At 53.3% G+C, this 56,101-nt stretch carries 56 protein-coding genes, 3 pseudogenes and 1 riboswitch (2 of these 60 only partly in view); of the genes and pseudogenes, 28 read left to right on the top strand and 31 right to left on the bottom strand.

Going from position 1 to position 56,101, the window contains the following annotated elements; translation table 11 throughout:
* The 6 genes and pseudogenes from FFI90_RS19020 to FFI90_RS18995 form a co-directional block, all read left to right on the top strand.
* A pseudogene (locus FFI90_RS19020) lies at positions 1 to 95 on the top strand (IS3 family transposase) (its annotated part extends 790 nt beyond the left edge of the window); the annotation flags it as partial.
* Between the two features lie 47 nt (positions 96 to 142).
* Positions 143 to 412, top strand: coding sequence for a hypothetical protein (locus FFI90_RS19015; RefSeq protein ID WP_144780337.1), 270 nt, complete (start codon positions 143 to 145; stop codon positions 410 to 412).
* An 87-nt stretch (positions 413 to 499) separates the two neighbouring features.
* Positions 500 to 907, top strand: a complete 408-nt coding sequence (locus FFI90_RS19010) for a hypothetical protein (RefSeq protein WP_144780336.1) — start codon at positions 500 to 502, stop codon at positions 905 to 907.
* Positions 908 to 984: 77 nt separating this feature from the next.
* Positions 985 to 1,518: a GNAT family N-acetyltransferase gene (locus FFI90_RS19005; protein ID WP_144780335.1), complete on the top strand. Its 534-nt coding sequence runs from the start codon at positions 985 to 987 to the stop codon at positions 1,516 to 1,518.
* 199 nt (positions 1,519 to 1,717) lie between these two features.
* Positions 1,718 to 2,929 (top strand): NAD(P)/FAD-dependent oxidoreductase, encoded by a 1,212-nt coding sequence (locus FFI90_RS19000; protein WP_144780334.1) that lies wholly within the window; start codon positions 1,718 to 1,720, stop codon positions 2,927 to 2,929.
* Between the two features lie 352 nt (positions 2,930 to 3,281).
* Entirely contained in the window at positions 3,282 to 4,673 is a 1,392-nt protein-coding gene (locus FFI90_RS18995; protein WP_222120536.1) for a hypothetical protein, read from the top strand.
* 292 nt (positions 4,674 to 4,965) lie between these two features.
* Here FFI90_RS18995 and FFI90_RS18990 read toward each other — a convergent pair whose 3' ends face one another.
* Positions 4,966 to 6,093 carry a zinc-binding dehydrogenase gene (locus FFI90_RS18990; RefSeq protein ID WP_144780333.1) on the bottom strand — a complete coding sequence of 376 codons (1,128 nt, stop codon included), beginning with the start codon at positions 6,091 to 6,093 and terminating at the stop codon, positions 4,966 to 4,968.
* A 59-nt stretch (positions 6,094 to 6,152) separates the two neighbouring features.
* Here FFI90_RS18990 and FFI90_RS18985 point away from each other — a divergent pair, with 59 nt between their 5' ends.
* Positions 6,153 to 6,815 (top strand): hypothetical protein, encoded by a 663-nt coding sequence (locus FFI90_RS18985; protein ID WP_144780332.1) that lies wholly within the window; start codon positions 6,153 to 6,155, stop codon positions 6,813 to 6,815.
* 172 nt (positions 6,816 to 6,987) lie between these two features.
* On the opposite strand, the gene FFI90_RS18980 is transcribed toward FFI90_RS18985, so the two are convergent.
* The gene (locus FFI90_RS18980; protein WP_144780331.1) at positions 6,988 to 8,367 is read right to left on the bottom strand and encodes an NAD-dependent succinate-semialdehyde dehydrogenase; all 1,380 of its coding nucleotides are present in this window, start codon (positions 8,365 to 8,367) and stop codon (positions 6,988 to 6,990) included.
* 304 nt (positions 8,368 to 8,671) lie between these two features.
* Between FFI90_RS18980 and FFI90_RS18975 the strand changes: the two genes are divergently transcribed.
* Positions 8,672 to 9,496 carry an alpha/beta fold hydrolase gene (locus FFI90_RS18975; RefSeq protein ID WP_144780330.1) on the top strand — a complete coding sequence of 275 codons (825 nt, stop codon included), beginning with the start codon at positions 8,672 to 8,674 and terminating at the stop codon, positions 9,494 to 9,496.
* Between the two features lie 61 nt (positions 9,497 to 9,557).
* Positions 9,558 to 10,211: a glutathione S-transferase gene (locus FFI90_RS18970; protein ID WP_144780329.1), complete on the top strand. Its 654-nt coding sequence runs from the start codon at positions 9,558 to 9,560 to the stop codon at positions 10,209 to 10,211.
* A gap of 66 nt (positions 10,212 to 10,277) precedes the next feature.
* Here the strand turns inward: FFI90_RS18970 and FFI90_RS18965 are convergent, their stop codons facing one another.
* The 6 genes from FFI90_RS18965 to FFI90_RS18940 form a co-directional block, all read right to left on the bottom strand.
* A complete protein-coding gene (locus FFI90_RS18965; protein ID WP_144780328.1) occupies positions 10,278 to 10,886 on the bottom strand; it encodes a TetR/AcrR family transcriptional regulator in 609 nt (202 codons plus the stop codon).
* Between the two features lie 47 nt (positions 10,887 to 10,933).
* Positions 10,934 to 12,094, bottom strand: coding sequence for a flagella assembly protein FlgT middle domain-containing protein (locus FFI90_RS18960; protein ID WP_144780327.1), 1,161 nt, complete (start codon positions 12,092 to 12,094; stop codon positions 10,934 to 10,936).
* The gene (locus tag FFI90_RS18955) at positions 12,082 to 12,459 is read right to left on the bottom strand and encodes a hypothetical protein (RefSeq protein WP_144780326.1); all 378 of its coding nucleotides are present in this window, start codon (positions 12,457 to 12,459) and stop codon (positions 12,082 to 12,084) included. Before FFI90_RS18955 ends, FFI90_RS18960 begins: the two co-directional genes overlap by 13 nt.
* Before the next feature lie 86 nt (positions 12,460 to 12,545).
* Positions 12,546 to 13,253 carry a flagellar basal body L-ring protein FlgH gene (locus FFI90_RS18950; RefSeq protein WP_144780325.1) on the bottom strand — a complete coding sequence of 236 codons (708 nt, stop codon included), beginning with the start codon at positions 13,251 to 13,253 and terminating at the stop codon, positions 12,546 to 12,548.
* Positions 13,254 to 14,402: 1,149 nt separating this feature from the next.
* Positions 14,403 to 16,145, bottom strand: coding sequence for a sensor domain-containing diguanylate cyclase (locus FFI90_RS18945; RefSeq protein WP_144780324.1), 1,743 nt, complete (start codon positions 16,143 to 16,145; stop codon positions 14,403 to 14,405).
* 263 nt (positions 16,146 to 16,408) lie between these two features.
* A complete protein-coding gene (locus tag FFI90_RS18940; RefSeq protein WP_144780323.1) occupies positions 16,409 to 17,164 on the bottom strand; it encodes an SDR family oxidoreductase in 756 nt (251 codons plus the stop codon).
* Between the two features lie 139 nt (positions 17,165 to 17,303).
* On the opposite strand from FFI90_RS18940, the gene FFI90_RS18935 reads away from it, so the two are divergent.
* The 4 genes from FFI90_RS18935 (at position 17,304) to cysK (ending at position 20,499) form a co-directional block, all read left to right on the top strand.
* Positions 17,304 to 18,191, top strand: coding sequence for a LysR family transcriptional regulator (locus tag FFI90_RS18935; protein WP_144780322.1), 888 nt, complete (start codon positions 17,304 to 17,306; stop codon positions 18,189 to 18,191).
* 106 nt (positions 18,192 to 18,297) lie between these two features.
* Positions 18,298 to 18,546 carry a DUF3297 family protein gene (locus tag FFI90_RS18930; RefSeq protein WP_144780321.1) on the top strand — a complete coding sequence of 83 codons (249 nt, stop codon included), beginning with the start codon at positions 18,298 to 18,300 and terminating at the stop codon, positions 18,544 to 18,546.
* 326 nt (positions 18,547 to 18,872) lie between these two features.
* Complete coding sequence (locus FFI90_RS18925; protein WP_144780320.1) at positions 18,873 to 19,370, top strand: CAP domain-containing protein; 498 nt, start codon at positions 18,873 to 18,875, stop codon at positions 19,368 to 19,370.
* 157 nt (positions 19,371 to 19,527) lie between these two features.
* Positions 19,528 to 20,499: a cysteine synthase A gene (gene cysK, locus FFI90_RS18920; protein ID WP_144780319.1), complete on the top strand. Its 972-nt coding sequence runs from the start codon at positions 19,528 to 19,530 to the stop codon at positions 20,497 to 20,499.
* A gap of 290 nt (positions 20,500 to 20,789) precedes the next feature.
* On the opposite strand, the gene FFI90_RS18915 is transcribed toward cysK, so the two are convergent.
* Both FFI90_RS18915 and FFI90_RS18910 read right to left on the bottom strand, forming a co-directional pair.
* Positions 20,790 to 20,984 (bottom strand): hypothetical protein, encoded by a 195-nt coding sequence (locus tag FFI90_RS18915; protein WP_144780318.1) that lies wholly within the window; start codon positions 20,982 to 20,984, stop codon positions 20,790 to 20,792.
* 36 nt (positions 20,985 to 21,020) lie between these two features.
* A complete protein-coding gene (locus tag FFI90_RS18910) occupies positions 21,021 to 21,521 on the bottom strand; it encodes a hypothetical protein (protein ID WP_144780317.1) in 501 nt (166 codons plus the stop codon).
* Between the two features lie 458 nt (positions 21,522 to 21,979).
* Here FFI90_RS18910 and FFI90_RS18905 point away from each other — a divergent pair.
* A pseudogene (locus FFI90_RS18905) lies at positions 21,980 to 22,421 on the top strand (pyridoxal-phosphate dependent enzyme); the annotation flags it as partial.
* Positions 22,422 to 22,528: 107 nt separating this feature from the next.
* On the opposite strand, the gene FFI90_RS18900 reads toward FFI90_RS18905, so the two are convergent.
* A complete protein-coding gene (locus tag FFI90_RS18900) occupies positions 22,529 to 23,020 on the bottom strand; it encodes a GlcG/HbpS family heme-binding protein (RefSeq protein WP_144780316.1) in 492 nt (163 codons plus the stop codon).
* 150 nt (positions 23,021 to 23,170) lie between these two features.
* Here FFI90_RS18900 and FFI90_RS20540 point away from each other — a divergent pair.
* A pseudogene (locus FFI90_RS20540) lies at positions 23,171 to 23,323 on the top strand (mechanosensitive ion channel family protein); the annotation flags it as partial.
* 75 nt (positions 23,324 to 23,398) lie between these two features.
* Entirely contained in the window at positions 23,399 to 24,007 is a 609-nt protein-coding gene (locus tag FFI90_RS18895; RefSeq protein ID WP_246123673.1) for a mechanosensitive ion channel family protein, read from the top strand.
* 2 nt (positions 24,008 to 24,009) lie between these two features.
* Here FFI90_RS18895 and FFI90_RS18890 read toward each other — a convergent pair whose 3' ends face one another.
* The 7 genes from FFI90_RS18890 to FFI90_RS18860 all read right to left on the bottom strand — a co-directional run bounded on the left by FFI90_RS18890 (position 24,010) and on the right by FFI90_RS18860 (position 30,544).
* Complete coding sequence (locus tag FFI90_RS18890; RefSeq protein ID WP_144780314.1) at positions 24,010 to 24,774, bottom strand: DeoR/GlpR family DNA-binding transcription regulator; 765 nt, start codon at positions 24,772 to 24,774, stop codon at positions 24,010 to 24,012.
* Positions 24,775 to 24,833: 59 nt separating this feature from the next.
* On the bottom strand, positions 24,834 to 25,664 hold the full coding sequence (locus FFI90_RS18885) for an HAD-IIB family hydrolase (protein WP_246123672.1): 831 nt from the start codon (positions 25,662 to 25,664) through the stop codon (positions 24,834 to 24,836).
* A gap of 2 nt (positions 25,665 to 25,666) precedes the next feature.
* Positions 25,667 to 26,476, bottom strand: coding sequence for a phosphonate ABC transporter, permease protein PhnE (gene phnE / locus FFI90_RS18880; protein WP_144780313.1), 810 nt, complete (start codon positions 26,474 to 26,476; stop codon positions 25,667 to 25,669).
* Entirely contained in the window at positions 26,470 to 27,288 is an 819-nt protein-coding gene (gene phnE / locus FFI90_RS18875; protein WP_144780312.1) for a phosphonate ABC transporter, permease protein PhnE, read from the bottom strand. Before phnE (FFI90_RS18875) ends, phnE (FFI90_RS18880) begins: the two co-directional genes overlap by 7 nt.
* Positions 27,285 to 28,088, bottom strand: a complete 804-nt coding sequence (gene phnC / locus FFI90_RS18870; RefSeq protein ID WP_144780311.1) for a phosphonate ABC transporter ATP-binding protein — start codon at positions 28,086 to 28,088, stop codon at positions 27,285 to 27,287. The genes phnE (FFI90_RS18875) and phnC overlap by 4 nt, the downstream gene beginning before the upstream one ends.
* Before the next feature lie 53 nt (positions 28,089 to 28,141).
* On the bottom strand, positions 28,142 to 29,134 hold the full coding sequence (gene phnD, locus FFI90_RS18865) for a phosphate/phosphite/phosphonate ABC transporter substrate-binding protein (protein ID WP_144780310.1): 993 nt from the start codon (positions 29,132 to 29,134) through the stop codon (positions 28,142 to 28,144).
* Positions 29,135 to 29,314: 180 nt separating this feature from the next.
* A complete protein-coding gene (locus tag FFI90_RS18860) occupies positions 29,315 to 30,544 on the bottom strand; it encodes a D-amino acid dehydrogenase (RefSeq protein ID WP_144780309.1) in 1,230 nt (409 codons plus the stop codon).
* A 164-nt stretch (positions 30,545 to 30,708) separates the two neighbouring features.
* Positions 30,709 to 30,807, bottom strand: a riboswitch (glycine riboswitch).
* A gap of 177 nt (positions 30,808 to 30,984) precedes the next feature.
* Between FFI90_RS18860 and FFI90_RS18855 the strand changes: the two genes are divergently transcribed.
* The 5 genes from FFI90_RS18855 (at position 30,985) to FFI90_RS18835 (ending at position 34,527) form a co-directional block, all read left to right on the top strand.
* Complete coding sequence (locus tag FFI90_RS18855) at positions 30,985 to 32,175, top strand: GGDEF domain-containing protein (RefSeq protein ID WP_144780308.1); 1,191 nt, start codon at positions 30,985 to 30,987, stop codon at positions 32,173 to 32,175.
* Between the two features lie 38 nt (positions 32,176 to 32,213).
* Positions 32,214 to 32,585 (top strand): YajD family HNH nuclease, encoded by a 372-nt coding sequence (locus FFI90_RS18850; protein WP_144780307.1) that lies wholly within the window; start codon positions 32,214 to 32,216, stop codon positions 32,583 to 32,585.
* 61 nt (positions 32,586 to 32,646) lie between these two features.
* On the top strand, positions 32,647 to 33,255 hold the full coding sequence (locus FFI90_RS18845; RefSeq protein ID WP_144780306.1) for a sigma-70 family RNA polymerase sigma factor: 609 nt from the start codon (positions 32,647 to 32,649) through the stop codon (positions 33,253 to 33,255).
* On the top strand, positions 33,252 to 33,986 hold the full coding sequence (locus FFI90_RS18840) for an anti-sigma factor (protein WP_144780305.1): 735 nt from the start codon (positions 33,252 to 33,254) through the stop codon (positions 33,984 to 33,986). The genes FFI90_RS18845 and FFI90_RS18840 overlap by 4 nt, the downstream gene beginning before the upstream one ends.
* Positions 33,987 to 34,095: 109 nt before the next feature.
* Positions 34,096 to 34,527 (top strand): DUF7282 domain-containing protein, encoded by a 432-nt coding sequence (locus FFI90_RS18835; RefSeq protein ID WP_144780304.1) that lies wholly within the window; start codon positions 34,096 to 34,098, stop codon positions 34,525 to 34,527.
* Positions 34,528 to 34,563: 36 nt separating this feature from the next.
* On the opposite strand, the gene FFI90_RS18830 is transcribed toward FFI90_RS18835, so the two are convergent.
* Positions 34,564 to 35,259 carry a class I SAM-dependent methyltransferase gene (locus FFI90_RS18830; protein WP_144780303.1) on the bottom strand — a complete coding sequence of 232 codons (696 nt, stop codon included), beginning with the start codon at positions 35,257 to 35,259 and terminating at the stop codon, positions 34,564 to 34,566.
* Positions 35,256 to 36,014 carry a DUF1499 domain-containing protein gene (locus FFI90_RS18825; protein ID WP_144780302.1) on the bottom strand — a complete coding sequence of 253 codons (759 nt, stop codon included), beginning with the start codon at positions 36,012 to 36,014 and terminating at the stop codon, positions 35,256 to 35,258. The genes FFI90_RS18830 and FFI90_RS18825 overlap by 4 nt, the downstream gene beginning before the upstream one ends.
* Positions 36,015 to 36,165: 151 nt before the next feature.
* On the opposite strand from FFI90_RS18825, the gene FFI90_RS18820 reads away from it, so the two are divergent.
* Entirely contained in the window at positions 36,166 to 36,432 is a 267-nt protein-coding gene (locus FFI90_RS18820; RefSeq protein WP_144780301.1) for a DksA/TraR family C4-type zinc finger protein, read from the top strand.
* Positions 36,433 to 36,451: 19 nt separating this feature from the next.
* Here FFI90_RS18820 and FFI90_RS18815 read toward each other — a convergent pair whose 3' ends face one another.
* Entirely contained in the window at positions 36,452 to 38,518 is a 2,067-nt protein-coding gene (locus FFI90_RS18815; protein ID WP_144780300.1) for a dehydrogenase, read from the bottom strand.
* Between the two features lie 181 nt (positions 38,519 to 38,699).
* Here FFI90_RS18815 and FFI90_RS18810 point away from each other — a divergent pair, with 181 nt between their 5' ends.
* Positions 38,700 to 39,713, top strand: a complete 1,014-nt coding sequence (locus tag FFI90_RS18810; RefSeq protein ID WP_144780299.1) for a class I fructose-bisphosphate aldolase — start codon at positions 38,700 to 38,702, stop codon at positions 39,711 to 39,713.
* A gap of 2 nt (positions 39,714 to 39,715) precedes the next feature.
* Here the strand turns inward: FFI90_RS18810 and FFI90_RS18805 are convergent, their stop codons facing one another.
* The 7 genes from FFI90_RS18805 to FFI90_RS18775 all read right to left on the bottom strand — a co-directional run bounded on the left by FFI90_RS18805 (position 39,716) and on the right by FFI90_RS18775 (position 47,583).
* Positions 39,716 to 40,708, bottom strand: a complete 993-nt coding sequence (locus FFI90_RS18805; RefSeq protein ID WP_246123671.1) for an MBL fold metallo-hydrolase — start codon at positions 40,706 to 40,708, stop codon at positions 39,716 to 39,718.
* A 123-nt stretch (positions 40,709 to 40,831) separates the two neighbouring features.
* On the bottom strand, positions 40,832 to 41,809 hold the full coding sequence (locus tag FFI90_RS18800) for a tRNA dihydrouridine synthase (protein WP_144780298.1): 978 nt from the start codon (positions 41,807 to 41,809) through the stop codon (positions 40,832 to 40,834).
* 135 nt (positions 41,810 to 41,944) lie between these two features.
* A complete protein-coding gene (gene katG / locus FFI90_RS18795) occupies positions 41,945 to 44,116 on the bottom strand; it encodes a catalase/peroxidase HPI (RefSeq protein ID WP_144780297.1) in 2,172 nt (723 codons plus the stop codon).
* Between the two features lie 146 nt (positions 44,117 to 44,262).
* On the bottom strand, positions 44,263 to 44,481 hold the full coding sequence (locus tag FFI90_RS18790; RefSeq protein WP_144780296.1) for a DUF2835 domain-containing protein: 219 nt from the start codon (positions 44,479 to 44,481) through the stop codon (positions 44,263 to 44,265).
* A 5-nt stretch (positions 44,482 to 44,486) separates the two neighbouring features.
* Complete coding sequence (htpG, locus tag FFI90_RS18785) at positions 44,487 to 46,379, bottom strand: molecular chaperone HtpG (protein ID WP_144780295.1); 1,893 nt, start codon at positions 46,377 to 46,379, stop codon at positions 44,487 to 44,489.
* A 302-nt stretch (positions 46,380 to 46,681) separates the two neighbouring features.
* Positions 46,682 to 47,116, bottom strand: a complete 435-nt coding sequence (locus FFI90_RS18780; protein WP_144780294.1) for a PaaI family thioesterase — start codon at positions 47,114 to 47,116, stop codon at positions 46,682 to 46,684.
* Positions 47,113 to 47,583: a PaaI family thioesterase gene (locus tag FFI90_RS18775; RefSeq protein WP_144780293.1), complete on the bottom strand. Its 471-nt coding sequence runs from the start codon at positions 47,581 to 47,583 to the stop codon at positions 47,113 to 47,115. The genes FFI90_RS18780 and FFI90_RS18775 overlap by 4 nt, the downstream gene beginning before the upstream one ends.
* A gap of 142 nt (positions 47,584 to 47,725) precedes the next feature.
* On the opposite strand from FFI90_RS18775, the gene FFI90_RS18770 reads away from it, so the two are divergent.
* The 4 genes from FFI90_RS18770 (at position 47,726) to FFI90_RS18755 (ending at position 51,829) form a co-directional block, all read left to right on the top strand.
* Positions 47,726 to 48,967 carry a M48 family metalloprotease gene (locus FFI90_RS18770; RefSeq protein ID WP_144780352.1) on the top strand — a complete coding sequence of 414 codons (1,242 nt, stop codon included), beginning with the start codon at positions 47,726 to 47,728 and terminating at the stop codon, positions 48,965 to 48,967.
* Positions 48,968 to 49,138: 171 nt separating this feature from the next.
* Positions 49,139 to 49,684 carry a hypothetical protein gene (locus FFI90_RS18765; protein ID WP_144780292.1) on the top strand — a complete coding sequence of 182 codons (546 nt, stop codon included), beginning with the start codon at positions 49,139 to 49,141 and terminating at the stop codon, positions 49,682 to 49,684.
* A complete protein-coding gene (locus FFI90_RS18760) occupies positions 49,684 to 50,871 on the top strand; it encodes an iron-containing alcohol dehydrogenase (RefSeq protein WP_144780291.1) in 1,188 nt (395 codons plus the stop codon). The genes FFI90_RS18765 and FFI90_RS18760 overlap by 1 nt, the downstream gene beginning before the upstream one ends.
* 175 nt (positions 50,872 to 51,046) lie before the next feature.
* On the top strand, positions 51,047 to 51,829 hold the full coding sequence (locus FFI90_RS18755; RefSeq protein ID WP_144780290.1) for a substrate-binding periplasmic protein: 783 nt from the start codon (positions 51,047 to 51,049) through the stop codon (positions 51,827 to 51,829).
* A 31-nt stretch (positions 51,830 to 51,860) separates the two neighbouring features.
* Here the strand turns inward: FFI90_RS18755 and FFI90_RS18750 are convergent, their stop codons facing one another.
* Both FFI90_RS18750 and FFI90_RS18745 read right to left on the bottom strand, forming a co-directional pair.
* On the bottom strand, positions 51,861 to 54,347 hold the full coding sequence (locus tag FFI90_RS18750; RefSeq protein ID WP_144780289.1) for an ABC transporter permease: 2,487 nt from the start codon (positions 54,345 to 54,347) through the stop codon (positions 51,861 to 51,863).
* Positions 54,347 to 55,066 (bottom strand): ABC transporter ATP-binding protein, encoded by a 720-nt coding sequence (locus FFI90_RS18745; RefSeq protein WP_144780288.1) that lies wholly within the window; start codon positions 55,064 to 55,066, stop codon positions 54,347 to 54,349. The genes FFI90_RS18750 and FFI90_RS18745 overlap by 1 nt, the downstream gene beginning before the upstream one ends.
* Before the next feature lie 58 nt (positions 55,067 to 55,124).
* On the opposite strand from FFI90_RS18745, the gene FFI90_RS18740 reads away from it, so the two are divergent.
* Positions 55,125 to 55,754, top strand: a complete 630-nt coding sequence (locus FFI90_RS18740; RefSeq protein ID WP_144780287.1) for an arylesterase — start codon at positions 55,125 to 55,127, stop codon at positions 55,752 to 55,754.
* Between the two features lie 3 nt (positions 55,755 to 55,757).
* On the opposite strand, the gene FFI90_RS18735 is transcribed toward FFI90_RS18740, so the two are convergent.
* A protein-coding gene (locus FFI90_RS18735) for a YheT family hydrolase (RefSeq protein ID WP_342779394.1) crosses the window boundary here: on the bottom strand, positions 55,758 to 56,101 show its 3' end. The gene runs 622 nt beyond the window's last position; the window shows 344 of its 966 coding nt (coding positions 623–966); its start codon lies off the right edge, out of view — the gene reads right to left on this strand; its stop codon occupies positions 55,758 to 55,760.

Below are 56,101 nucleotides of genomic sequence, written 5' to 3'. Positions count from 1 at the left end.
TCTTCGAGTACATCGAAATCTTTTATAACCGAAAGAGAAGACACTCCGCTTTGGGCTATCTCAGCCCGGTGGAATACGAGCGCAGATGCGCATAACCGAGTGTCTATTTTTCGTGGGTAGGACCAACCTATAAGGAGCTGACATGGGATACAAAGCCTTACTGACACTAGACCTTGAAAATGGCGTTAGTTCAGAGAAACGAGAAAAGTTTTATGAGTATTTGAAAAAAGAAAAATGGTCTAAGCTCGCTGGCCTTACCACGGCTTGGAAATGCTCTTTCAATGACGATGTAACACGAGAAAGTGCTATTAGAGTAGTTAAGAACGATGTTGCTGGTGCTGCCAGGCATGCAGGGGTGTCTTCATATAACGCCGCTGTTCAGGTAGGAAAAGGTGAGATCGAGAAGTTTTAGGCTTAACAAACGCAGGCACGGCGACGTCTCTTCCATTGCGGCTTCGCCTCCATTCCAAAGCCGCGCATGCTGCGGGCGTTACACCGCATGAATACAACAGAGTTTGTCGTTTACTATGTGGTAGCAGTATCAGTGATTTTTTTGCTGCTCGCACTGGTGCGTTTCTCGCAACTAAAGCCGTTGTTTAGGGCCAGAAAAACGTCGGCTATGGTTGAACAGAATCATCGTGCTGCGCTGGACCGTTTGATTCAACTGGGCATCAGAGTTGAAGGGAGGGGGCCTATTCACTTTATTGCTCCTCCCCCTTACACCCCCGACGAAGAATTGGGGGTTGGTGCCAAAATGGAAGTTTGGGTTTCGGATGAACTTCCAGGGGTGATTTTGAATACTAGGCCTACATTTTTAGCATTGTTGGCTCGGTCACTGTTCCCAGCATTCTTTGTTGCGTTTGTTCTTCTGGTGCCTATCCTGCTCATTCTTCGGGGTGCATTATAGTGCTGTGTAACAAGTGACTGTGGTGTCAATCCCCAAAATTAGCCACTGTGCCAAGCGTTATTCACAGGGAGAGAACAGTGCCATTGTTTGAAACAGAGAGGTTGATTGCAAGGAAGCTATCCCATCAGGACGTTCCTGTGCTCACCACAATGCTCAGTGATCCGGAAGTCATGAAGTTCTCCGTTCGTGGAGTTTGCGACGAAGAAGCTACCCGAAAGTTCGTTGATCGGTGCCTTGAGTGTTACGCCTCTCATGGAATTGGGCCATGGGCATTGTGTGAAAAGGAATCAGGGCATTTTATCGGCTTCTGTGGCGTTGGGCCGGAGTTGGTTGGCGATGTTGAAGAAATCAATCTAGGTTATCGTCTGGCGCGCAGGTTTTGGCATCAGGGGTATGCGACAGAAGCTGTAAAAGGTGTTCTCCAGTATGCTTTCGATCAAAAACACTGCGAGTCGGTAATTGTTATTATCGAGCCGGAGCATGCAGCCTCCGTTAGGGTGACGGAGAAGGTCGGGTTCGGAGATTATACGATTCGAGAATTCCATGCCCGACCTGTGCGAGTATATCGAATGGCATGCGACGACTGGACATTGCATAACAGATTGTTGTAGTGCGTTCTGCACTTCCCCCGGTACGCATGACACATCCCAGCCTCAAACGGACGCCCTTTCCATGGCTCCTTCGTCGCCACTCCAAGGGCGCCGCTGTGCTCAGTGTTAAGAATCTGCAAACCTACGTGTTCAGTCTCCTTTGCAAGAACCTATACTGCATACGGCCCTCTCCGATTCGCCCTCAAAAAAGGATTACGATATGGACCTGAAAAGCGGTTACCCCTTCTGGGCCATCAAAAATGGCCTCATGTGCGCTTTCCCCCAGCTCAAGGCGAATATCAGTTGTGACGTGGTGGTGGTAGGAGGCGGTATTACCGGGTCGTTGATCGCTGACAATCTGGGTAAGAACGGTTTTGATGTGGTGGTGGTTGAGCAGCGCGATATCGCCTGGGGCAGTTCCGCTGCGAGCACGGCATTGTTGCAGTACGAGATTGACACCCATATGGCCGATCTGGCGCGGATGTACGGCGAGTTCCACGCGGTGGCGGCTTACAAGGCCTGTGCCGCCGCGATCACGGAGCTTCGAGATCTTGCTGATGAACTGGGCGATGTGGACTTCGGCATGCGGGAGAGCTTGTACTTCGCCAGTAAACGTGGCCACAGGGCCGAGCTGCGAGAAGAATACGACCTTCGAATAAAGCATGAGTTTGACGCCGAGTGGCTTGATGCGGGTGGCGTGAGGGAGCGGTTTGGCATCAAGGCGCCCTGTGCGATTCTAACCAAATTGGCGGCCCAGGTTGATCCATATCGTATGGCTTCCAAGCTGCTCCTCCGACTGGCAGAACGCGGCGGCAGGGTGTTTGATCGCACGGTGATTGATACCATCGAACCATCGGAAGACAAGGTTACACTGCAAACACCGGAAGGTTTCCGGATTCAGGCCAGGCATGTGGTGATGGCGGCAGGATATGCCTCGCAGAAATGGCTGAAGCAGTCGGTGGCGAAGAACCGCAGCAGTTACGCCTTTATTACCGACCCGATAGAAGAGTCAGCGCTCGGCCCGTTAGCGTCGACTATGATTTGGGAATCGGCCAGGCCTTACCTGTACATGCGGACGACGGGCGATGGCCGGCTTCTGGTCGGTGGAGATGACGACGATATCGACATCCCGGCGCGGCGGGACCGACGGGTGGATAGCAAGGCCAAAGGTTTGTGCAAGAAGGTCAGGAAACTGTTTCCGGACCTGCAGATGCGCCCGGCGTTTTCCTGGGGCGGCACGTTTGCAGAAACCGAGGATGGCCTGCCTTTTTTCGGCGAGCATCCGCAGTATGGTCCGAGGGTGCAATTCGCTCTCGCGTACGGCGGTAACGGTATCAGCTACAGTATGATTGGTGCGGATTTACTGAGGGCCAATATCGAAGGCCGCTTGCATCCCTTGGCAGGCTTATTCGGTTTTTCGCGGGTAGGCTAGCTGTGACCTACCGGGGTACATGCCTGACGGGATATTACCTCAAAAGAGTAGGCCCCGAGTCTTATAACTCTGGCAATAAACGTGAAGGCTACGTGGAGCCTGTCCCCTGCTATGGCACACTTAATTGAATTTGAGACTAAGCGGCTGCCAAGCGAGCACTGGAGCGTAAAAGCCTGACAGTTAGCGCCAGTTCTCTCCCACCCTTCGGCTTCTGGCTTTCGCCGGCTCTTGGTTTATGCTTGTTTTATCGGCAGCCCGTTGCGAGACGGCTTACGAGACTGTGATTATCAATGGTGCAGAGTGGCGGATGTAACAGGAGGTTCTGCCAGAAAAAGCCGCAAAGGAGTTTGCCATGAATAACTGCTTTTACTACGTCCGTTTCACCCTTCTTTTCGCAATGGTTATGTCACTGTCGGGCTGTATTTCAGACCAGCGCTACCGCACAGAATCCGGCGTCTGTGTTTCCTCCCACCCTCTTGAAGAATGTTCACGGCATACGCTCCAGGTATTTCAGGCACCTGAGGCTAGCGGCGAAAGCTACCACCTGGGCTTTGTAGAATTCGACGACCAGGGGCAACTCTGGGACCGTCAACAATTGAGGGAGGTGATCGACGAGGTTAATAACCTGGCCTCCAATGAGGATTTGTTGATGGTGGTGTTTGTGCATGGCTGGAAACACAGTGCGCGGCCCGCGGACAGCAATATAACCAGTTTTCGGGAATCACTGCGGCGGCTGAGCGCACTGGAATCAGCCGTGGGCGCCAGGACCGGGACACCAGCCCGGAAGGTGGTCGGTATATACCTGGGCTGGCGTGGCGGCTCCGTAAGCCTGCCTGGGTTGAAAGAGCTGACCTTCTGGGAGCGCAAGAATACGGCCCACAAAGTCGGGCGCGGCGGTGCCACGGAATTGCTCAGCCGCCTGGAGCTAGTGCAGAAAACCAAACGTGCCCAGGCCCTTGCCGATGACAAACCCAATCGTACTCGTTTTGTCGTGGTGGGGCACAGCTTTGGGGGCGCCTTGGTGTTTTCTGCAATGAGCGAGATTCTCGAGAACGGGTTTGTGCAAACCCATGGGCCCGACGCCGTAGTTAGTGATACGGTGGGCTTCGCGGATCTGGTTGTGCTGATCAACCCTGCGTTTGAGGCATCACGCTATTCGACTCTCAGCGATATGGCCAATGAGCGGCGGCGCTACTTTCCGAGCCAGTTGCCGGTGCTCGCAGTCATGACCTCCGAAGACGACGATGCCACCGGTATGGCCTTCCCTCTGGGTCGCTGGTTTTCCACGCTGTTTGAAATCGAACGCGACGCCCGGCGCTTCAACCCGGTGACCGGGGAATACGAAATCATAGATCAGGGCTCTTCGAATGTGACCGCACTGGGCCATTTCGATCCATACCTGACGCACTACCTCCGCGCAAACGATGCCCTTGAAGACCGAGAACAAGCCAGTTTCAATACGTCCGAGGCTGTTCAAACGTTTGTTGAGGCCAGCAGGGGCTGGGAGACAGACAAGAGCGGAAGCCGTATCCCATTTGAAGGCGCGGTGCTCGAACGCACGGAAACATCGGCCGGGCGCAACCCTTATTTGAATATCCGGGTGGACGGTGAATTGATTCGGGATCACAACGATATCTATGATCCACGAATTGCGAGCTTTATCCGCCAGTTGATTCTGATTTCATCTCAGAGCCTGGATAGCGATAGCCGGAAGAATTTCCGGACCAATATGGCCACGCCCTAGCTGAAGCAAAAAACCGCAAAAACCGGACAAAAACCGGGACAGATTTATTTTAAATTGAAAACCGGGACAGATTTATTTTAAATTGAAATAAATCTGTCCCAAGTTTCCAAGTTTGGAGTGGAAGCCTAACAATCACAATCACAGTCACGGCGACGGCTATTACATTGCGGCTTCGCCTTCATTCCGTAGCAGCGCGTGCTGTTGGCATTGAACAGCACGAAAAGAGATCCAGGCGGCTGGAGTCATTCTGACGCCAGCAGCCTGGGATGGCCTTGCGGCCAGACATCAAACGTTAGCTCTGTGGTTTGATCAGGAACTTCTCTCCGGTAGCCTGTTTGCCGTAAACCGCGATCGCATCCAGTTGTAAAGCACCTGCCAGGGATACTTCGTGAGTGTAGTGGCTGGCGAACGTGGTTTTGATCTCGGCGGCTATGCGTTTGCGCATGGCGATGGTGGTTTCCTTGCTCAGTTTTCCTAATGCATTAAACAATAAAAAGCCGTTCACACCCCAGGCAAAACCAAAGCTGCGGTTTATCGTGATGGGGCCGCGATCAAGCCCGCCATAGATATAAACCTGTTTATAAATGTCAGATCCATACACGCTGTATTCAGTGATGTTGCGAGCGACGGCGGCTTCCATGCAGGTGAGAATGTCACTAGCCAATTTACCGCCACCAATAGGGTCGAACGCGATGGTCGCTCCGGTTTCGATCAGTGCTTGGGTCAGGTCTGCCATGAAGCTGTCGCTACTGGAGTTAACCACATATTTGGCGCCCAATTCGCGCAGCAATGTTTCCTGTTCTGGCTTGCGGACGATATTGACCAGGTCGATGCCGTCGGCGATGCAGATGCGGTTGAGCATTTGTCCGAGGTTAGAGGCGGCGGCAGCGTGAACGATGGCCTTGTGACCTTCAGCACGCATGGTTTCGACCATGGTTAATGCCGTCAGCGGGTTCACAAAGCTAGAAGCGCCTTCGGCTGCAGTCGTACCCGGCTCTAGTTCCAGACAGCTTTGCACCTTGGCACAGAGATATTGGCGGTAGCTACCACCGCCAATTACCGCAACGGTTTTGCCCATCAAGCTTTGCGCAGCGGCTGATGAGCCCGCAGCTACCACTGTACCGGCCCCTTCGTTGCCTACGGGTATAGGCTTGCCAACCCGCTTTTTAACGGCACCCATGAACTTGGCCGGGACATCGGCACTGATGACCGGGCGCTCGGCGCTACCGGATTGGCTGGCAGTCGTCATATCGGCCGCGCTGAACATCACTCCCAGGTCAGACGGGTTAATAGGAGCAGCTTCGATGCGGATGACCACTTCGTTTTCGCCGGGCTGGGGGATCTCGATCTCGCGCAGTGCAAGTTCCAGTTTGTTGTCTTCGCTAATGGTGGAAATAAGTTCGATGTTGGTGTCCGACATTTTTTTCTCCTGAAAAGGTTAGGTCGTCTGTCAGCCCCCGATTGCCGTATTTCGGCTCGATGGCATTTATTACAGACGATGGCATCACTACAGGCTCCGTTGCTAGAAAATACTATTCAAGGCGTGAAAAATTGGGTAGAGAAAATTCTGATAAAGATCAGATATCACAGTGCCTTGGAAACTCTACGCTAACCATTGAGGGTGAATCGGAAACTCGTTACAACCTAAGCTATGCTTATTGGATGGTACAGCAAATAAAACAAAGAGCAGATGCAGACTCTACTGAACTTAAAAGGGTGATAGATATGATTTTCTTTGATGCTGTCCGTTGGCGGGGCGCTACCATTGTGGTGGCATTGTGCGGGTCGCTGGCCAGTTGCGCGGCTCTTTCTCCTGCGCCGAATTTGACCTCCGATGAAAAGAAAGCCCTCAGTACCAACCTGAACGAGAAATACAAGGCGTATCAGGATTGCATGGCCAGTGAGTCCGATCGCTTCAGCCATATCACATCGGCACCACCTTCAGACATTGCCAAGGGCGCCCAAGCGGGCTGTGAAGCTGCTTTCAGGAGTTATCATCAGGCCGTGACCAAACAGTTTACGGCCTTTGTATCAAGTGCCAGCCAAGCAGAAGCCCGAAGCCGGGCTGACCAGCATGCCAGCGATGCAAAAGATCGCACCTGGGGTCATGTTATCCAACGGGTTCTTATCCAAAGACAATAAGCCAGATCATGATTATGCTCTGGTTTGACTTCTTTGTTCTGGGGGGCGCTTTGCTCTTTGCTGTCACGCTTTGATGAAACCATGCCGTGATCATCAAAAAGCTTGAGGGCTATGTTGAGAGTGCGCCTGGGTAACGTGGCGTTACCCAGGCGCAGTGTTGGTTAAGCTTGCATCAGGACTCGCTCACCATAACAGACTTCACATTCACAAATTCGTGCATGCCAAAGCCGCCATGTTCGCGGCCATACCCGCTCTGCTTTACCCCACCAAATGGCAGGTTAGGCTTGGCCAGATTATAGCCATTGATATTGACCATACCTGTGTCAAATTCATCCCGAGCCAGGCGCAGCGCCTCGTCTTCGTCGGCGCTAAAGATGCCACCGCCCAGGCCATAAATGGAGTCATTTGCAACTCGCATAGCCTCGGCCACATCCTTTACCTTTATCAGCGCCGCTACCGGTCCAAACAGCTCATCGTCATACGCTGGCTGCCCGGGCGCCACGTTTTCCAGTACCGTGGGTGGGTAGAAGTAACCTTTGCCCTCGGGGATTTCACCACCTAAAGAACAGGTAGCGCCGGCCTCGATCGACTTGCGAACCTGCTCATGCAGGCCATCTCTGAGGTCTTCGCGAGCCATGGGGCCCATTTTGGTATCACTGTTCGTGGGATCACCAAAAGAGAGCTTCTCCATTTCAGCCAAGCAGGCATCCCTGAACTCTTCGTACACGGGCTCTTCGATAATAAAGCGCTTCGCAGCCACGCAGGTCTGGCCGACATTGTAGGTTCGGCCCTGTACGCAGATCTTCGCAGCCTTCTTGATGTCGGCGTCTGCCAGTACCAGATAGGCATCGTTGCTGCCCAGTTCCAGCACGGTTTTCTTCAGCACCTTAGCCGCTCGTTGTGCCACTGTCCGACCAGCGTTGGGGCTACCTGTAAGCGTAACGCCACGCACCAGCTTGTGTTCGATAACGGCGTCTGATACCTCATGGTCAATTAACAGCGTGCGGAAGGCGTGTTCCGGCATGCCGGCATCGCGGTAAAGTTTTTCAACTTCCAGAGCCATGCCCCACACATTGTTGGCATGTTTCAATAGCACGGTGTTACCCGCCATGAGGTTGGCGGCGCTGTAGCGAATAACCTGATAAAGCGGAAAGTTCCACGGCTGTATGCCGTAAATCACACCTTGAGGCTGATAGGAAACCACAGCACGGCCGCCCGCCAGCTCTCTTGTTTCATCCGCCAGTTCCGTGGGGCCCTGTTCTGCGGTGTACTCACAAATCGCCGCGCACAGTTCGCATTCCTGTTTGCCCTCTGCCAGGGTTTTGCCCATTTCCCGGGTCATCAGTGCGGCGTAGTCATCCTGGCGCTCCCGAATCAGGGCAGCGGTTTTGCGCAGAATATTCGCGCGCTCTTCAAACCCGGTTTTGCGCCAGTTAAGAAACGCATGATGAGTCTGCTCAATGATGCCCTCAGCTTCTTGTCTGGACATCATGGTATAGGTTTCAAGAACTTCTTCTGTGGCAGGATTGATTGTCTTGTGAGTGTTCGACATCAGTTTGCCTCCTGGATAATTAATGACAGCTGAACCTGTATTAGTTCGACCGGCATAGAATGATATTGCCAGACCAACGTAACATGGCCGGCTGACCTTAAGGGCTAAGGTTACCTAACCGTATAACTCGGTAGCGACCGGCCTGGAAGTTAGCTTGGCGGATCAGGCTGTCTTGTAAGGTAAAAATGAAAAAAGGCAAAGTTTGAGTGATTACTCAAATATAATTTGAATCATAGGTTTTCAGTCAGTAGCGTAAAGATGTAATCGATCACTTTGGAAAACGTGAACTCAAAGGAGCGCTACAATGAGTGAATCAAATCTTGAGCACCAATACCTGCAAGTAGATGGGCACCGTATTGCCTACTTGGAGCAAGGCGAAGGGGCACCGCTGATCTTACTCCACGGCATCCCGATGTCTGGCCTCCTCTGGCGCAAGATCCTCCCACAGCTGGCGCAAACACACCGGGTGATCGTGCCAGACATGCTCAATTACGGTGAATCCGATAAACCGCTTGATGCCGATGTGTCGATCGCTGCACAAAGCAAAATACTGATCGGCCTTATGGATGCACTAGGCATCCGCTGTGCAGATCTTGTGGCCCATGATATTGGCGGCGGTGTTGCCCAGATACTGGCGGTAAACCACCCGGAACGTATAAACCGGCTGGTTCTTGCCGATGCTGTCTGCTTCGACTCCTGGCCGATTCCCGAGTTCGAGCCATTACAGGAACCGGGGGCGGAAGATGACATGAGCGCTCAGGAACTGGAGCAGATGCTTCGCGACTTCCTGCCCAAGGGAATGCATGACGAATCAAACGCCACCTCTGAGCTTGCTGATATTGTTGTTCGCCCCTGGCAGGGTGAAACCGGCAAGAAAGCGTTCTTCAGAAACCTGCGCAGGCTCAATCCCGAATACACACTCGCGATTGCCGATGAGCTGAAGAATATTCCCCATCAAACTCTTGTGCTATGGGGGCAACATGATGAGTTTCAAAAGCCTAAATACGCTGAGATGCTGAGGGACGCAATACCGGACGCGCGCCTGGAATGGGTCGACGCGGCGCACTGGATAACCGAAGAGCGCCCTGCCGATGTCGCAAAAAAACTCATCGAGTTTCTCAACAGTTAGGGAACCACTGGAATCCCCTGCTCTGGGCCCATTGATCTCGATTCAACGGCGAAAAGTTACCATGGCTTCTTCACTCCACCGTCTCTACTCTTTTCGCCGCTGCCCCTATGCCATGCGTGCCCGGCTCGGTCTCTTGTTTGCCGGGTTGCAGGTGGAGCTGCGAGAGATAATCCTGAAAAACAAACCGGCTGAGATGCTCGCGATTAGCCCAAAAGGCACCGTGCCTGTTTTGCAGTGTCTTGATGGTTCAGTGATTGAGGAGAGCCGGGAGATAATGGCGTGGGCGCTAGAGCAGCAAGATCCGCAAGGGCTTTTGGATGCACAGGTTTTGCGTCAGGCCAACGCTCTGGTCGAGCAAAACGACAGCGAATTCAAGTATTGGCTGGATCGCTATAAATACGCCGACCGTCATCTTGAAATGTCCCAGACAGCGTATCGGCAACGGGGTGAAGCCTTTTTACAGGTTTTAGAGGCATTGCTGACTAAAAACCCTTTTCTGTTGGGGCCTAACGCGACCATCGCAGATATTGGCATCATGCCGTTCGTCCGCCAATTCGCCCATGTTGATCGCGATGTTTTTTACAACCTACCCTACCCGAACCTGCAGCTATGGCTAAAACACTGGCTGGAGCACCCATTTTTTCTGCAAACCATGACCAGGTTTCAGCCATGGCAAGAGGGAGATGATGTGGTGGTTTTTCATCAGCCTCCTTAGTGAGAGTCTAATACTGGCGAAGTTACGATGGGGTTCGTGTAGCGCTTATGAGGTTTTAATGCGCTATCAGCGACTCACTTCTATTCCCGCTTTAAAAATTTCAAAAACTCGGGCCGCGTAGTCCTTTGCCATAGCCATGTCATTCAGAATCAATGACTGAATTATCAATCCTTGCACACTTCCCAAGTATGATATTGCAGCAGCTTCAATGTCTATATCATTTCGAATCTCGTTCTTTAGGACCCCTTCGCGAAGTAGTAAAATAACCCTATCCCTATAATCGTTTAGCACATGGTCAATAATTACACGCGCACCTACTTTATCTGGTTTTTGAAGCTCCCCAAGCATTAGCTTGGGAACACCCGGCTTTTTGGAAATGAAAGAGATGTGAGCCAGAAACATTGCCTCAAGAGCGCGAATGGGGGACTGATACTGCTCTGAAACCCTGAAGACCTTGTCAATCATTTGTTTTGCCATCCACTTTGCCACGGCTTCCCACAAATTACCTTTATTAGGAAAATGCTTAAACAAAGCACCTTGAGAGAGATTAATTCCCTTCGCAATATCACTCGTTGTAAGTGTCGATGGATTGCTGCTACCGCACAATTCGATTACTGCCTCAATCGTCTCCGCCTGACGTTTTTCGGTTCTTTCGTAAGCTCTTTTCTTTTCCATCCAAAATGTTCTCTTCGCAGCAATTCATATAAAATTCGCGATCTACCTTACGGTGGCCCTTCGTGAACAACAATATCACCCACGCCTGCAGTATAGTCAACACTATACGTATCAACAGAAGTAATTAAACTAAACGATGGATAGGACTCAAGAACAAAATAAGGCGACATTTTGGACTCTCGATAATATTGAGCATCAGAGTCGAACCCACTCTGTACTCTATTATGAAGTACAAAGGAATCACCAACATTTACCCCTTGGATGGTTCCAGCAGAAATCATCAGGCTATCAGCGCGGCTCTCAATAACTCTTGCTCTGAGACGTGCGCATTTTATATCGCTACTAATATCTTCTACGGATCGCATTAGGATTTGGAAGATGCGGCTACCAAAAGCAGAGTTCGAAAGGCTAGCATCATTAAACTCTAAATTCAACCTATAACCAATGGGCCAAGGAGATGACTCTTTATAGCTATAGCTCTTGATCCTATTTCCTGTGATTCCATCAAACAATGAAAATGTTACACTAAAATTCCTTACAACATTACGGTAAGAATCCGGACCGGCATTCATTCTCGACAATGAAATATCATTTAATGCTCCAGAAATTAGATACTGAGCATCGTAGCGCTCTGCAATCTCTCTTATGCGGGCACTCGAATTAATTGGGTCATCACTATTGTCGAACAAAACGGGATTGTTTAAAAAACCTTTCAGAAAGAAGTCTACCCCGCTGTTTTTCATTAAATTTATAAATTTTCGATTAATAGTATCGATTTCATTTTTGAAACCACCCGAAACTGCATACCTGAGTGTTCCAACAAGAAGAGGAGAAAATACAACGGACTTTGCCATCGGGCGAACACCGCATTGATGTCTCGACTTATCAACATCCACTTTGGCAAAAGTGAGAACAATACCATCAGACTCATCTGAAGATAACGAATTTATTCTTATTGACGGCCTCGATAAATTATTACTTATTATAATATCACCAAGATAACCGATACTGAAACTTAATTCATTTATTGTCGAGGCAGATAAACCTGCTTTCAAAATAATTTCTCTGATAGCATTTTTAGCAGACACTATCTTTGCTTCAACCAAATTATTGTCAAAAACTCTTGCCTCCCCTACACCAACAAAAGAATCGGCGAAACTATCAGAACAGAAAAACAAAAAAAGGATAAAAAACCTTATCGCCACCATAACCTTTTATCCTTATCTTCCCCACGGTAATACTTATGGATCTCTTGCGCCTTTTTTGCATCTATGGATAAGTGTGTGCTGTAGAGCTTTCCATCAATGCCATGAGTCACCGTCGTGAAGCCAAAAAGCTCTCCCATAATAGAGGATGAAACTTCCTTTCTTTCTTCTCCACCTACGGATGATCGACTTTTAAGAGCGAGACGCCGACCATATACTTGCTCTACCAGCAGTGTATAAGCTTCAGACCTGGACTTTCTCATCGCCTGCAAAAGCTTATCTTCATAAGATGGCCCGGGTTGACTGTCAATGACTGCGTAACCAATAGCATCTATGTTTTCAGGAATGATTGGTGTTTCGGGTTTCATTATTCCATACCGTAATAAATCTTTTGCAGTGCACGCTGAAAGAATGGTAAATAAGAAAAAAACTATACAGCAAGATAGAGTGCGCTCTAAAATGGCCATATTTCTGAATTTCCAAGCTTTTCCATGAACCAGCCGGGTTTTTGACTTTCTGATAAACCACCCGTGCCCGAATATTCAATCCTGGCATTAGCGATCTTCGAAGAATCAATAACGTTATCGCTATCTATATCTTGATATCTAATTAGCCCGGAAATACGAATATATTCATTACCGCTATTTATCTGAACCCATTTATCTCCCCTCACAAGCAAATTGCCATTATCAAATCTTTGCACGACGGCTACGGTTACTCTACCCTGAAGTTTATTCTCCTGCCCTACATTCCCACTAGATTTTTGATCATTTTTTTGTGATATATTTAATTTAAAATCGTCCGACCCCGCCTTAAGGTTCCCTCCGGGAATTCCGATCGGTTTCAGATCTAAGTCGATATTTTTTGATATTTTAGTCGAAGCCTTTTTATCAGCTTTCGTAAGCTCATTTATCTCAACATATATAATATCACCAACGTCAAAATAATTTTTTTCTATATATAGGTTTGAGCTTCTATTTTGATCAAATAAAGAGCCTGTTATTCTCGAGCTTTTACCTTTTTCAGCAGGGATAAGAGTTGCAAAGTATAGATCGTCCGGAGATGGCAATTCGACTCTATCGTGGATTGGGCCATCACCTACCGGAAATATTTTTTGGACACTGCTAATTAATGAGTTCGCTGGTTTATTCTCCGCTTTCATTTTGGCACATCCTGTAAGAGTCAGGATAACAACAATGAAAATGAAAAAATTTTGTTTACAATTAAAATAATATTTATTTTTAATTTTTAACACTTTATTTTTCACTCAACTTAAATTATTTTAAATATTTTTCAGCTACAAATTAGAACATTTGTTAGTAACAACCTCTCGAAGGAGGTACTTAAGCTAGCCTTTCATAAAATTCAATTCGACATATTACGGACTAACTAATTATTCCCCATGACATCAGATCCAGAATGATTCTGATGCCGATATAGCCGCTCAGAAATACTACCCAATAGATAGCCACCCTCTTGTATTTGCAACGCGCCGTTGGAATTTTCATCAGAGCCCTCACCCATAGCTAGATCATCAACTCAAAGAAAGTGATCAATTACTTTCTTTAATGCTAATTGATAATTTGGGTTCGCGCAACGTGAAATATTTGTTTTTTCGGTGATTCGAGAGGCAGTAGAAGCCAAGAGGACGATCAGTGAGCAGGATGAGGCCGGCCATTTGAAGCGGCAAATCGATAGCCATGCGGTTTGAGGTGTTTAAAGGTCATATTGTAGAAATACACTCAGGTTACGAGCATTCAATTCACTTTGTGGAAGGGTGTGCCTAGCAATGCCCGACGCGTCGCTGCGGCCGGATATGCGTGAGCATGTCGTTTTACCCGGCGCCAGACCCCGGAACCAGGTCAACACATGAACAAAATCGCTTACCTGTTGTTAGTCTCCTGCTTTCTTCAAGGTTGCGCAGAAACAAGATACAGCTACACCCGCCTCATCGAAGAAAATAGCGACACAGCCGTCTTACGCCTAACCGAAAGAGACACCGCTGAGCTGTTAGCGGTTGGTAATGGGTTCCCCGGGTGGTGGGGGTACTATCCGGGAGTGATGTCAGCCGCGCCCGAAATAGCCAATGTCGACTGTGAAAATGCCAGAAGTGCACTCCCCTTTCGCGCTCCCCGGGGCACTCTTCGGCGGAGAAATCTGCAATTTGGCGGCACACGAAAAGGGTAAAACCACTCTCTACTTCGGTAATAGATACACACTCAGTGCCGAGAGTTATAACGAAAAACATGATGTAATTATTGTTGAGGATTAACGCAAATGCTGCATTCCAAAACCTCGGTAAAATAAGGACCTAGGCAGCGTCCGACGTGCGGCCAGTGGAAATCTGATTGCGCCCCTGAACCTTGGCCTGGTATAGCTCTTCGTCGGCCTTGGAAATAGCGTGCTCCAGGGTGACATGTTGAGCGTGGCGGCTGGCGACACCCACACTGATGGTGCATCGAATCACCCTGCCGCAATCATTGACCACCAGTTGCTCGATATTATGGCGAAAACGCTCAGCCACTTTGAGGGCTTCGGCTTCGTCTGTTTCCGGCAACAGAAGCGTAAACTCTTCACCACCCCAGCGGGCCAGGAGGTCGCCTTTGCGCCGGGAATTATCAAGCTCCTCGGCAATCTTCTTCAATATCCTGTCGCCGGCTGCGTGGCCATATTGATCATTGATGCTCTTGAAATGGTCAATATCGATCATAGCCACACACATACTGCTCTTATTGCGCGTAGCCAGGCTCCAAAATGATTCGGCGACAGGCAGAAAACCACGTCGATTGTTGAGGCCGGTCAGCAAATCGATTTGGGCCGTGCGCTCGGCTGTCACCCGCGCCACTTTATTTTTACGGGCCAGATCGGCCAGCGCCAACATCAACAGCATGGCATCTACCACCATGCCAATGTCCAAGGCATAGTAGCCAAGCTGGGAATAAGTAATCACGCCAGCTACCGTTAAGGCCGTAACAAAGGCACCAATAACGGAAGCCAGTGTGCCCAGCATGAAATAGCGTGCGGCTTGGTTGCCTCGCATCCAGCTCGACACGCCCATGTAGAGCATAAGCACCGTGAACACCGGCACAATCAGGAATGCCAGTTGCAGCGCCAGACCCTGTTGGTCCAAGGCGAAACAGGCCGCAAAAAGCGCGAAATAAGCCACACCGATTGTCTGGATGGTTTTGTGGAGCCATGGCCGGCGTCGTCGGGTCTTTAGAAAACTCGTGGCAAAAGCCAGACCAGAGCTGACGAAACACAGCATGAACAGCGGTGGCGCCCACTGCTGCCAGCCCACTGCATCGGGCCATAGCAGAGCCATGGCGATACCATTGTAGGACGCCGTCACGACCACGAAAATTGCCGTGTAGAGCGAGTAGAAAAGATAGCGCCGTTTCCGAAGGCCGGCGTACAGCATCAGGTTGTAGGCTGACAACGCAAACATGACGCCGTAGACGAAGCTGTAGAAGATCGCCTCTGACTGCTCTCGGCTATGGCTCACAGCAACGCTGGAAAAGTGAAGTGGCACCACCATTGGATCGGCAGTCTCAACGCGTATTAACAGACGTGTCTCGCCGGGTGGAAAGGAGTAATCGGCACTGGGTATGCGTTTGGCAACGGAACGGTGCCCCAGCGCGATGCGATCACCACTGATGAAATGCTGTGGCAGCTGGCCTTCGGTGATGAGAAAGAAATCGACCCTTTCCAGCCAGCCTGTTTCGACGGACACGCGCCGCAATATAGCGTCGTCGGTCGGATTGAAAATCTTCGCCACCAGCCACACCGCATCGGAATCGAGGCCATTGGCTAACACGCTGGACTTGGGGCGCGTCAGAGCATCCGGATCAGCACTAATCAAAGACTGAACCTCGTCAACGGAGAGCGTTTCTCCCTGTTCAACGAGATAGGCCACCCGATCGGCCATTGCGCCCTGGTAGTCGGCGCGCGCGTCAATCAGGGGCCATGCTACGTTGTCGTGTGCGGGTTCAGCCAGAGCGCATGTTGTCAGGTTCAGAATGGTCAGAAGGAAAAAGACGAACCAATGCCGTTGCACTTGATTATATTTCCGTGAATATTTCTGTATAGGTTATAGGCAAACCTGCGACATGTCATATCTTGCTGCTTGTGCATTCGGGGGGGGGTTGTGAGCCACTATCTGGGCCAGGATTGAGGAGCAGCGTTTCTAAAATCTGGATTTACGCTTGAAAAAACTGCAATCGCGATAGGAAGCAGATAGGTCAACAAGAAAATTGGTAACTCCTCAAACGAGCGTCGCCCCCGGCAAACAAAAACCGGAGGCGATGAATGCTCGATTTGTTAGCGGGTAGTGTAGCCGCCATTAGCAAAGAGTGTCTGGCCGTTTATCCACCAGCCCTCTGTCGCCAAAAACTTCACAATGGGTACGATGTCCTCAATCATCGTGAGCTGATTACCTATGGCTTGTGACTTGTGGAATTCCACACGTTCCGGGGTTTCCTGGCCATAGAAAAACGGTGTGTCCATCGGGCCTGGTGCAATGTTGTTGACCGAAATACCTCGACCGGAAAGCTCTTTGGCCGCTGCACGTGTGAAGTGTTCTACTGGTGCTTTGCCGCCGGCATAGGTTGAGTAGCCATCGGTGAATGCTGCCAACAGAGCGGTCACGATCGTGATGAGTTTGCCGTTATCGTTTAGATGCAGGCCGGCTTCTTTAATAAAGAAGTACGCGGACTTCGCGTTAACGGCCATCATCTGGTCGAACTCTGCCTCCGTTGTTTCGATGATGGGTTTGCGCAGCACCTTCCCAACGGTATTGACTGCGATATCGATGCCTCCGAAGTGGTCCTTGGCTTGTTGGAAAAGCGCCGAAACGTTGGCTGCTTTGGTAAGGTCACTCTGGATCGCAATTGCATCGCGGCCCATACCTTTGATGGCTTCCACCGTTGCGTTTGCGTCTTTCTTGGTCACATCACTATTATAATGCACCACGACGTCCGACCCGCTAGCTGCAAACTCCCGGCTGATAAGGCCACCGAGGTTCTTGGCCCCACCAGAAACAAGAGCAACTTTCCCATTCAGATCGATCTTTGCCATGATTTCTCTCCTGCAGTTTGTGAAGGGGGATCCCGGTCGAATTTGCGATACCGATCACCGTAGGTTCAGACTATGCAATTGAGATAGGCTCAGGAAGAGTGCTAATCTGCACTCATTAATTGCACGTGGCGCAATAAGCATGAGCGATGTCGAGCAAATTTTTGTTCTAGTGGTGGAATCCGGCAGTTTCAAAAAGGCTGCGGAATACCTGAAACTTGAACCCTCGTCGGTCAGCAGGCAGATCGCCGCGCTGGAAAATCGTCTCCAGGTCAGGTTGCTGCGTCGTTCCACGCAACGAACCACTCCGACGGAACTTGGACAGCGTTATTATGAGCGCTTACGACTGATCATCGATGATCAACTAGCGCTGGAAGAGGAAATCAGAAGCGGCGTTTCCCGCCTCACTGGCAAATTGCGTATCGCTGCGCCGGTGGATTTCGGCACGAAGTTCGTGGTTCCGGTTACCTGTCAACTGCAACAACTGGCCCCGGAACTGTCGGTGGAATTGTTACTGGGCAGTCCTTTTGAAAGCCTACTGGAGAGCAATCTTGATGTCGCCGTGCGAATCGGCGACTTGCCGGATTCCAATCTGATCGCAAAAAATCTGGGCCATAATCAGCGAGTGCTGGTGGCTAGCCGGGAATACGTGGAAAAACAGGGTGCTCCGACATCCCCTGAAAAACTGGATGCGTACAACTTCATTCTGTACTCCTCCAGCCAGGCAAGAAGTGACATCGAGTTTGCCGACGGCAGCCGCTATTCGCACTTGAAGATCAGAAGCAACATGACGGTCAACAGCGTTGCCGCGGTACGCAGACTGGTGCTTGAGGGCAAAGGCATACACCTTGGCCCTTTGTGGGCTTTTGCGGAAGATATTGAAAGCGGCAGGCTGATTCGTTTGTTGCCAGACAGACCTTTGCGAAGCTTTCCGGTACACGCAGTTTATCCGGCGCGCTCTTATCTGCCCGTGAAAATAAAGGAGTTTATCAGGCTGTTATCTGATGAACTAAGATCGCAGACTACTTAACGACAACTGCAGTCTGGTTTGATGCGAATAACCCTGCTGTGGTTCTTGAGCACCAAATCTATATTGCCTAGAATGGCGCTCTTTCCATTAAATGCAGGTCACTACCATGAACGATACTAAATCGCTGCCAGCGCTTCCGGATCGACTTTCAAGAAACCCCAATAGCCCACACCATGTAGCTGAAGTTTTCGGGCACGATATTGGTATTAAGCTTAATGGTAAAGAGCGTACGAATGTCGAGGAATATTGCATCAGTGAAGGTTGGATAAAAATCGCCTCGCCCAAAGCGCTGGACCGTCGCGGACAGCCGCTTCTGATGACCCTGAAAGGAAAGGTTGAAGCCTACTACGATTAAGCAACAAGGTTAGCTACCGGCCCCCGACCTGGTGGATGGGCGGATTGTGATCATCCAGGGTCGTGATCAACGCTTCGGCTGCGGGAGCAAGACCGTTGAGGCTGCTCCTCTTACCCTCCCAGCCCTTCGCCCGAGACCCCGTTTTCAGACCCACCGCACCTTTGGCCAGGCCAGAAAAATATTGATCAGTCGCCAGAGGTAAAACAGGTGGAGCGACGGCGTGGACTCAAAGGTTAGCCCTCTCCCATCACAGTGTTCTGCGCCTCGGCTATTATTGATACTGAAAGCGCAGAAAGAGTTCTGTGCCCCAAAGCGAGGAGACGCAGATGTCCAAGCAGGCTAAGGTAATCATGCTCGCTTTTCTGGGATTTCCCGGTTTTCTTGTGGCCGGCGACTGCGAGATGGACGAAACTGATCGGGCGTTGCTGAGTCGCGTCAATGAAGCTCGGAGCCAGCCCCGCCAATGCGGCGACCAGAACTTTGACGCAGCTGAACCACTGTCCTGGAACTGCAAGCTCACGGATGCCGCCCGGGCCCATTCGGAGGATATGGTAGAGCTGGAGTTTTTTAGTCATACCGGCCCTGAAGGTCTTGGAACCGGCGAACGGGTGGATGAAAGAAATTACAGCTGGTCGGCAGTGGGCGAAAATATCGCAGCAGGCCAGAACTCTGTCGATCAAGTCGTTGATGGGTGGCTCTCAAGCCCGGGGCATTGCGCCAATATTATGCGTGCCGAATTCACCGAAATGGGCGCGGCGAAGATTGAGGCGCCGGGCTCGAAATATTCCCCTTTATGGACCCAGGTTTTTGCCCGGCCGCGCTAGCGAAGATCTATTACCCAACGCATAGTCGCCATTAAAACAAACCGATAAAACTGGCCAACAGATATGCTAATAACAAGAGAGCCTAACTACCCGCTGATGCCGCTGCTGGTTTTCCGTCCGGCAATGGTACGATCCTTAAAAACCAGGGAGATAAACGATGCCCCGTATATTTGAAGACAACTCTCAGTCCATTGGCAACACACCGCTGGTCAAGCTGAACCGCGTTAATGACGGCGCGACTATCTGGGCCAAGATTGAAGGCCGCAACCCGGCCTACTCGGTGAAGTGCCGAATTGGTGCCGCTATGATTTGGGATGCCGAGAAGCGGGGCGTGCTTAAGCCGGGGATGACCATTATCGAACCCACCAGTGGCAATACTGGCATCGCCCTGGCCTTTGTCGCTGCGGCCAGAGGTTACAAGATCACTCTAACCATGCCGGCTTCCATGAGCCTGGAACGCCGCAAGGTATTGAAAGCCCTGGGTGCAGACTTAGTGCTGACAGAACCCGCCAAAGGCATGCCCGGCGCGATCGCCAAAGCGGAAGAGCTGGCCGCCGCCGAGCCCGAAAAGTACTTTTTGCCACAGCAGTTCAACAACCCCGCCAACCCGCAGATCCACGAAGACACCACCGGCCCTGAAATCTGGAACGATACCGATGGCGCGGTGGATATTTTTGTCGCTGGCGTAGGCACGGGGGGCACGCTGACCGGCGTGTCACGCTACCTCAAGAACACCCAGGGTAAAGCCATCACCACCGTCGCCGTTGAGCCGACTGACTCACCCATCATCACCCAGGTACGTAGTGGCGAAGCCCCCAAGCCTGCACCGCATAAAATACAGGGTATTGGCGCGGGCTTTGTACCCAAGAACCTCGATATGAGTCTGGTTGATCAGGTGGAGACGGTAACCAACGAGGATGCCATCGCCATGACACATCGGCTAATGCAGGAAGAAGGCATTCTGTGCGGCATTTCCTGTGGCGCAGCCGTCGTTGCTGCAATCCGGGTTGGCCAGCAACCTGAGCATTGGGGCAAAAACATTGTGGTAATACTGCCGGATTCTGCCGAGCGCTACCTCTCGACTGCCCTGTTTGCCGACCAATTTGGCGATGCAGAAAACGTGCAGTAAAGATGCCTGGCGCTGTTGTAGCGCTGTTGTAGAGAGTTGCAACATATCACTGCACAGCGCTCAGCAGGATCATTAAGGCGTCCACGACTGGTAAAGACAATTCTGTTGCCAAGGCTGTAGCTGAACTCAGAAGTTGAGGCTGTAGAGAAGCCTCAAATCAGACTGGCTTTGATAGCATTGGGCAAACAGACAAGGAGCCGTCGGTATGCCTTCCTCGTTTCAAATACCAGAACTACGCTGACATATAGGAATAGCAGTCCATTTACCGACAATTTTTTAAATTGTTTCTTTTACTTGCCGCGCCGATGCACTGAGGTTTTTTGTCGTGCTACTTCCTGTTCGTACTTTCGCTGATCTTCCTCTCTCCTTTCGCGTTCTTTTTGATCGTTCGCTTCCTCTCGTGCTTTTTTTTCTCTTTTTTTCTGTTCTTCTTTAGCTTTTTTTAATTGCTGAGCTTTTTCATTATCTTTTTCGCTCTGATTCATGGGCCCGTTCATATTACACCTCGAAAATCAATCTACTTAGTCACTGACCTTCCCTTCCGAGATACATGAACTGTACCATTGAAGAGTTTCAGCCATTATAAAGGATTCGATTTTAAATACGGCATCGGTAGACTTACACTCAATCATCTTTTCATCACAGATCGTTTCTAACGGTTCTATCCAATCATGCTTTTCGAAAACCGAAAAAGCACCAAAATCTCTCCACTCAGATTCCAGCGCTATATCCGAACTAAAACTAGAACTTTCGACCTTAACAATTTTTTGTATTACTAAAGAAGATCCATCTTTATCGATTGTAACCTTTGAAAAACCTACATTTTTCAAAAATATCTTAATATGAATTCTTGCTATATTTTCACTATTCAACAATATATCGCACTCGACATTAAGCTCAAGTCTAGGTTTATTGACCCTTCCCGAAATGAACTTAAAGTACGCCCAGACGCCGCCGCTCAACAGCGCTGCTGATGTAATGGCGGATTGAACTATATTTGCAACCGACTCCCAATTAGCCACTTGACACTCCTGGTGCCCGGAAAAAATGTTACAATATTTAACTGACAACCGAGAATCTGAGCTTCCCAACCAGTAGCGTGATCGCGGACGGTTTGCAGCTGCTGGAGGTTAAGCGAAAGGCTGCGCCATCTTACTCGTCTGTCTTATTCATAGAAGCATACGGTTTAGAGTTGCGCAAATAATGATCAGAGAAACAATTAAGAAAGATGGTTGTTTAAAGAGCTGGTGATCAGCCAGACTGGAATCAATCAAGACAACCAATTCTCTGGTCTTGGGCCGGCAGTGCGCTTTTTTTGAACGCTTACCGATTCGTAAACTGCTATGCGCCTTGCTGGAAACTTGTAAGCGGTCCACGAACCCCAACTTAACCGCCTGCCCTGAATTCGCCAGAACCAATGCCTTTTAATTAAAGAGGCTGATGATGAACCAGCAACTCACATCCACCCAGGCGTTGGCATGGGGGGGGGGGCACGCTGACCGGCGTGTCACGCTACCTCAAGAACACCCAGGGTAAAGCCATCACCACCGTCGCCGTTGAGCCGACTGACTCACCCATCATCACCCAGGTACGTAGTGGCGAAGCCCCCAAGCCTGCACCGCATAAAATACAGGGTATTGGCGCGGGCTTTGTACCCAAGAACCTCGATATGAGTCTGGTTGATCAGGTGGAGACCGTAACCAACGAGGATGCCATCGCCATGGCACATCGGTTGATGCGAGAAGTAAGGTATTCTCTGTGGCATTTCCTGTGGCGCGGCAGTGGTTGCCGCGATCCGGGTTGGCCAGCAACCTGAACATCGGGGCAAAAACATTGTGGTAATACTGCCGGATTCTGCCGAGCGCTACCTCTCGACTACCCTGTTTGCCGACCAATTTGGCGATGCGGAAAACGTGCAGTAAAGATGCCTGGCGCTGTTGTAGCGCTGTTGTAGAAAGTTGCAACATATCACTGCACAGCGCTCAGCAGGGTCACGAAGGCGTCTACGACCGGGATACCATGGTCATCATCAATCCGCAGGCCCTTGGAGAAGGTTCAACCCCTCCTTTGCACAGGCTTCATCCAGGTGCGCCCCTGGCGCGCCGCCAACGCCAATACCGCCAACCCGGACATCATTTACAACAATCGGCAACCCGCCTCCAAGAATAACGAGTCTTTCATCCATATCTCGCAACCCTTCAAGAAAGGGCTTCCCACCGATCATGTCTGCCAGTTTTCCGCTGGGCTCTCCAACGCTTGCAGATGTAAATGCTTTTCCAAAGCTGCTATTAATGGTATGTGGGCCCGCCATTGGATGACGCGATTGTGAGAGTAGAACGCCACTTCTGTCTACAATTGCGACCGAAACGTTAAAGCCGTCATCTGAACATTTTTCTAACGCAGCATTGACGGCTTTCTGAGCCAGCTCCAAAGGCAGATAACTCTGTTTGGGTAAAGTTGCAGCGTGCAGGCTATTGAAAACTAGCAAGGTCAGTGCTGCAGTAGCAATATTTTTGAACATTACCGTCCCCCCCTGAATAACATGGACAATAAACGCAAGTTAGGTATTTTTTCATAATCAATCAACTATATTGCACAGTTTTTAGGTTATATTTGTTGAGATTCCTACTCACTCCGGAGGTTGCATATCATGAGAGAGGACATGTGATAGATGGAACCTATGAATATTCTCATTGCACAGATTAGAGATATCGGCCGGGGTGCTATTGAGATCTTGCCGCAGTTATTCATATCTCTGATTCTTCTTTTTATAACTTACCTCTTTGCCAAATTGGTAAGGCATATAGTCAAAAGCATTCTGAAAAGCACAAATCTGCGCCCTAGCCTGATCGAATTGCTGGTTTTATTTTCTTCATTAACCATCTGGTTAATTGGAATCATGATCGCTGCGATCATAGCCTTCCCGGATCTTACTCCCACAAAAATGCTCGCGGGGCTAGGCATAGGCTCTGTTGCGATTGGCTTCGCGTTTAAAGATATATTCGAGAACTTTTTGGCGGGAATCATCATTCTGGTTCGCCGCGAGATGCGCATCGGGGATTTCGTGGAATGCGAGGGTTACGAGGGTACGGTTGAAGCGATACTCGTGCGTGAAACGCACATTCGTAAAACGGATGGTGAACTGGTGATTCTCCCCAACAGCATGCTGTTCAAGAACCCGCTCACCATAAGAACCGCCCTTGAACAGCGCAGAACAACCATTATTTGTGGCGTTGCGTACGGTGAGGATGTAGACGAGGCAAGGTCGGTGATCAAACAAGCGGTCACTGATTGCAAAACGGTGATCAGCGACACCCGGCCAGTAGAGATATTTGCCAATGAGTTTGCAGATTCATCGATAAACTTTGAGGTTACCTGGTGGACGGGTTCCAAACCCTTGGACATCAGGAAATCACGGGATGAGGTGGTTGCCGCAGTCAAGTCGGCGCTGGACGAAGCGGGCATCGAAATCCCCTTCCCTTACAGAACGCTTACGTTCAAGGATTGAGCTCAGGGTGGTGAACCACACTCGATGATGTCTACGGAGTCAGGTAGTCCCGTTCGGTGCTTGTCGGGCATGACGTCGGTGTAGAAACGATCAACGTATCTGAACGACGCTACCCTGCAGTATGAGTTCGGAGTCCACTTGCTGTGATCAGCCACCAACAGGCGGTTGCGGGTATTGGTCAGGATCGCCCGGCTCGCTTCGGCCTCGCGAATATCGTAATCCATCAAGCCGATCTTCTGGTCCATTCTGCCAATACTGATGATGCCGAAATCGGTGGTGAAGGAGCTGAAGAAGCTGGTCACTTCCGGCCCCACCACGTCGTGGTGGTTGTGTCGGTAGTGTCCGCCGGAAACGATCACTTCGATGCCGGAATTCGCTGAAAGCGCTGAGGCTACGCTAAAGTTGTTGGTCAAAACCCGGAGCGATTTGTGATGGGCCAGCGCTTGTGCGACCAGTTCAATGGTGCTGCCCACGCCGAGGCTTACAGTGACCTCTTCCGGAATATCAGCGGCAATGCGCATGGCCATCCGCTGCTTGGTCAGCAGGTGGCGTACCTGATGGTTTTTCGTGGGCGCGATGGCAGCGCTGGCGGGCAAGCTGACACCACCGTAACGACGGCGCAACAACCCTATCTCGCACAGTTTGTTGATGTCACGGCGAATGGTTTGCGTGGTAACGCCAAAGCGCTGAGCTATGTCTTCAACTTCGACATGCTCCTGCTCATTCACCCATTCCAGGATGCTACTCTGTCGTTCTTTGGCGCTCATCAGACTCAATGCTCAATCGGTTAGAACCCTTGTTGATGTCAGGCGAGGCGTGTGCCGGGCTATTTCAGCTCGGGTTCTGCACGCTGTCGCAGCCAGGCCTCCGCCATTTCAGCAAATCCCAGCCCCGAGCGCTGGCTTACAATCGCCGCCGGCCGGTGGGTCATGATGGGCAGGTGCTTGCGAATGTTGGCGACGCCCACACTCATTGGGAAGTTGCGAAACATGCTCTCATCATTGGGTGCATCGCCAATAAAGATGGCGCGTTGCTGCAACGCCTGTGTATCCAGGCCCAGTAATTCACGCCCCACCCGCAGTGACATGGTGGATTTATCGAAATCCCCCAGCCAGATGTTGATGTGAATCGAACTTTGCCGAACGTTGAAGCCCTGGGCAAGCAGCGCATTGTGAATGGCCGCCACTTGTTCAGGCGTCAGCGATTGCTGCTGGTTGTAGTCGACGGCCACATCCACATAGCGGAAGGGTTGGTCGGTGGCGAGCCTGGGTTCAAAATCCAGCTTCAGCGCTGCAACCGCCTCCAATATGGTTTGCTGGTCACGGCGGTGTTTCAATTCGTCTTCCCAGTAGCGCCAGCTCACGGTCTGGGGCGCCGTACGCTCTGCATAGAAAGCGCCGCCTTCCCCGATAACGGCTCTCACCGGCCAGGTGCGTATGATCTGGTCACACCAGCCGGCACAGCCTCCGGTTACCGGAATCACGCTGATACCGGCCTCCGCCAGGCGACAAAGCGCGAGATAAGTCTCAGGCAGCAGCCGGCCATCGGTCGTCAGCGTATCGTCCACATCGGTGAACAGAATGTCTGCGTTACTAAAATCAATACTGTGTTCCATATTATCGGCGTTCCAGTTCACATCGGGCTGCTGGCTGCTCAAGGTCAAATCACTTTTTTGCGCAGAACGCTGGTCAGCGCCTCGCCCAGAATGACCAGAACAACGATGGCGAGCAGGATGGTAGCAACGGTCTGCCAGGCGAACATGTCGATAGAGCCCTGCAGTAGCACCCCGATACCCCCGGCGCCTACCAGCCCCAGTACGGTAGATTCACGGATATTGATGTCCCAGCGCAGAATAATGATGGCAAAAAATGCCGGCATTACCTGAGGCACAATGGCGTACAACACCACCTTGAATTTACTCGCGCCGGTCGCTTCCATAGCCTCTACCGGGCGGCGATCGATTTCCTCAATGGCCTCGCCCATAAGCTTGCCGATGAACCCGACGGAGCGGAACATAACCGCCAAAATACCGGCCAGTACACCAGGACCAAAAATAGCCACAAACAACAGCGCCCAGATGATGGTGTTCACGGAACGGCTGGAAACCAGAATGAACCGGCCAATCCACAGGGTGACCTTGTTTGGCGTTGTGTTCTGCGCCGCGATATAAGACACCGGCAAAGCGATGAATATCGTCAACATGGTCGACAGCGTGGCGATGTGGACAGTCTCCAGCATGGCGGAGAATATTGCATTCCACTGACTGAACTCTGGTGGCCACATGCGTGCGCCCAGGCTTTGAATCTGATTGGGTGCGTCCCACACCCAGGGCCAGAAGATGTCGATGTCGCGCACCGCCCAGACAATAGCGAACAGAGTGAGCAGATAAACCCCATAGCGCGTCAGCTGTTCTTTGCGGTCATAGCGTGACCAGACTCGATCGGCCAATTTTGCAGCGTGATCTACCATACTTTTTTCCTCACCCATCCGCTCAAACCTTCACTGACCAGAATGATTGCGATAATCATCAGCAAAATGGCAAAGGCGAAATCGTAATCGTAACGTCCGAATGCGTTCATGAGGGTGCCGCCAATGCCGCCAGCACCAACAATGCCCACAACCGCTGAAGCACGAAGGTTGCTGTCGAGCTGGTACATGGACAGCCCTATCTGACGCGGCATGATCTGTGGGAAGACCCCATAGACCAGTATTTTCATATAACCGGCGCCTACCGAACGCATGGCTTCAACCTGGCCCCAATCGATCTCCTCGATTTCTTCAGCCAGTAACTTGGCCACAAATCCGATGGAATAGAGAGTCAGAGTGAGAATGCCCGCCATTGGGCCAAACCCGACCGCAGCAACAAACAGAATGGCCACGATCACCGGATGGAAACTGCGGGATACGATAATCAGGGTGCGGCCCAGCAGATACACTGGCAACGGCGCTACGTTCCTGGCGGCCATCACCGCGATGGGGACCGAGAGAAGCACACCCAGCATGGTTGCCAAAAAGGCGATCTGGAAACTTTCCTTGAACCCCGTCCATAACAGGCCAGCACGCTCAAAGCTTGGAGGGAAAGCGCCACCAAAAATTTTGCCTGCCCGAGGCAAGCCCTCGGAAATACGCTGCCAATCGAAAGGCAGTGTTGAGAATGCCCAGTACAGGTAAACCAGGGTGATTGCGACCAGCCCATAGCGAACCCAGGGGTTTGCTATGAATGGAGGCTTTTTCCAGACCCTGCCCGACTGTGCATCGTTTGCAGTTCGGTCGGATGTCATGCCGTAGCCTCCGGGGCTGGGGATGCCTGCTGCCCTGAATCACCGCCATCTTCCTCCGGTGACTCGATACCACCGTAAATGGCGTCCAGTGCATCCTGATTGAACTCTTTGGGTTCACCGTCAAAAATCATCTGTCCATGGCGCATGCCAACAATGCGATCAGTGTACATCCGCGCCTGGGTCACGTTGTGAATATTGATCAATACCGGCAGCGACATTTCACTCGCAAGGCTTTGAAGCAGGCTCATGATTTGCTGCGAGGTTTTTGGATCCAGCGAGGCTGTTGGCTCATCCGCCAGCAGGATCTGAGGCTCTTGCATCAATGCACGAACCACCGCAACACGCTGGCGCTCACCACCCGATAACTGGTCTGCACGCTTATCGGCGTAATGCGCGATGCCCACACGCTCCATAAGGCTGAAAGCACGGTCGATATCGGATTGGGGGAAGCGGCGCGTCAGGGCCTGGAAAAATGACACGTAACCCAGACGCCCGGAGAGCACGTTCTCCATAACCGTCAAACGATCAATCAGGTTAAAGCCCTGAAAAACCATACCGATGCGCCGGCGGGAATGGCGTAATTCGCTGCCGCGAAGATTGACCAACTCATGGCCGTTCAGCTTGATCGAACCCGAGGTAGGCTCAACCAATCGGTTGATGCAGCGCAGCAGAGTGCTTTTGCCTGCACCGGAAGCGCCGACGATGGAAACAACGCTGCTGCCCTCGACCTTCAGGTTAAGGCCTTTGAGCACAGGTTCGTTTTGCCCGTACCGCTTTACGAGGTTGGTAATCTCTAACATGTGGTTCACTCCGGACAGGGCCTCTGACGGTCGGTCAGAGGCTCTTGTGCTGCTTACTTAAGATTATCGGGGGTGTACTGGACGCCATTGGAGGCTTGAATGGTACGAATGACCTTCCAGTTATCTTTGTAATTGATGGGAACGAAGGTTTCTACGCCTTCAAACTCATCACCCAGCTCGGTGCCGGCGAACTTGAAGGTGTAAAAGGCCTCGCGGATTTTCTCAACCAGGTCCGGGTGCAGGTCGTGTGCGTAGTTGTAAGACGTTGTCGGGAAGCGATCCGATTCCCAAACCAGACGCACGTCGTCTGTGTCATACAAACCACGAGCGGCCATACGTTCTACCACTTCGGAGGCTACCGGGGCGGCGTCGTAGTCTTTTGCAACTACACCGAGCATGGATTGATCGTGGCTGCCGGAGAAGGAAATTTCATAGTCTTCACCCGGGACAATGCCCATTTCCGGGAACAAGGCCCTCGGTGCCTGGTTACCCGAGTTGGACGTGGGTGACGTGTGTGCGACGCGCTTGCCTTTCAGATCTGTGATTTCGCGAATATCGGAATCTTTGTGCGTAAAAACCTGCAGCGTATAACCAAACTGACCCGTATCCGAGCCCATCAGCGCAAAGGGAACGGCACCCGCAAGGTTGACCGCGAAAGGCGTCGGACCAGTGGAGAAGCCGGCAATATGCAGACGGCCACTGCGCATGGCTTCTACCTGGGCAGAGTTGGATTGCACCGCGAAGAAGCGTACGTCCCGGCCGGTGACTTCAGACAGGTGATCAATGAACGGCTGCCAGATATCGGAGTAAATGGCTGGGTCTTCAACCGGCGTGTACGCAAAAATTAACGTGTCGGGATCATTCCACTTTGATTTGTCGGAGGGCAAGTCAGCAACCATGTCGCCGTTTTCATCGCAATACAGAGCGTCAAGCGCGCCGCGCTCACAGTCAGCCAGCGCCTGTCCACTGAACCCCGCCATTAAAACCGATGCCGCCAAGGCAGCAGACGGCAGTACACCGGGAAGCATTTTTTTATAGAAATTCATTGTGATTCTCCGTCGGGAGCGGTTCATGCATGAGAACCTCATGCGGTGTATTGAACATCTGGAGAGGGATCCGCTCCATGGGTTTGTTATTGCGAGATGTTCAATTGAACATTAATAGTAGCAACAATTTGTCATCAGGCAACATCTGGCATGCCTGATGACAAATTAGGGAAGGGAATTTTATCGGGTGATTGTTGAGCCTGTTTCAACCGCATCCGCCAGCATCTCAGCGGTAATGGCCGACAGCGTCCAGCCCAGGTGGCCATGGCCGGTGTTATAGAACACGGTGGGCAGGCTGCCCGCTCCCACTCGCGGCATCATATTGGGCAACATGGGGCGCAATCCCGCCCAGGGCACAACGCGCCGGGTACAAACCCCCGGGAAGCATTGCTCTACCCAACGGGTGAGCGGGCGAATCCGGTCATCACGGATGTTGCGGTTGTACCCGTTGAATTCTGCCGTACCCGCCACCCGGAAACGGGTGTCACCCAGCCGACTGGTTACCAGTTTGGTAGCATCGTCCAGCAGGCTGACGGTTGGCGCTGCTTTTTGAGAGGCCTCGTCATCCAGTTCAACGGTAATGGAATAGCCTTTCACCGGATAGATGTTGACCCGGTCTCCCAGCTTCGCGGCCAGCGCGCGGCTGCCAACGCCGGCACAAATCACCACGCCATCGTAGGTTTCCCGGGTTTGCTGCTCGTCGTCAAATGAGGTTACCCACGCATTGGATTGATCCGCGCTCAACTCGGTCACCGTGTGTCCGTAGCACGTCTTGACTCCAAGACGCACGATTGCCTCTGCCAGCCCGTTTGTGAACTTGTGGATATCACCGGTTGAATCGCTCTCGGTGAAAAAGCCACCGTAATAGGTGCCTGCCAAGGTGGGTTCGATTGCACGCATTTCTTCGGGAGTGACGGCTCGGCGCTCCAGACCTCCGGCGGACAGCAGTCTCGACACGTTTGCAGCGTGATCGAAACCGGCTTTGTCGCGATAAATGTGCAAAATACCCTGCTTCTTGAGGTCGAAATCAATACCTTCTTCTTGCGCCCATTCAAAGAGATAGTCACGGGCAGCAATCGCCAGGCGAGCGGTTTCGGTGGTGTTTTTTTCGTACTGGGGCATTGCGGCACAAAACTCGGCGAACCAGCTCAGCTTGTGCCAGGAGGGCTTGGGGTTAACCAGTAACGGGGCGTCATTGTGGAACATCCACTTGATGCCTTTGGCTATGGTCTGCCAGTTGTTCCAGACTTCGGCATTGGACGCCGACAGTTGGCCACCGTTGGCAAAGGAGGTTTCCATCGCCGCATAGCGGTGCTTCTCGTAAACGGTCACATCCATGCCACGCTTGGCCAGGGTGTATGCGGTTGTGATACCGGTAATGCCACCGCCAATAACTGCAATTCGCTTCATAGTAATCTCCAGAGAGCGTCCAGGGTTTCCTCTCTACGCACATTGGTAGAAAGCACCCCTTCCGTCACGGAACCTGAGAGATTCACGGCCCGTTTCAAATAAAACGGGCGCTTGCTCCTTCGGTGTGCCGACTAACGCAGTGGTCGACAGCTCTTCGGAAAGTCGTCATGTTAGCGGTCCGTTTGCCTGAGAGTTTCCGGGGCAGTTGCTCCTTCGGCGCCGATCACACAGCTGTGCGATTCAGTCTCTCCCGCTAACACGTTGGATTTGCAATTAATCCTATCCTGCTTCGCAACATAACAAATAAATCAGCTTTACAACATATCCACCGCCATTGAATCCTGCCTTAAATCTGGTTTCCCCGGGTCACAATAACCTGACTTGATACCATTATGCGGTCTATACTGAAGCGTTTTCCAAAACGTTCACTAAGGTACCCCATGGGGTTTAGCGTACACCTGCCTACTTTGATAATGCTCTCCGTCGCGATAAACCTGATGGTCGGGAGTTTGCTGTGGGCAATCTATTATCTCCGGGGCCGCCAGCACTATTTCCTGCTGTGGGCGTTGGCATGCGGCGCCTTCGCAACCGGAAGCCTGCTCGCGGGTGCAAGAGCCTTCGTCGACGCACCCTGGTTTACCGTGTTCATGGGGCATGCATTTTTGGGGCTTTCTCCCCTATTATTGCTGGCCGGGCTGGAGCGCTTTGCCAGAGGTGCAACGCATCGTATCCAACAGCCGCGATACCTTTTCAGGGTTACTTTGGCCGGCTACCTTATTGTGTTGTTTGCGGTCTTTCAGAGCGATCCGCTCAGCGCGCGCCTTCTGACAGCCCTGTTCTCGGCCATCATTTTCAGCTTCGCAATTTATTGCCTGGCTTTTTCCGCGTCACAGCCCGCGCTGCCCCGCCGGATACTGCAGATTCTGTTTGCCCTGCATGGAATGCTGATGATGGTTCAGTGCCTGGTGATCGCGATGAACTGGATGGGCATCAGCCAAGCCAACACTGACACGGTTCTTAGGCTGGTTCTGATTAATCACACTCTGCTGGCAACCGCCACAGTGCTCGTTCTGCCCCTGCTGGCCTTTACCCGATCAGAATCGCAACTACGCGCTTTGGCGGAGAAAGACGGGCTCACAGAACTGCTCAACCATCGCTCCTTTTTTCAGGAAGGCATTCGCGTTTTTGAAGAAGCAAGCACCAATGGCACGCCAATGGCGGTGCTGATGCTTGATCTCGATTATTTTAAAGAGGTCAATGATCGATGGGGCCACGCCGCTGGAGATGAAGCGCTGCAGATGGTTGCTCGCATCCTGAAAAACGAGTTGCGAAATGAAGACATCATTGGGCGTATTGGTGGCGAAGAGTTCGCCGTTGTGTTGCCGTTGTCTGGCGAAGAAAGCGTGCGGGCGATTACCCATCGCCTGCTTAACGCCATCAGCCACGAAGGCGCCAATGTAAATGGCATGCCCCTGAACCTCTCCACCAGCATTGGCGGCATAGAGCTCACTGAGCATCACCACAGCTTTTCAGACCTGATGCTGCAGGCCGACAGCGCCCTGTACCGTGCCAAAAACAAAGGTCGTAACCGGGTAGAACTTGGTGATCTGATGCCATTACCTATCCAATAACGACCCCTGCCAACAGCAACACACTGAGGGACGCATTGATGAGCCAGAACGCAGGCAACACAAGCAAGGTGGACAAACTGCTGGCTGAGCAGCGTGACTATATCGCGAAGCGCGAAAGCGGTTATCGTGAGCGTGCGCTGAAACTCTACCCTTGGGTGTGCGGACGTTGCGCCCGTGAGTTTACCCGCGTTAACTTGCGAGAGCTTACCGTTCATCATGTTGACCACGATCACGATAACAACCCCGCCGACGGCAGTAACTGGGAGCTATTGTGTGTGTACTGTCACGACGAAGAACACAGCAAGTTTGAGGATTTCGTGCGCTACGGAGGCAGCTCCGAGAAACGGCGGGAAGCCGCTACGCACAACCCGTTTGCAGGCCTCAAGGAAGCTCTTGAAAAGAAAAGCTAAACAGGCGGAGTCTCATTTCATCTATACTGCTCCTATTTAACCTATTCCGGTCTGCTCATCCATGCCACCAGATTCTTCAACACCCAAGGTAGAAGCCCGCTCTCCCTCCGACGCTACTCCGGAAGCCCTTTCGGTTGCCAATATCAGTACGCTGATCGGCCGTGTTGCGAAACAGGATCGTGCCGCCTTCGCCAAACTCTATAAAGCGACGGCGCCGAAACTTTTGGGTGTGGTACTGCGTATTTTAAAAGAGCGTTCCTGGGCAGATGATGTGATTCAGGAGGCGTATCTTAAAGTCTGGCAGCGGGCGAGCCTGTTCGATGCAGGTAAGGCTTCACCGATTACCTGGCTGGTATCTATTGCGCGTAACAAAGCCATTGATGAGCTGCGGAAGCATCCAGCCGGCCGAACCAGTACCGACGACGCGATGGACGAAAGGGTCGCCCGGCAACCCACAACGCAAGACCAGATGGAAGACCAGCAGGAAGTAAGCAAGTTGAACCAGTGCATAGATCAGTTGGCAAAGGAACGGCAGGACATGGTGCGACTGGCGTACCTTAGCGGCTGGTCCCGCGAGGAGCTGGCACGCCAGTACCAGCAACCGGTGAACACCATGAAAACATGGCTTCGCCGCGCACTGCAGGACATTAAAGGGTGTCTGGAATCATGAGCGAACACGACGACCTGGATATGCAGATTGCTGAATTCGTGCTGGGCACGCTGCCGGCAGACGAGCGCAGGGCACTCAATGCCCGCCGCCTGCTTGATCCGGCAGTAGATGCGCGAGTTCAGCAATGGGAAGAGCGCCTGGCCGGCATGGCAGACGACGTAGCTCCCGTGCAGCCAGGTCCGGAGCTGTTTGCTGAGATTGAACGTGTTCTGGACCAACAGGCCGCCCAATCAACTCAACCCGACAATACCGCTTCAGTGGTCACGCTGCGCCGCCAGCTTAACCTATGGCGCTGGAGCACAGCACTGGCCTCTGCCGCTGCGCTGGTGCTGGTAGCCGTGCTGACGTTACAGCCTGCAAGTGCCCCGGAATCCTTTGTGGCCGTATTCCAGCACGACGACCAACAGCCGGCATTCCTGCTGACGGTCGATCTGCAAAACCGCCAGTTAAACATTCGTCCGGTAACCGCCGAACCGCAACCCGGCAAGTCTTACCAGCTGTGGATCAAATCCGACGAGCTGGGCCCAAACCCACAATCTGTGGGCGTACTGGGCGACCAGATGCAGCTGGATAAAGGTGCGCTGAAGCAATACGATCCGGCCCTGCTGCGCGAAGCCACCTTCGGTATCAGCGTGGAGCCTCCCGGCGGATCGCCCACCGGACAGCCCACCGGCCCGGCCATTCACGGCTATCTTTACCCCGCCGGAGATGGCCCGAGCCACGGGATCTGAAAATAATTCCAATTTTTTGAAACTCCTTCATTGCGCGCCCGTAGCTGCCTGTAGCACATCCGAAAACATATCCAACAGGATGGGCGCAACCAACAGCAAGGAGTACGCAATGAAAAAGCATCTGAAGACGACCGCACTGATGGCAGCTCTGGTATCCGGCGCACTAACCACCGGCATCGTTCAGGCAGGCAGTAGCCACGAAGCCAAGGTATGGGCCGACGATCAAGCTGTTTCAGAAGGTACTGTCACCGCGAAGAAAGTCACCGCTGAAGCTAACGGCTGGCTGGTTGTGCACCGTACAGGTGAAACTATGAAGCCCGGCCCTGTCGTTGGTTACGCGCCGCTGAAAAAGGGCGAAAACATGGACGTATCCGCGATTCTGACGGAGGAAGTAAAGTCCGGTGACATGCTGATGCTGATGGTGCACGCCGAAGACGGTGGTATGAAAACTGGCGCCTTCGAATACACCTTGGGCGCCAAAGAAGATGGCCCCATCAAGAAAGACGGCAAGCTGGTAATGTCTACCATCACTGCCAAGTAATTCTGCATTAATGCCTGCCAGGCGCGGAGCAGCTTATTAGCAGTTGCTGACCGGAGAGCCTGGTGGGCTTTGCACACCATCCCGCCAAAACCTGAGTATGTGGCCCTTGAAGGGCTTTTCCAGATAGTCGGTATGCTCCGGCTTCTCTTGTGAAAAGCTGAACCCGTGGGTTTCCATCCGCCGGCTGAATTTATTTTTCCTGCCCCGCCCCGGATCGACCAGAATAATTTCACAGGTCGAATTGGAGTGATTGTGGATGAAATCTGCCAACAGGTTTACGTGCTCGTCTTCGTATAACAGGTCGCTGCCTATGATGATGTCAAACAAGCCGAGATCACCGGTGTCATCAGCCCAGTCAATCCGCTGATATCCGATGGCCTTGCCATGATTAAGCTGTGTGTTTCGCTCCAGAAAAACGCCCACTTCAGGATGGTAATCGGTCGCCGTGATATCGTCGTTTCGCTGGTTCAACAGCAGGCTGGACAGCGCCATTCCACAGCCAATTTCCAGAATCCTCTTACCCGTCGTCTGATGATTCGCAATGCAATGGGCTAGCACCAGGCTGGAAGGCCAGATAACGCCAAACAGCGGCCAGGTCGCCGATGAAATACCCAGTTTTAGGGCGATGTCGTCTGGGTCATCGAATTGTTGATTATCACGCAACGTGCAAACGTGAATGTCCACGTTGCCGAACTCAATGGTTTGATAGCGAAGGCGCAGGGTGGATTTCATTGTTTCGCCAAATCCTCAAGGAACGCCTGAATCCGCTCGGCGTTGGTACCGAGATCGCTCTTCCCTACCCTTGATGCTGACCGCATGTCCACCTGCACACCGCTCTGGGTTTCTGTCATGCGAATCGCCACGTCGTCCTTAAAGCCGAACCAGCGGGTGGTTGCGGTGGCTTCGAGGGTGTTTTCGGTAGATCCTGCAATTTCCCAACCGCGGGCTTGTACGGTCGCTTTCGCAGCGTCCATTGCGCGGGTCATCGGCATGGCCAAGGTAATGGACTTTAGCTCCGGATATGCCGCCTTTTGCTGGCGTGCGGTTTCCGCTCCCGGATATTCCACGGCATTGGGTGCTTCCTCGCGGGCGGCAGCCAGCAGCGTAAAGGCGGGCGGATTGTTCATATCCGTGGTGATGTCGTGGATGGGCGGCACACTCTGGGCGCGCTGTTTCATCTGCATGGGCATGGCGACTAAAGCCACAACCGCTGCGCTTACCAAGGCACCCACAAGAGCCGGACGCCAGCGCCGAAGTATGCCGGCAAACACCACGGTTATCAGGCCAAGCACTGCAGCACCCAACGCCAGCTGTGCGCCCTGGCGCAGCCATGTGAAAGATGTTCCCAGTTCAATTAACTCAGCCCTGTAGGCTGGCCCGGCTGCAGCCATCATCACACCTGCAACAATCAGTAGAATTAAACCGAGCCAAGCCGTTATCAGCGGCCATTTACCACCGCGGCGCTGTGCCTTCTTTCTTGCGAGCATTCTGCTTCCTTTTCTCACTGGGGATGACGAGTTGGCATTGCCGTTTTCATTACACTCGTTGACTGGTACGAGGCACTACTTTAGCCCGATCACTGCGGCTTTGGTATGCTGAAGGCAAGCGACAGGTTGAGCATTTCACAGGAGCAGCGTTATGGCTGGTGGATGGGCCCGCGATGGGGCAGTGCAGGATCAGATCGATGCCAGTGTAGAAGATGCCGTAGCAGAGGCGCGCAGCCGGCTTGGCTCGGGTGAAAGCGCTGAATTCTGTGAGGAATGTGACTGCCCTATTCCAGAGGCAAGGCGCAACGCCATTCCCGGCGTCCGCCTGTGCGTAAATTGCCAGGCGGCGCTGGAAAAACAGGAATCAGCGTCTGGTGGCATCAACCGCCGAGGCAGTAAGGATAGCCAATTGCGATAATCGGGTGCCCGGCGCCTGATTACGTTTCGACGGCTTCCCCCGCATCACGTTTTGCCGCCAACACCCTCACTCTTTCGAAGTCTTCTTCGCTGAATACGCCGTTCACGCCAGAGATGGCCGCCAGCGTCATGCCGTGTTTCAGGCCCAGCTTGTATATATCCCGAACCTTTTCCCACTCGATGTTACGGCCAAGCGTGAAGTTCTCGAAGCGCGCCTCCAGGGCCAGCACGATGGTTTCCGCCAGGCAGGCATAGGCCACGCCTTCGGGCAGGCCAATATTTTTCATGTGCACGTTACCGGGCAACTGAACTTCTCCGGATTCGATCACCAGCACATCAGGGCGTTTGGCTACGTCTTCCGCCGGTATATCCAGAGGGCGGGCCACATCCGTGATCACGCAACCGGGTTTTACCCTGGTGATGTCCAGGATACGCTTGCCCGCTCCGGAGGTGGCGGTCACGATCATGTCCATGTCTTCGATATCGCGGTCGGCGGAGCCTGCCACGTGTACGATGGCACCCGGAGTTTCCTGTTCAATGCTTTCTTTCAGCGCCAGCAGTTTCGCGGGCTCCGGCGCCGCCAGGTAGATCTCATCCACCGCTTTGGCGAGCAGACGTGCGCAGACTGAACCAATAGCGCCAGTTGCACCCACGACCATGGCTTTGCCAGTCATTTTCCCGTTTTTGCCAATTTTTGCGCGGTCTATCATCTCTACCGCATCCTTGGCGGCCCAAAGAGCCCCTGAGGCGCTGTAGCTGTTGCCGGTGGTAATGGGAAGCGGCGCCCGCTTTGCAACGGTAATGCCGGCATCTCCGACCACTTTGGTAAAGGCACCCAGGCCCATAATCTGTGCGCCCAGCTTTTTCGCAAGATTGGCGGCGGCCAGCAACCGGGTGTAGGTAAATTCAGGATCGTGAGCCATGATTTCCTTGGGCGTGCCGCCTACGGTAATCAACCAGCCTTCCGCTTCGTCCCCAGTAGGCGACTTGATGCCGGTAACCTTGGAATAGATAAACGGTGGCGCATACGCCACGGCCTTTTCCACCAGGTTCATCACCATCGGCGGCGACACGCTGGCAACCCAGTCCAGCGGCGCTGTCTTGGTCAGGTATTGCTGGGACAGAGGATGAATCACAAAGGCAAAGCGGTTTATCCGGCGATAGCCGTTCGGGTAGAGAATTCGGGGTTCGATACCCAGAGACTGGATAACATTAAGATAGTCATCTGCACCCAGTTGCTCCGGGGTGCGTGAGAGCGCCGCGCTGATCATGGCTTCCATCACATTTACACCCACGGGCCGTCCTTCCAGCCACGGGCTGTAATCCACTACCATCGCCACTTTGCGGGAGCGCATCCAGTCCATAGCCTCTTCCGATACGCGGGAGGTGATAACGGTTTTGCCATCCAGCTCCTTGGCGGTGAAGTTGGCCAGATCGCCCATGTGGGCAACAATTACGTGGGCATCTTTCACAGCCTGATGCAGGGAGCCTTTTATCAAACCCTCCCCAAGGCGATACAGCGGCGTGCGGAGCATGGTTTCAACCGTCTTTACGGCGGATGGGCGAAACATGATCGGCGCGGTTAACGAGCTGTAGGTTTCAAGCTGTTTGAGCGAGGTAAGCAGCCGTGGCACGCCGAAATCCATATAAGGGTCGGCAAAAAACAGGTTGTCCGTATGCTCGGACAGCGATTTGGCCACCCGGTAACCGGCCTGCCCATTGAGAAAGAGGACCCGGGCGTTATCAAAGAAATGCCCCAGCTCTGATTGGGTCTGGCGCACCGCCCACTCCTGAAGAATACCCCGCAGGCCTGATCCGCTCGTTATCGGCTTGTCTGGAATACAGGCTTCAAGCTTGGCAGTATCCGGATGTTCCAGCTTCACAGACCCGACCTGATAATGATCGGAGACCATGCTGAGTCCGAAGGCGTCTGCTCGCTCATGATACGTCTTCAGGAGCGCAACAGCGCGCGCGAGATCCCCGTCGGTACCGGCGCGAATAACCCGGAAGGAGTGCCCCAGGAACTCGGTTTCCAGATCGTAATCGTATTCGGATGAGCCTTGGCTTACGCTGATTACAGTTTTCATACCCGGTTTTTGTCCTTGACGTGCCCCAGTTTTAACAAGCGTAAGCCAATGTCCCCATGATTGCCTTAGCTCAGATCAAATTATGACCATACCACGCCGGCCGCACCGGCTGAACGGACTACACTGATGGGATAACACAGCCGCAATACACCATGACACACACCCTTTGAAAGGAGCTTCCATGAGTATTCAAAACGAACTGCTTGCAACGATTCAGGATCTCGTTCAACCCGGCAAGGGCATTCTCGCTGCCGACGAAAGCCACCCCACCATCGCAAAGCGCTTCAAAGCGGTTGGTGTGGAATCCACGGAAGACAAGCGACGGGAATATCGCAGCCTGATCTTCTCCACGCCCGAGCTTGGGGAATTTGTAAGCGGCGTGATTCTTTTCGAGGAAACTCTTGGCCAGAGCAGCCTGGATAAAGTGTCAATCCCCAAACTGCTGGAAAGCCAGGGCATTGTGCCGGGCATTAAAGTCGACAAAGGCAAGAAGCCGCTGGTTAATGCGCTGGGGGATGAAATAACTTATGGTCTGGACGGCCTTGACGACCGGCTGGAAATCTACAAGAGCCAGGGCGCCCGCTTTGCCAAGTGGCGGGCTGTTTACAACATCTCCGACACCCTGCCCTCACGCCAGGCGCTGGAAGCCAACGCCGAAATGCTGGCCCGCTATGCCGCGCTCTGCCAGTCCGTAGGCATTGTGCCTATTGTGGAACCGGAAGTGCTGATTAGTGGCGGCCATACCATCGAGCGCTCTGCAGAAGTGAACGAAGCCGTGATTGCAGAGGTGTTCAACGCCCTTCGCCGCCACCGCGTGCAACTGGAGGCGATGATTCTGAAGCCCAGCATGGTCACGCCCGGAAATGAGTGCGCCAAAGCTTCGGCTGAGGAAGTGGCCGAAGCCACTTTGCGAGTTCTCCGGCGGGTTGTGCCAGCGGCCGTTCCGGGCATCAACTTTCTTTCTGGAGGCCAAACCCCCGAAGAAGCCACCCTCAACCTGAACGCAATGAACAGCCTTGGACAGCATCCGTGGATCCTGAGCTTTTCCTACGGCCGTGCGCTGCAGGAACCGGCTCAGAAAGCCTGGGCCGGCATGCTGGATAACGCGCAGGCTGTCCAGCATGCCATGCTCAAGCGGGCCAGACTCTGCGGTGCCGCCTGTTCCGGAAGCTATAAACCGGACATGGAAAGCTGATATCAGTCACACCCAGCCGTACAGCCACCGTCGCCGTTGAAGGCGATGGTGCGCCCGCTCAATGGAACGTGCATGGGGACTTTTACCAGATCCCTGAACAAGGCAGTTTTCGTACCCTGCTTCAGCTCTCCACCGGATGTAGCTGGCTCATTGGCATGGGAGGCAATGACGGCTTTCGGATCGATCAAATCATTGATCACGTAGGCCGCCTCTTTGGGCCCGGTGGTGTAGTTGTCTCCAATATTCATCACCACCAGCTCTGCTCCATAGTGGTCGTTCACCACCAGCTTCTGCTCGGCCGTAATACCGGTATCGCCGGAGAGATAAACCACCAGACCATTTGAAAACGTCAGTACGTAGCCTGTCGGCGGCCCGACACTCGCGCCAACGCCGGCGGCCTTCAGATACTCCGCCAGCGGGCCGGTGAGAAACGACGGAGAAACCCCGTTGCTGTGAACTGCTGGCACAGTCGTAATGGCCACACCACCGACATTAAGCTCCGCTCCAAAGCGCACCAGCATGGAGTTGGCTGAATCGCCGCCGGCCGCTTCAAGCTTGGCGGCGAAAAATGCCGGCATTTCGCTGCCGGTAACAATTTTCGACTGTTTTTTTACCGCAATATCCACGGTGTTGGATTGCGGCAGAGTGACCACTGGGAATTCCGGCCCACCACAGCTACCGGCGTTGGTTTCTTTGATACGACGATCACCCAGGTGGTCGCCATGCATGTGCGACACCAGCACTACGTCAATTTTGCCAAGGCGGGGATCATCGGGGCCAGCAACAGTGCGGCCAGCATCGTAAAGAATGCGAGTACCGTTGGGGTCTTCAAACACCATGGCCCGATCCAGTGGGCAGAACTCGCCATCATGGCTTCCCAAAGGCGTGACCTTTACATCACCGTCTGCAGCACCTGCGCCGGACACCAGCCCCAGCGACAGGCAAACCCCACTCACGAGCCCTTTAACGGCCCCGGATTTCATTTTTTTGAACATCAAAGATCCCTCCATGTGGTTTTGTTTTTACCAGCCACAGTCATTACGAACACAGGACAACTCTGTACCAGTGTAGTACGCAATCAGGGAGGGCAAGGGAGAGATGATCAGAAAACGTAAGCTTCAGGCTGCCCGAATAGCGCTCCGTGATGGGGCTGCATTTTGTTCCAGGCAGGCGAGCATTGGTGCCACTTCACGGATTTTACGGGCATCCTGCCAGATGGCCTCAGCCTCGGGAAAGCCTTGCCGCAGGAAGTTCATCCACTGCTTGATGCGACCAGTCACATACTTGTCTTCAAGCCAGCCTTGCAACACTTCCGCGTACTCCCGAACCAGCGCAGCCGCCTCTGGCCAGGTCATGTCTGGAACCTCAACGCCCTGTTGGCTGGCTTTGATATTGCGTGCCAGATCCGGCCTTGCGATCAGGCCACGGCCGATCATCACATCCTCACAACCGGACACTTCACGGCAACGCCAGTAATCCGCAACCGTCCAGATCTCGCCGTTGGCAATCACTTTGGCCTTCACCGCTTCCCGGGCCTTGGCGATTTCTTCCCAGTACGCCGGCGGCTTATAACCATCAACCTTGCTGCGCGCATGAATCACGATCTCTTCCGCCCCGGCAGCTTCCAGCGCCTGCGCACAGGCCACGCCCATGGAACGATCGTCATACCCCAGGCGCATTTTAGCGGTAACCGGAATCCCTGCGGGCACAGCCTTGCGAACAGTCGCTGCAATCTCATGCATCAACTCCGGCTCTCGCATCAGCACACAACCACCTTTGTGCTTGTTCACTGTTTTCGCCGGACAACCGAAATTGATATCCACTTGAGTAGCACCAAGCTCCGCCGCCTTGCGCCCATGCCGGCCCATCTGTTCCGGATCGGAACCCAGGAGCTGAACGGCGACCGGTGTGCCTACCTGGGTGAGGGACCGGTTATAAAGCTCTGGCGCATACTTGTAGAAAATCCGGGGTGGCAGCATGCCATGGGTCACGCGAATAAACTCGGTTACGCACCGGTCGATACCACCAACTTTCGTCAGCGTTTCACGAATAGGTGCGTCAACAAGCCCTTCCATCGGGGCGAGGATGATTCGCATGAGGGCTCCAGAGGCTGAAAGAGAAAATCAGAATACAGCTGATCAAAAATCAGGCGGAGCGGATTGTAAGGAATTTGGCGGGAAGTTGGTAGCCGTGCACTCCCTTATGGGCGTGCACGGCCTGTTGCTATCGACTTATTTCTGTACGTCGAAACGATCCGCGTTCATGACCTTGGTCCAGGCAGCAACGAAGTCTTTGACGAACTTCTCCTGATTGTCGTCCTGGGCAAAGACTTCAGCGTAAGAGCGCAGGATCGAGTTCGAACCGAACACCAGGTCCACGCGGCTCGCGCTCCACTTCAACTGATCGGTTTTGCGATCACGAATCTCATAGAGGTTGTTGCCCACGGGCTTCCAGCTATTGCCCATGTCAGTCAGGTTAACGAAGAAATCATTCGTCAGTTGACCTTCACGGCCGGTCCAGATCCCGTGCTTGGTTCCATCGTAATTGGTTCCAAGCATGCGCATGCCGCCAACGAGAACGGTCATTTCCGGTGCTGTCAGGCCCATCAATTGAGCACGGTCCAGCATCAGCTCTTCCGCTTTGACCACATAATCCTTTTTCAGCCAGTTGCGGAAAGCATCTGCAACCGGTTCCAGCGGCTCGAAAGAATCCGCATCGGTCATCTCGTCAGTGGCATCGCCACGGCCCTTCAGGAAAGGAACGCGAATGTTGTAGCCCGCGGCTTTTGCAGCCTGCTCGATACCCACGCTGCCGGCCAGAACAATGACATCGGCCACGCTGGCGCCGGTGTCAGCTGAAATCTGCTCATACACCTTGAGCACCTTCGCCAGGCGCACTGGTTCGTTGCCTTCCCAGTCTTTCTGGGGAGCCAGACGAATACGGGCGCCGTTGGCACCACCGCGCATGTCTGAACCACGGTAGGTTCGCGCGCTGTCCCAAGCCGTGCTGACCATCTCACCGATGCTCAGGCCACTTTCGGCAATCTTTTCCTTGACCACTTCTTCGCAGTAATCCGTGCTGCCTGCCGGTACCGGATCCTGCCAGATCAGGTCTTCGGCTGGTACTTCCGGGCCTATGTAACGGGCTTTCGGCCCCAGATCACGGTGAGTCAGCTTGAACCAGGCTCGGGCGAAGCAGTCCTTGAAGTATTCGGGATCAGCCATGAACTTTTCACAAATGGCCCGGTACTTCGGATCCTTCTTCATGGCCATATCCGCATCGGTCATGATCGGGTTGTGGCGGATGGAAGGATCGCTGGCATCAACTGGCTTGACCTCATTCGGCATATCAATGGGTTCCCACTGCCACGCACCAGCCGGGCTTTTCTTCAGTTCCCACTCATAGCCGAACAACAGGTCAAAATAGCCCATATCAAACTTGGTCGGATGCGTGGTCCAGGCACCTTCGATACCCGAAGTCACCGCGTTACTGGCTTTGCCCTTCATATTAGGGTTGCTCCAGCCCATGCCCTGCTCTTCCACATCGCCAGCTTCTGGCTCGGAGCCAAGCGCACCCGCATCGCCATTACCGTGACATTTACCAACCGTGTGTCCGCCAGCAGTAAGGGCTGCCGTTTCTTCATCGTCCATCGCCATACGGGCAAACGTTACCCGTACTTGCTCCCCTGTCTTGATCGGGTCAGGCTTACCGTTCACACCTTCAGGGTTTACATAGATCAGGCCCATCTGCACGGCTGCCAGCGGGTTTTCCATGGTGTCTGGCTTATCAACATCTTCGTAACGCTCATCTGACGGCGCCAGCCACTCTTTCTCAGAGCCCCAGTAAATGTCTTTCTCCGGGTGCCAGATGTCTTCCCGGCCAAATGAAAAGCCGTAGGACGGCAGGCCCATGGACTCATAGGCCACTGTGCCTGCCAGAATAATCAGGTCGGCCCAACTGATCTTGTTACCGTACTTCTTCTTGATCGGCCACAGCAAACGGCGGGCTTTATCGAGGCTGACGTTATCCGGCCAGGAACTGATCGGCGCAAAGCGCTGATTGCCGGTGCCACCGCCACCACGGCCATCTGCAATACGATAAGTACCCGCCGAGTGCCATGCCATACGGATCATAAGACCACCGTAGTGGCCCCAGTCTGCCGGCCACCAATCCTGACTGTCTGTCATCAGCGCGTGCATATCTTTCTTGATTGCATCGAAATCGAGATTTTTGACTTCTTCACGATAATCGAAGTCTTCACCCAGCGGGTTGGTCTTGCGATCATGCTGGTGGAGGATGTCGAGATTGAGACCTTCTGGCCACCAATTCATGACGTTACGACTTCCGGTAGAGTTTGCACCGTGCATCACGGGGCATTTGCCGCCTGTATTGTTTTGAGACATACCATTCTCCTGTTCCTGAATCATTGGCAAGAATCGCCTTCTACAGGATCAGGTTAGTCCCGTGGGTCATACCAAAAACAATTAATTAAAAATAAAGATGTGAAAGTTTTTGGTTATCGATCGCAGGCAGGGTCGATAACAGAGACTCAAAGTCTTTCGATGGAGGAGAACTTGCCGGAATCGTCGAACAGAATACGGAAGCTGCCCCGCACGCCGTCCTGGAGGTAAAACCTGGAGAGGATACGGCCCGGGAAACGGACTGAGCGTCCGTCCCGGGCCGTGGTATGAACATCGGTAGCAACGCCCTGATAGAGTTTTATCCACTCGTCAGGGCTGATGCTTATGTCCACAATAATCTGGTGCATAGGGCTTAGTTAGCCAATTCCAGCAACAGACGGTTCAGGCGGGTTACGTAGGCGCCCGGATCCTGCAGCTGTTCGCCGCTGGCTAATGTAGCCTGATCCAGAAGCACTGCAGAGAGTTCGTTGAAGCGCTCATCGCCCTTCTCGCTTTCAAGGCGCTGAACCAGCGGGTGGTCCACGTTGATTTCAAAGATTGGCTTGCTGTCCGGAACCTTCTGGCCCGCCGCTTCCATGATCTTCTTCATCTGGGCGCCCATATCAAAGTCGCCCGTTACCAGACACGCCGGTGAATCGGTAAGGCGGTTGGTTACCCGCACTTCCTGAACCCGGTCAGTGAGTGCTGTTTTGATGCGTTCAAGCAAGTCTTTATGCTCTTCGGCTGCTTCTTCCTTGTGTTTCTTGTCTTCTTCGGTTTCCACTTCACCAAGATCAAGATCGCCACGAGCAACGTCCTGGAATGACTTGCTGTCATATTCGTTCAGGTAACCCATCATCCACTCGTCAATACGATCAGAGAGGATCAGCACTTCGATGCCTTTCTTGCGGAAGACTTCCAGATGCGGGCTGCTCTTGGCGGCCATGAAGTTATCAGCGGTGATATAGTAGATCTTGTTCTGACCTTCTTTCATGCGCTCGATGTACTGGTCAAGAGACACATTCTGGGTGCTTTCACCAGTGAGTGTGGTCGCAAAGCGCAGCAGGCCGGCGATTTTTTCGCGGTTGCTGAAATCTTCCGCCGGGCCTTCTTTGAGCACAGCGCCAAACTCGCCCCAGAATTTCTGGTAGGCATCGGCATCTTTCTTGGCCAGCTTTGAGAGCATATCCAGCACACGCTTGGTGGCAGCAGTGCGGATGCTGTCCACAGTGGCGTCGTTCTGCAGGATCTCGCGGGAGACGTTCAGTGACAGATCGTTGGAATCCACCACGCCTTTTGCAAAGCGCAGGTACAACGGCAGGAACTGCTCTGCGTCGTCCATGATGAATACGCGCTGAACGTAAAGCTTCAGGCCACGGGGCGCGTCACGGTTGTACATATCAAAGGGTGCGCGGGCCGGGATGTACAGCAGGCTGGTGTAATCGAGCTTGCCTTCCACTTTGTTGTGGGACCAGGTCAGCGGGTCTTCAAAGTCGTGCGCAATGTGCTTGTAGAACTCTTTGTATTCCTCGTCTTTGATTTCGGTACGGGGCAGAGTCCACAGCGCTGTTGCGTCGTTAACAGTTTCGTCTTTGCTCTCTTCGCCTTCTTCGGTCGGCTCGGATTTCATGACTACCGGGAAGGAGATATGGTCAGAGTACTTCTTCACCAGGTTGCGCAGGCGGAAGCCGTCAGCAAATTCGGTGGCGTCTGGCTTCAGGTGAATAACGATTTCGGTGCCGCGTTTTTCGCGAGCAACCTGCTCGATGGTAAATTCGCCGTCGCCGGCCGATTGCCAGTGCACGCCCTCTTCCACGGGCGCGCCTGCACGGCGAGTGAATACGTCTACTTTGTCGGCAACGATGAAGGCGGAATAAAAGCCAACGCCAAACTGGCCGATCAGTTTGCTGTCTTTCTTTTCGTCGCCGGAGAGCTGCTGCAGGAATTCTGCGGTACCTGAGCGGGCGATGGTGCCGAGGTTCTGTACCACGTCGTCACGGGTCATGCCGATGCCGTTGTCGGCCAGGGTGATGGTGTTAGCTTCTTTATCGAAGTCGAGGCGGATTTGCAGCTCTGAGTCGCCTTCGTAGAGGCTGTCGTCTTTCAGTGCGGCGAAGCGCAGTTTGTCTTCGGCATCAGATGCGTTGGAAATCAGTTCGCGGAGGAAGATTTCCTTGTTTGAGTACAGGGAATGGATCATCAGGTGAAGTAGTTGCTTTACTTCGGTCTGAAAACCCAGAGTTTCTTTTTGCGTTTCAACCGTCATTTATTGTCTCTCCTGCATGGAACATGTGCGGGGGGACACGAGAGCGAAGGGCTTTCCAAAACACGCTGTTAATACGTCCGTGTACGCTCGGCTCCACCTTTCACTGCTTATTGCTCCTGCGTCGCAGTGAAAGTCCTGGGCTGGCCGTCCTTGGCCAGCCCGTGAAGAGCTTTCGCTCTTCACCCTTGGCTCCGTACGGTTTTGGAAAGCCCTTCGCTCCCGCGTCATCCGACTTGGGAACTAGTCATGCTGGAAAAGTGGGGGCGTGCCGGGGCATTTCAAGCCCCGGAGTGGAAAGCGGATTAGTCTTCTAACAAGAAGTGCGCTCGTGCGGTCGAGATGGGCTTGGAGCGAGACTTCTGCCAGGCGGTGATCATTACGTTTGCTACGCGGTTTCCCTGGCGGGTGAGCTGGCACTCTGCGTAGGTTTCGCGGTCGAGACCGGCGCGCAGGTAATCCAGGGAGAAGTTGACGATGCGCGGCATGCGGATGGTTTCCTGAGCCAGCATGAGGTAAATCGCAGCTGACAGTTCCATGAAGCCGCCGATCACGCCGCCGTGGATGGACGGCAGGATCGGGTTGCCCAGATTTTGGTCTTTTGCTGGCAGGCGGAAGATGAGGTCATCGCCGAACTGATCACATTGCAAACCGATAAAAGATGCGTAGGGAATGCTGGTGATCAATCGGGAGAAATCACCGGTGTCGCGGGTGTAGCGCAGAATTTCCGGATCGGTCATACCGGGCCTCCAGTGATTTTTTCGCGATAGGCTTTTGGCAGCGCGTCGGGGCCGATGCGCATGAAGGTCCCCACGCAGTTTGCGACGGTTTCGCCACCTTCCTGATAGGCTTCGCATCGGGTGAATATGATGTTGCGGGTCATTTTGTAAACTTCGGCGCGGGCATACACGGGCTTACGTGGCTCGGCTGGGCGCATGTAGTCGACCCGCAAGTCCAACGTTGGACACAGCTCGAAAACATCCATGGCGCCCAGCATGACCGAGCCGGATGTGGTGTCCATCAGTGTTGTGATAGCGCCCCCGTGAATAACGCCGGTATCGGGGTTGCCGATGATGCGATCACTGTATGGAAGGCACAGGGTCAGGCTAAACTCGGTGGTCTCTATAACAGACAACCCAAGCTCTCTGGCCTGGTTGAGTGTTTCGATAAACCGGGTTACCCGGTCGGCTCGGATTTTATCGTCCATTCAAAGCAAACCTGTGGTTCGAGTGTTGGTTTTGCGCCGCCGGTATTTAAAGCCGGCTGCAGCCGTGCAATTATACGTTTCTGCCATTTAATTACAGGAGTCGAGAGTGACTAACGCCGTCTTGCTACGCTATTTCCCGGTTATGGCGCTTATGCTGCTGCTTGTCGGGTGCTCTGTAAACCCGGTAACCGGCGAGAGGCAGCTTTCCCTGATTGGAGAAGGTCAGGAGCTCGCCATGGGTGCCGAACAGTATACGCCCACTCAACAGACTCAGGGCGGGCAATTCTACATAGATCCTGAGCTGACGCTATATGTCAGAGAGGTTGGCCAGAAGCTGGCCAAGGTGAGTGACCGCCCCGACCTACCCTACGAATTCGTGGTTCTGAACAGCAGTGTCCCCAACGCCTGGGCACTTCCCGGGGGCAAGATTGCCGTGAACAGGGGCCTGCTGACCAAATTTGACGATGAGGCACAGCTTGCTTCTGTACTTGGGCACGAGATTGTTCATGCGGCCGCGCGACACAGTGTTCAACGCATGCAACAAGGGATGCTGATAAGCGCTGGCGTGGCTGGTTTGGGTTTTGCGCTTTCGGATAATGAATGGGCTGGCCTGCTTATGGGTGGCGCTGCGGTGGGGGCACAGCTTGCTCTGGCGCAATACGGCCAGGGAGACGAACTGGAATCAGATCATTACGGCATTATTTATATGAAGGAAGCCGGTTACGATCCACAAGCGGCCGTGGAACTTCAGGAGATTTTTCTGGAGCTGTCCAAGGGCCAGCAAGCGGGATTTGTAGATGGCCTTTTTGCTACTCACCCACCTTCAGCCAAGCGTGTTCGGGAAAACAGCGAACTGGTCGCGGAGATAGGCGCCGGTGGCTACCGCGGAGCAGACGTCTATAAAAAGAAAACCGCTACTCTACGCGCGGTTCAGCCCGCCTACGATGCCCACGACCAGGCCATGGAGCTTGCCTCGAATGGCGATATGAGCGCGGCGCTTGATAAAGTCAACGAGGCCATCAAATTGCTGCCCCGTGAGGCCATGTTCTACTCCTTGCGCGGGCGCATCTATCAGGAACAAGACAAACATGACAAGGCCTCGGCTGATTTCGACAAGGCGGTGTCCCTGTACCCCGAAATGTTTATGTACCGCCTGCACAACGGCTTGTCTGCACTGAAGCTCAACAATCTCGATAAAGCCCGGGAAAATCTGTCGCGGGCCAATGAGGTCGTACCCACTTCAATTGCCTTCCTGCGCCTGGGAGACATTGCGGTGAAAGAAAACAACCTGAAGGAAGCCGTCGCTTATTACAGCACAGCAGCGGAATCCACTGGCGCTGTTGCTGAAGAGGCCCGGCAAAAGCTGGCCGCGCTTACCCAGTAAAGCCCGGAAATGATAAGTCCAAAAAGGCCGAAATCCAGCAGATTTCGGCCTTTTTTCATTTGCGGTCATTAGTTCGCAGGTGAAGCACAGATTTAACGTCATTATGGACATTGACTTCTAGAGCAATAACTCTAAAAATCAGATATCAATAACCAGATTCAGGTGAAGGACATGTTAGCAAAACGTATCCAGCCTATGGCCTCTCAGGCGCGACGTCTGTATGTAGAGCTGATGTTCCAGGTTATGGGGCGGGCTCTTCAGGCGGTCAGTGAGGTTGATAGCGAGGTGCAAGCAGAAGCGAAAGCGCTGCCGAAAGGGTTCCTGTTTGAAATGATGGTGATGCCCGACGGCTCGAAACTGATTGTGGAACACGTCGGCGAAGGCCGCTTCCACTACCATGGCGATTCGGCTCCCCGACCGGTGGATGTTTCTATCCGGTTCAAACATCTTGCTCACGCCTTTCTGGTTCTGTCGTTCCAGGAGAAAACCTCCGTCGCATTTGCCAACGACCGCATGCTGGTAGATGGCGATGTGAGCTATGCAGTGCGTATGACCCGCGTGCTCAACCGGCTTGAGTCCTTCATTCTGCCGAAGATCATTGCCAAGCGCGCAGTGAAAGAATACCCGGAAAATCTTCAACTCCCGGAAAAACTGATCAGTGCCGCCCAAATTTACCTGAAGGTTGCCACTCACTTTGTCCAGTCAGCGAGAGCATAATGACCAACACTTACTATGAGTTCTTCTGCCCGGTTAAGGTTATTGCCGGCAAAGCCGCCCTTGAACATATTCCTTACGAATTGACCGGGTTGGCGGCCAAGCGCCCGATGATCATAACCGACAAGGGCGTTCGTGCCGCGGGCCTGCTGGACCCCGTGATCGCAGCTTGCGAAGAGAGCGGTCTGGACATCATCAGCATTTACGACGATGTGCCGCCGGATTCCTCAACGACTGTCGTTCGTGATATCGCCGCTATTTACCGTAAGGAAAAGTGCGATTCCATTATCGCCATTGGGGGTGGCTCAGCCATCGACACCGGCAAAGCGGTGAATATTCTGGTTTCTGAAGGCGGTACGGACATTGCCAAATACACGGGTGCTGGCGTGATCAAGCAACCGCTCAAGCCGTTCTTTGTCGTGCCCACAACCGCAGGAACCGGTTCGGAAGTCACTTCTGTTGCGGTGATTACAGACGAGAAAAAAGGCGTAAAACTGCCTTTCTCTTCATCTTTCCTGCTGCCCAACGCGGCGATTATCGACCCGCGCATGACGCTGACGTTACCGCCCCACATTACGGCAGCAACTGCTATGGATGCCATGACCCACGCGGTTGAATCCTTTACCTGCATGGCAAAAAATCCGCTGAGTGATGCTTACGCCACGGCGGCGATCAAGAAAGTCAGCCAGTCGCTGCTGCAGGTCATGGACAACCCGAAAGACAACGACGGCAGGCTGGAACTGGCACAGGCATCCACTATGGCGGGCATTGCGTTTTCCAACTCCATGGTTGGATTGGTGCACTCCCTTGGCCACGCTACTGGCGCTATCTGCCACTTGCCCCATGGCATGTGCATGAGCCTGTATTTGCCCTACGTACTTGAGTACAACCTTGAAACTATTCGCGAGCCGCTGGGCGAGCTGCTGCTGTATCTGGAAGGGCCTGAGATATACGCCGCCACGCCTGCCAGCCGCCGCGCGGAGGCCAGCATTTCAGCTCTGCGTAAGCTACGGGACGCGCTTTACAAGCGTTGTCAGCTGCCACGCACACTGAAAGAAACAGACAAGGTGACCGAAGACCAACTCGACGCTATTGCGGAAATGGCTCTGGACGACGGCTCCATCATGTTCAATCCAAAAGAGGTAACTCTGAAGGACGCCCGTGCGGTTCTGCAGCGCGCCTGGGCCTGAAACACCTGAGTTCAGCGAACAGGGCCCTTAACAGGGCCTTTTTTTTGGTCACAGAACATTACTTTCAAATCCTTGAATTTGTCGGCCAACCGGGTAACATTATTGGTTTTTCTGGCAGGAATAGAGCCGGATCAGTTCTTTCAAGGACAGCATTCCCCGCAGCGAGTCTCTTTTGATGAAGCATCAAAAACTTCGTTGGTTCACCGATTCCTCAAGCCGCTTTGTCTGCGCGCTCTCTTTGCTCGCCTTATCGTTGTGCGCAAGCGCATCCCCCGAGAGCAACCAGAAGGTATTTCGATTCAACATCTCCCCGAATGGTTATCCGCCCTATATGATCGTGGGTCAGAATGAACCCTCCGGTATTATGTGGGACGTGGTTGCGCTGATTTCGGGGCGCCTTGGGTACCAGATTGTTGCAAAACAGGTTCCCCGCAAACGCGTTGACCAGATGTTGCTGGATGGCTATATCGACGGCACCTCACGGGCTGAGGAATGGACACACCAACCAGAAAAATTCCTGTTTACAGAACCGGTTGTGGAGGTTCAGGAAGTATTCTTTACGCCCAAAGACGCCGGTAAGACATACCATTCACCCGAAGATCTATTTTCCAAAACGTTAGTAACCCACCTCGGTTACATGTATCCGGCGCTGGAACCGCACTTTGAGTCTGGTGCGATCAAGCGTTTCGACGTTTCCCGGGAAAGAGACATGTTTATCTTTTTACTTCACGGTGATCGCTTTGACGCGGCAGTAGTCAATCTACTGGTGGGCAAGTGGATACTGAAAAACGAAGGATTGCAGGGGCGGTTTACGATCTCGTCCGGGGGAATAAGTTCCTACGGTTTCCGCGTGATGCTGCGCAAGGAAAGCCAGGCTTTTGCAGACAAGTTCAACGCTGAGCTTGCGCGTATTCGCGAGAACGGCGAACTGAACGCCATTCTCGCAAACTATCGGTAAGCAGCCATAGCCGCTTACCGAAATCTACGCTTTACTCGAGCCGCCGCAGCAGAAGCATCGGTGAAACGCTCAACACCGGCCTCAACTGCCAGCGTCCGAACAATGACAGTACCACCGCGCTGATGATCGGTATAGGCAGAACAACTTGCCAATGCCAGCTGAAGGCGCCTTCAAACATCCGGAACTGCAAAGCCCACACGGCAGCTTCAGCCGCCGCGACTCCGAGAATCCCCGCAAATGCACCAAGAAGTGCAAACTCCAGCATGGTGCTGCGCACCAGCAGGCTTTGGCGACCACCCAGCGTACGCAAGAGCGCCCCTTCCCTTTGACGATCCTGTAGCGTGGCGCTGACAACTGCCGCCATCACCACCAATGCCGCTGCCAATATCAGCACAAGAATCGCTTCTATAGCCTGGGTAACCTGGCGGACGATCTCCTGTATACGCTCGATAACGTTATCAATTTCAAGCAAGGAAACGGTCGGGAAGCGCCGGGAGAACTCATTCAGCTCGCTTTTACGATCTCGGGGAAGGTGAAAGCTGGTTATCCAGGTGGCAGGCATATTGGTAAGGCCACCCTCCGGTGGGAAAGCCATATAGAAATTGGGCTTCATACTATCCCACTGCACCGTGCGAATGCTGGTAACGGTTTCGGTGACCTTGTCAGAACCAATGGTAAACGTAAGTTCATCGCCCAGCACCAAACCAAGCTTGCCTGCCAGTTCTGCCTCTACGGATACACCGTCCTTTTGACCCTCCTCAAACCAGCTGCCTTCCACAATGGAGTTGTCAGCTGGAAGCGAGGGCATCCAGGTCAGGTTCAGTTCCCGGTTAAGAGCCCCTACCCGTTGGTCTTTACTCACCACTTCTTTTACTGGCTGACCGTTCAGTTCCGTCAGCCGGCCACGCACCATGGGGTAGAGCTGATCCAAAGGCTGACCACGCTCTTCCCAGTAGCCGGCAACCTCGTCCACCGCATCCGGGGCAATATTGATCAGGAAGTGATTGGGCGCATCGTCGGGAAGCTGTGCTTGCCAGTCGTCCAACAGGGAGGTGCGCACCAGTATCAACGTAGTCGCCAGCATGAGCGTCATGGCGAACACCGCAATTTGCGAGAGACTGGCGCGGCGATGGCGATAAAGGCCAACCAGCGCCAGGCGCCAGGCGTGTCCTCCACCGCGAACCTTTCGCAGTGTTGCCACAAGAAGCCAGCCCAGTACGCCAAGAGCGCCCAGCAACAACGCAAGGCCGCCGAGCAGGGCGATCACGAGTGACAGCTCCCCCGCGTACAGCCACACAAGGCCGAACACAGCGACGATGGCAATCAGCATATCAGGCAGGGCCTCTCTCCCTGTCTCTCCTGGCTGACTGCGTAATACGCGCATTGCCGGCACGTTTCTGAGGCGCCGAATGGGCGGATAGGCAAAAGCAAACAACGAGACCAGAGCAGTGAGCAATGCCGGCGTGAGCGCGGATGAGTCGAGCAGGAACTCCACCGGCCTGTCCAGAGCCTCGCTCAAGAGGCGGGTGAGCAGCCAGAACAGTGGCACGGCTACCAGAAGGCCTCCGATCATACCGGTCACCCCCCAGAGGGCGAGGCGTTTCAGATAGAGCTGTCCGATCCCGGAGCTGCCGAGACCCAGAGTTTTAAGCAAAGCGACGGTATCGCGCTGGGATAGCGCGTACTGCCGGCTGGCAACAGCCACCGCCACAGCCGCCAGCAAGACCGCCAGGCTGCCTCCCAGAAGCAGAAAACTTTCAGCCCGATCAAGTGATCGTGAAAAGGTTTCGCCATCGCGAACGCCTTCCCACTCATGACTGGGCCCCAGCTGCGGCTGAAGCCATTGGTAGTAACCTTCAAGCGCCGCATCGTCGCCGGCAAACAGATAAACGTATTCAACCCGGCTGCCTTCCTGGATAACACCAGTGGATGCTACATCATCCACGTGCATCATCACCCGGGGCGCGAGAGCGGAAAGGCTGAACCCGCCATCTGGCTCACGCAGCAATAAGCCCGACACAGTCAGGTTACGGCTGCCTACTTCAAGAGTGTCTCCGATCTGAATATCCAGCAGCCGAAGCAGCCTGGGATTGATCCAGACTTCACCCGGTGCGGGCCCGTTCTGCACCTGTACCCGAGAGCCTTCCGAATCCCCCTGAATTTCCAGCTCGCCGCGCAACGGGTACTCATTGCTGACCGCCTTTATGGATACAAGCTGAAAGGCATCGGTGCCAAACACCATGGTGGAAAACTCCACCATGCGACCGGTTTCAAGCCCGCGTTCCAAAGCTTCGGTGACCCATGGCTCTGGTACGGGGCGACCGTTTTCTGCTTCCAGCTGCCGATCTGCAGCCAGGAAAGAGCTGGCAGACGATACCAGGGTGCGTTGCAGCTGGCTGGCGAACAGGGCAATGGTTGCGACCGTGGCTACGGCAATAATCAGTGCCGCTAGCACCACACGCACATCGCGCTCACGCCAGTCGCGGCGTACAGACATCAGCTTTTTTGCAGCAGCCATCAGTCAGCGAGCTCCCTTTCGTTAACCGGTTCGGTCAGCTCGCCCGCTTCAATATGGAACTGTCGGGCGCAACGTGCGGCCAGCTGTTCATCGTGGGTTACCATCACCAGCGTAGTGCCTTGCTCCTGGTTCAGGGCCATGAGCAAATCCGAAATTTCCTGGCCTGTGCGGTTATCCAGGTTGCCGGTAGGCTCATCGGCAAACAGAATGGCGGGGTCGGAAGCAAACGCCCGGGCAATGGCAACCCGCTGCTGCTCGCCGCCCGAAAGCTGTCGTGGCGTGTGGACAAGTCGCTCACCAAGGCCTACCCGCTCCAGCAGTTCGCGGGCGCGCTTTTCTGGTGCTTCCATGCCCGCCAGTTCCAACGGCAGCATCACATTTTCCAGAGCCGTCAGGGCCGGTAGCAACTGGAATGACTGGAACACAAACCCGACTCTGTGAGCACGCAGCTGGGCCCGTTCATCTTCGCTCAGTTGACTGATAACGGCGCCGTCCAGCTCAACATTGCCTTCGGTGGGGGTATCAAGGCCGGCGAGCAACCCAAGCAAGGTAGTCTTGCCAGAACCAGAGCGGCCGACAATGGCTACGGATTCTCCCCGATTGATTTCAAGACTGACCCCCTTCAAGATCGTCAACGTATCGGTTTCAAGGCTGACGCGGTGGGTCAGGTTTTCAACGCGCAGCATCGGGCGCTGGCTATCAGGGTTTATAGTCTGCATTTTGTTTACGGGGCTCCCGGAAAAAGCACGTTCATTTATCAAGGTATACGGATTGTTTATGCATAGAGCACTGCTGTATTTCAGATCAATTGCCTTTCTTCTGGTGGCGTTCATTGCCATGCCAGTGATGGCTAGCCAGCAAACGCTTCTGGTTGTCGGTGACAGCCTCAGTGCCGCTTACGGCGTACCGTCAGAAACAGCCTGGGTGCAACTCTTGCGTGAACGCTTGCAAGGCAACGGCCTTGAAAACTGGAACGTGGTGAATGCCAGCATCAGCGGCGAAACCACAGACGGCGGTGTTCGCCGATTGCCTGAGTTACTTGAGAAGAATAATCCCTCCGTGGTTATTATCGAGCTGGGTGGTAACGACGGCCTTCGCGGCTTTCCCCCCGGCGTCATCAAATCCAACCTCGCGTCAATGGTTGAGAGCGTTCAGAGCTCAGGCGCCCGCGCCATTCTGGTTGGTATGCAGATACCCCCGAACTACGGCCAACGTTATACACAGTTGTTTGCCGACATCTTTCCAACGCTTTCAGACAACTACAACACCGCTCTGGTTCCCTTCTTTCTGGACGGGATCTACGACAAAGCAAACCTGATGCAGGGTGACGGCATTCATCCTACGGCCGAGGCTCAACCCAGGCTGCTTGAGAATGTATGGCCGGTACTCAAACCACTCCTTGAATAAACATCACACCACGCCCTGCAGGAACGCGAGGGCCCGGCGCTCAGACCAGTAATACCCGCCACGGCCATGCTCCACAAATCCGACATGGCCTCCCCATTTCGGTGCATCGAGGCGCACGTGTGCCCCAAGCACAGTGGGTGACTCGGGGAAGCACTTTGCGGACAAAAACGGATCATCGGCTGCATTAACCATCAGCGCAGGTACCCTTACATCTTTCAGCCTGCTCAATGCGGAACACTGGGCCCAGTATTCAGTGGCGTCTGCAAATCCGTGCAGCGGAGCTGTGTAGCGGTCATCAAACTCGTGAAAACTCTGAATGGAATCGAAACCGGAAACATCAATAAGAC

It is taken from the genome of Marinobacter maritimus (assembly GCF_007671675.1).
Classification (GTDB): Bacteria; Pseudomonadota; Gammaproteobacteria; order Pseudomonadales; family Oleiphilaceae; genus Marinobacter; species Marinobacter maritimus.
This window is presented reverse-complemented; position numbering and strand designations above follow the sequence as displayed.

Bases quoted from the DNA above. Each gene is read 5' to 3' on its own strand.
- FFI90_RS18955 (WP_144780326.1), bottom strand. From the start codon at position 12,459: ATGAAACCCGAAACACCAATCATTCCTGAAAACATAGATGCTATTGGT.
- FFI90_RS18750 (WP_144780289.1), bottom strand. From the start codon at position 54,347: ATGGCTGCTGCAAAAAAGCTGATGTCTGTACGCCGCGACTGGCGTGAG.
- FFI90_RS18820 (WP_144780301.1), top strand. From the start codon at position 36,166: ATGGCTGGTGGATGGGCCCGCGATGGGGCAGTGCAGGATCAGATCGAT.
- FFI90_RS18985 (WP_144780332.1), top strand. From the start codon at position 6,153: ATGGCATTTATTACAGACGATGGCATCACTACAGGCTCCGTTGCTAGA.
- FFI90_RS18765 (WP_144780292.1), top strand. From the start codon at position 49,139: ATGTTAGCAAAACGTATCCAGCCTATGGCCTCTCAGGCGCGACGTCTG.
- FFI90_RS18995 (WP_222120536.1), top strand. From the start codon at position 3,282: ATGAATAACTGCTTTTACTACGTCCGTTTCACCCTTCTTTTCGCAATG.
- FFI90_RS19015 (WP_144780337.1), top strand. From the start codon at position 143: ATGGGATACAAAGCCTTACTGACACTAGACCTTGAAAATGGCGTTAGT.
- FFI90_RS18775 (WP_144780293.1), bottom strand. From the start codon at position 47,583: ATGGACGATAAAATCCGAGCCGACCGGGTAACCCGGTTTATCGAAACA.
- FFI90_RS18970 (WP_144780329.1), top strand. From the start codon at position 9,558: ATGGCTTCTTCACTCCACCGTCTCTACTCTTTTCGCCGCTGCCCCTAT.
- FFI90_RS18755 (WP_144780290.1), top strand. From the start codon at position 51,047: ATGAAGCATCAAAAACTTCGTTGGTTCACCGATTCCTCAAGCCGCTTT.
- FFI90_RS18815 (WP_144780300.1), bottom strand. From the start codon at position 38,518: ATGAAAACTGTAATCAGCGTAAGCCAAGGCTCATCCGAATACGATTAC.
- FFI90_RS18810 (WP_144780299.1), top strand. From the start codon at position 38,700: ATGAGTATTCAAAACGAACTGCTTGCAACGATTCAGGATCTCGTTCAA.
- phnD (WP_144780310.1), bottom strand. From the start codon at position 29,134: ATGAATTTCTATAAAAAAATGCTTCCCGGTGTACTGCCGTCTGCTGCC.
- FFI90_RS18835 (WP_144780304.1), top strand. From the start codon at position 34,096: ATGAAAAAGCATCTGAAGACGACCGCACTGATGGCAGCTCTGGTATCC.
- FFI90_RS18975 (WP_144780330.1), top strand. From the start codon at position 8,672: ATGAGTGAATCAAATCTTGAGCACCAATACCTGCAAGTAGATGGGCAC.
- FFI90_RS19000 (WP_144780334.1), top strand. From the start codon at position 1,718: ATGGACCTGAAAAGCGGTTACCCCTTCTGGGCCATCAAAAATGGCCTC.
- FFI90_RS18825 (WP_144780302.1), bottom strand. From the start codon at position 36,014: ATGCTCGCAAGAAAGAAGGCACAGCGCCGCGGTGGTAAATGGCCGCTG.
- FFI90_RS18890 (WP_144780314.1), bottom strand. From the start codon at position 24,774: ATGAGCGCCAAAGAACGACAGAGTAGCATCCTGGAATGGGTGAATGAG.
- FFI90_RS18800 (WP_144780298.1), bottom strand. From the start codon at position 41,809: ATGCGAATCATCCTCGCCCCGATGGAAGGGCTTGTTGACGCACCTATT.
- cysK (WP_144780319.1), top strand. From the start codon at position 19,528: ATGCCCCGTATATTTGAAGACAACTCTCAGTCCATTGGCAACACACCG.
- phnE (WP_144780312.1), bottom strand. From the start codon at position 27,288: ATGACATCCGACCGAACTGCAAACGATGCACAGTCGGGCAGGGTCTGG.
- FFI90_RS18770 (WP_144780352.1), top strand. From the start codon at position 47,726: ATGGCGCTTATGCTGCTGCTTGTCGGGTGCTCTGTAAACCCGGTAACC.
- htpG (WP_144780295.1), bottom strand. From the start codon at position 46,379: ATGACGGTTGAAACGCAAAAAGAAACTCTGGGTTTTCAGACCGAAGTA.
- FFI90_RS18900 (WP_144780316.1), bottom strand. From the start codon at position 23,020: ATGTTCAAAAATATTGCTACTGCAGCACTGACCTTGCTAGTTTTCAAT.
- FFI90_RS18950 (WP_144780325.1), bottom strand. From the start codon at position 13,253: ATGAAAGCGGAGAATAAACCAGCGAACTCATTAATTAGCAGTGTCCAA.
- FFI90_RS18805 (WP_246123671.1), bottom strand. From the start codon at position 40,708: ATGTTCAAAAAAATGAAATCCGGGGCCGTTAAAGGGCTCGTGAGTGGG.
- FFI90_RS18840 (WP_144780305.1), top strand. From the start codon at position 33,252: ATGAGCGAACACGACGACCTGGATATGCAGATTGCTGAATTCGTGCTG.
- katG (WP_144780297.1), bottom strand. From the start codon at position 44,116: ATGTCTCAAAACAATACAGGCGGCAAATGCCCCGTGATGCACGGTGCA.
- FFI90_RS18790 (WP_144780296.1), bottom strand. From the start codon at position 44,481: ATGCACCAGATTATTGTGGACATAAGCATCAGCCCTGACGAGTGGATA.
- FFI90_RS18925 (WP_144780320.1), top strand. From the start codon at position 18,873: ATGTCCAAGCAGGCTAAGGTAATCATGCTCGCTTTTCTGGGATTTCCC.
- FFI90_RS18780 (WP_144780294.1), bottom strand. From the start codon at position 47,116: ATGACCGATCCGGAAATTCTGCGCTACACCCGCGACACCGGTGATTTC.
- FFI90_RS18830 (WP_144780303.1), bottom strand. From the start codon at position 35,259: ATGAAATCCACCCTGCGCCTTCGCTATCAAACCATTGAGTTCGGCAAC.
- phnC (WP_144780311.1), bottom strand. From the start codon at position 28,088: ATGTTAGAGATTACCAACCTCGTAAAGCGGTACGGGCAAAACGAACCT.
- FFI90_RS18990 (WP_144780333.1), bottom strand. From the start codon at position 6,093: ATGTCGGACACCAACATCGAACTTATTTCCACCATTAGCGAAGACAAC.
- FFI90_RS18855 (WP_144780308.1), top strand. From the start codon at position 30,985: ATGGGGTTTAGCGTACACCTGCCTACTTTGATAATGCTCTCCGTCGCG.
- FFI90_RS18745 (WP_144780288.1), bottom strand. From the start codon at position 55,066: ATGCAGACTATAAACCCTGATAGCCAGCGCCCGATGCTGCGCGTTGAA.
- FFI90_RS18850 (WP_144780307.1), top strand. From the start codon at position 32,214: ATGAGCCAGAACGCAGGCAACACAAGCAAGGTGGACAAACTGCTGGCT.
- FFI90_RS18930 (WP_144780321.1), top strand. From the start codon at position 18,298: ATGAACGATACTAAATCGCTGCCAGCGCTTCCGGATCGACTTTCAAGA.
- FFI90_RS18940 (WP_144780323.1), bottom strand. From the start codon at position 17,164: ATGGCAAAGATCGATCTGAATGGGAAAGTTGCTCTTGTTTCTGGTGGG.
- FFI90_RS18935 (WP_144780322.1), top strand. From the start codon at position 17,304: ATGAGCGATGTCGAGCAAATTTTTGTTCTAGTGGTGGAATCCGGCAGT.
- FFI90_RS18895 (WP_246123673.1), top strand. From the start codon at position 23,399: ATGATCGCTGCGATCATAGCCTTCCCGGATCTTACTCCCACAAAAATG.
- FFI90_RS18760 (WP_144780291.1), top strand. From the start codon at position 49,684: ATGACCAACACTTACTATGAGTTCTTCTGCCCGGTTAAGGTTATTGCC.
- FFI90_RS18845 (WP_144780306.1), top strand. From the start codon at position 32,647: ATGCCACCAGATTCTTCAACACCCAAGGTAGAAGCCCGCTCTCCCTCC.
- FFI90_RS18915 (WP_144780318.1), bottom strand. From the start codon at position 20,984: ATGAATCAGAGCGAAAAAGATAATGAAAAAGCTCAGCAATTAAAAAAA.
- phnE (WP_144780313.1), bottom strand. From the start codon at position 26,476: ATGGTAGATCACGCTGCAAAATTGGCCGATCGAGTCTGGTCACGCTAT.
- FFI90_RS19010 (WP_144780336.1), top strand. From the start codon at position 500: ATGAATACAACAGAGTTTGTCGTTTACTATGTGGTAGCAGTATCAGTG.
- FFI90_RS18740 (WP_144780287.1), top strand. From the start codon at position 55,125: ATGCATAGAGCACTGCTGTATTTCAGATCAATTGCCTTTCTTCTGGTG.
- FFI90_RS18860 (WP_144780309.1), bottom strand. From the start codon at position 30,544: ATGAAGCGAATTGCAGTTATTGGCGGTGGCATTACCGGTATCACAACC.
- FFI90_RS18980 (WP_144780331.1), bottom strand. From the start codon at position 8,367: ATGTCGAACACTCACAAGACAATCAATCCTGCCACAGAAGAAGTTCTT.
- FFI90_RS18965 (WP_144780328.1), bottom strand. From the start codon at position 10,886: ATGGAAAAGAAAAGAGCTTACGAAAGAACCGAAAAACGTCAGGCGGAG.
- FFI90_RS18960 (WP_144780327.1), bottom strand. From the start codon at position 12,094: ATGGTGGCGATAAGGTTTTTTATCCTTTTTTTGTTTTTCTGTTCTGAT.